General features: G+C 65.4%; 50 protein-coding genes and 1 tRNA gene (1 of these 51 running past the window's edge). 27 read left to right on the plus strand and 24 right to left on the minus strand.

What is annotated here, in order from left to right; genetic code table 11:
• The coding region (locus tag RBB31_RS18230) for a hypothetical protein (protein WP_306130688.1) at positions 1–2,266 on the plus strand (2,266 nt) is incomplete at its 5' end.
• Positions 2,267–2,494: 228 nt separating this feature from the next.
• Positions 2,495–4,423: a cation:proton antiporter gene (locus RBB31_RS18235; protein ID WP_306130689.1), complete on the plus strand. Its 1,929-nt coding sequence runs from the start codon at positions 2,495–2,497 to the stop codon at positions 4,421–4,423.
• Between the two features lie 114 nt (positions 4,424–4,537).
• Here the strand turns inward: RBB31_RS18235 and RBB31_RS18240 are convergent, their stop codons facing one another.
• The 5 genes from RBB31_RS18240 to RBB31_RS18260 form a co-directional block, all read right to left on the minus strand.
• Complete coding sequence (locus RBB31_RS18240) at positions 4,538–5,047, minus strand: CarD family transcriptional regulator (protein ID WP_057792822.1); 510 nt, start codon at positions 5,045–5,047, stop codon at positions 4,538–4,540.
• 309 nt (positions 5,048–5,356) lie between these two features.
• The gene (gene fdxA / locus RBB31_RS18245; protein WP_306130690.1) at positions 5,357–5,695 is read right to left on the minus strand and encodes a ferredoxin FdxA; all 339 of its coding nucleotides are present in this window, start codon (positions 5,693–5,695) and stop codon (positions 5,357–5,359) included.
• 84 nt (positions 5,696–5,779) lie between these two features.
• Entirely contained in the window at positions 5,780–6,157 is a 378-nt protein-coding gene (locus tag RBB31_RS18250) for an RNA-binding S4 domain-containing protein (RefSeq protein WP_306130691.1), read from the minus strand.
• A gap of 1 nt (position 6,158) precedes the next feature.
• Complete coding sequence (locus RBB31_RS18255) at positions 6,159–8,999, minus strand: helicase-related protein (RefSeq protein ID WP_306130692.1); 2,841 nt, start codon at positions 8,997–8,999, stop codon at positions 6,159–6,161.
• Positions 9,000–9,026: 27 nt separating this feature from the next.
• The gene (locus RBB31_RS18260) at positions 9,027–9,530 is read right to left on the minus strand and encodes a tetratricopeptide repeat protein (RefSeq protein ID WP_306130693.1); all 504 of its coding nucleotides are present in this window, start codon (positions 9,528–9,530) and stop codon (positions 9,027–9,029) included.
• 126 nt (positions 9,531–9,656) lie between these two features.
• Here RBB31_RS18260 and RBB31_RS18265 point away from each other — a divergent pair, with 126 nt between their 5' ends.
• Positions 9,657–9,944: an SCP2 sterol-binding domain-containing protein gene (locus RBB31_RS18265; RefSeq protein ID WP_306130694.1), complete on the plus strand. Its 288-nt coding sequence runs from the start codon at positions 9,657–9,659 to the stop codon at positions 9,942–9,944.
• 5 nt (positions 9,945–9,949) lie between these two features.
• Positions 9,950–10,969 carry an alpha/beta fold hydrolase gene (locus tag RBB31_RS18270; RefSeq protein WP_306130695.1) on the plus strand — a complete coding sequence of 340 codons (1,020 nt, stop codon included), beginning with the start codon at positions 9,950–9,952 and terminating at the stop codon, positions 10,967–10,969.
• Here the strand turns inward: RBB31_RS18270 and RBB31_RS18275 are convergent.
• Positions 10,893–11,723 (minus strand): fumarylacetoacetate hydrolase family protein, encoded by an 831-nt coding sequence (locus tag RBB31_RS18275; RefSeq protein WP_306130696.1) that lies wholly within the window; start codon positions 11,721–11,723, stop codon positions 10,893–10,895. The two genes, RBB31_RS18270 and RBB31_RS18275, sit on opposite strands and share 77 nt — an antisense overlap.
• A gap of 103 nt (positions 11,724–11,826) precedes the next feature.
• On the opposite strand from RBB31_RS18275, the gene RBB31_RS18280 reads away from it, so the two are divergent.
• Entirely contained in the window at positions 11,827–12,840 is a 1,014-nt protein-coding gene (locus tag RBB31_RS18280; RefSeq protein ID WP_306130697.1) for a ligase-associated DNA damage response exonuclease, read from the plus strand.
• Entirely contained in the window at positions 12,837–14,432 is a 1,596-nt protein-coding gene (locus tag RBB31_RS18285; protein WP_306130698.1) for an ATP-dependent DNA ligase, read from the plus strand. Before RBB31_RS18280 ends, RBB31_RS18285 begins: the two co-directional genes overlap by 4 nt.
• Positions 14,433–14,462: 30 nt before the next feature.
• Here the strand turns inward: RBB31_RS18285 and RBB31_RS18290 are convergent, their stop codons facing one another.
• Positions 14,463–15,719 carry a Xaa-Pro peptidase family protein gene (locus RBB31_RS18290; RefSeq protein ID WP_306130699.1) on the minus strand — a complete coding sequence of 419 codons (1,257 nt, stop codon included), beginning with the start codon at positions 15,717–15,719 and terminating at the stop codon, positions 14,463–14,465.
• 95 nt (positions 15,720–15,814) lie between these two features.
• On the opposite strand from RBB31_RS18290, the gene RBB31_RS18295 reads away from it, so the two are divergent.
• The 3 genes from RBB31_RS18295 to RBB31_RS18305 all read left to right on the plus strand — a co-directional run bounded on the left by RBB31_RS18295 (position 15,815) and on the right by RBB31_RS18305 (position 18,934).
• Positions 15,815–16,696 carry a LysR substrate-binding domain-containing protein gene (locus RBB31_RS18295; RefSeq protein WP_306130700.1) on the plus strand — a complete coding sequence of 294 codons (882 nt, stop codon included), beginning with the start codon at positions 15,815–15,817 and terminating at the stop codon, positions 16,694–16,696.
• 175 nt (positions 16,697–16,871) lie between these two features.
• Positions 16,872–18,692, plus strand: a complete 1,821-nt coding sequence (locus tag RBB31_RS18300) for a M3 family oligoendopeptidase (RefSeq protein ID WP_306130701.1) — start codon at positions 16,872–16,874, stop codon at positions 18,690–18,692.
• A gap of 95 nt (positions 18,693–18,787) precedes the next feature.
• Positions 18,788–18,934 (plus strand): hypothetical protein, encoded by a 147-nt coding sequence (locus tag RBB31_RS18305; protein WP_306130702.1) that lies wholly within the window; start codon positions 18,788–18,790, stop codon positions 18,932–18,934.
• A gap of 87 nt (positions 18,935–19,021) precedes the next feature.
• Here the strand turns inward: RBB31_RS18305 and RBB31_RS18310 are convergent, their stop codons facing one another.
• From RBB31_RS18310 to RBB31_RS18325, 4 genes are all read right to left on the minus strand, one after another.
• Positions 19,022–19,291 carry a DksA/TraR family C4-type zinc finger protein gene (locus RBB31_RS18310; protein ID WP_306130703.1) on the minus strand — a complete coding sequence of 90 codons (270 nt, stop codon included), beginning with the start codon at positions 19,289–19,291 and terminating at the stop codon, positions 19,022–19,024.
• A 47-nt stretch (positions 19,292–19,338) separates the two neighbouring features.
• Positions 19,339–20,382 carry an alpha/beta hydrolase gene (locus RBB31_RS18315; RefSeq protein WP_306130704.1) on the minus strand — a complete coding sequence of 348 codons (1,044 nt, stop codon included), beginning with the start codon at positions 20,380–20,382 and terminating at the stop codon, positions 19,339–19,341.
• 80 nt (positions 20,383–20,462) lie between these two features.
• Positions 20,463–21,359 carry an RNA polymerase sigma factor RpoH gene (gene rpoH, locus RBB31_RS18320; protein WP_306130705.1) on the minus strand — a complete coding sequence of 299 codons (897 nt, stop codon included), beginning with the start codon at positions 21,357–21,359 and terminating at the stop codon, positions 20,463–20,465.
• Between the two features lie 167 nt (positions 21,360–21,526).
• Positions 21,527–22,570 (minus strand): RluA family pseudouridine synthase, encoded by a 1,044-nt coding sequence (locus RBB31_RS18325; protein ID WP_306130706.1) that lies wholly within the window; start codon positions 22,568–22,570, stop codon positions 21,527–21,529.
• On the opposite strand from RBB31_RS18325, the gene RBB31_RS18330 reads away from it, so the two are divergent.
• Positions 22,569–22,886 carry a DUF6476 family protein gene (locus RBB31_RS18330; protein WP_306130707.1) on the plus strand — a complete coding sequence of 106 codons (318 nt, stop codon included), beginning with the start codon at positions 22,569–22,571 and terminating at the stop codon, positions 22,884–22,886. The two genes, RBB31_RS18325 and RBB31_RS18330, sit on opposite strands and share 2 nt — an antisense overlap.
• A gap of 24 nt (positions 22,887–22,910) precedes the next feature.
• Here the strand turns inward: RBB31_RS18330 and RBB31_RS18335 are convergent.
• A tRNA-His gene (locus RBB31_RS18335) sits at positions 22,911–22,987 on the minus strand.
• A gap of 127 nt (positions 22,988–23,114) precedes the next feature.
• Here RBB31_RS18335 and RBB31_RS18340 point away from each other — a divergent pair.
• The gene (locus tag RBB31_RS18340; protein ID WP_306130708.1) at positions 23,115–23,300 is read left to right on the plus strand and encodes a DUF6324 family protein; all 186 of its coding nucleotides are present in this window, start codon (positions 23,115–23,117) and stop codon (positions 23,298–23,300) included.
• Positions 23,301–23,381: 81 nt separating this feature from the next.
• Here RBB31_RS18340 and RBB31_RS18345 read toward each other — a convergent pair whose 3' ends face one another.
• Entirely contained in the window at positions 23,382–23,831 is a 450-nt protein-coding gene (locus tag RBB31_RS18345) for an MmcB family DNA repair protein (protein ID WP_306130709.1), read from the minus strand.
• A gap of 158 nt (positions 23,832–23,989) precedes the next feature.
• On the opposite strand from RBB31_RS18345, the gene RBB31_RS18350 reads away from it, so the two are divergent.
• Both RBB31_RS18350 and RBB31_RS18355 read left to right on the plus strand, forming a co-directional pair.
• Positions 23,990–25,285, plus strand: coding sequence for a hypothetical protein (locus RBB31_RS18350; protein WP_306130710.1), 1,296 nt, complete (start codon positions 23,990–23,992; stop codon positions 25,283–25,285).
• Positions 25,282–26,076, plus strand: coding sequence for a hypothetical protein (locus RBB31_RS18355; protein ID WP_306130711.1), 795 nt, complete (start codon positions 25,282–25,284; stop codon positions 26,074–26,076). Before RBB31_RS18350 ends, RBB31_RS18355 begins: the two co-directional genes overlap by 4 nt.
• Positions 26,077–26,474: 398 nt before the next feature.
• Here RBB31_RS18355 and RBB31_RS18360 read toward each other — a convergent pair whose 3' ends face one another.
• Complete coding sequence (locus RBB31_RS18360; protein ID WP_306130712.1) at positions 26,475–26,810, minus strand: hypothetical protein; 336 nt, start codon at positions 26,808–26,810, stop codon at positions 26,475–26,477.
• 219 nt (positions 26,811–27,029) lie between these two features.
• On the opposite strand from RBB31_RS18360, the gene ribB reads away from it, so the two are divergent.
• The 3 genes from ribB to nusB are packed head-to-tail and all read left to right on the plus strand — an operon-like array spanning position 27,030 to position 29,198.
• Positions 27,030–28,181, plus strand: a complete 1,152-nt coding sequence (gene ribB / locus RBB31_RS18365; protein WP_306130713.1) for a 3,4-dihydroxy-2-butanone-4-phosphate synthase — start codon at positions 27,030–27,032, stop codon at positions 28,179–28,181.
• Positions 28,182–28,185: 4 nt separating this feature from the next.
• A complete protein-coding gene (locus RBB31_RS18370) occupies positions 28,186–28,728 on the plus strand; it encodes a 6,7-dimethyl-8-ribityllumazine synthase (protein WP_306130714.1) in 543 nt (180 codons plus the stop codon).
• On the plus strand, positions 28,725–29,198 hold the full coding sequence (gene nusB, locus RBB31_RS18375; protein ID WP_306130715.1) for a transcription antitermination factor NusB: 474 nt from the start codon (positions 28,725–28,727) through the stop codon (positions 29,196–29,198). The genes RBB31_RS18370 and nusB overlap by 4 nt, the downstream gene beginning before the upstream one ends.
• Positions 29,199–29,415: 217 nt before the next feature.
• Here the strand turns inward: nusB and RBB31_RS18380 are convergent, their stop codons facing one another.
• From RBB31_RS18380 to RBB31_RS18395, 4 genes are all read right to left on the minus strand, one after another.
• Entirely contained in the window at positions 29,416–30,690 is a 1,275-nt protein-coding gene (locus RBB31_RS18380) for an MFS transporter (RefSeq protein ID WP_306130716.1), read from the minus strand.
• A 137-nt stretch (positions 30,691–30,827) separates the two neighbouring features.
• Complete coding sequence (locus RBB31_RS18385) at positions 30,828–32,108, minus strand: DUF3422 family protein (RefSeq protein WP_306130717.1); 1,281 nt, start codon at positions 32,106–32,108, stop codon at positions 30,828–30,830.
• Between the two features lie 329 nt (positions 32,109–32,437).
• Positions 32,438–33,922, minus strand: a complete 1,485-nt coding sequence (locus RBB31_RS18390; RefSeq protein WP_306130718.1) for an NAD(P)(+) transhydrogenase (Re/Si-specific) subunit beta — start codon at positions 33,920–33,922, stop codon at positions 32,438–32,440.
• A gap of 14 nt (positions 33,923–33,936) precedes the next feature.
• A complete protein-coding gene (locus RBB31_RS18395; RefSeq protein WP_306130719.1) occupies positions 33,937–35,511 on the minus strand; it encodes a Re/Si-specific NAD(P)(+) transhydrogenase subunit alpha in 1,575 nt (524 codons plus the stop codon).
• Between the two features lie 318 nt (positions 35,512–35,829).
• On the opposite strand from RBB31_RS18395, the gene RBB31_RS18400 reads away from it, so the two are divergent.
• The 4 genes from RBB31_RS18400 to RBB31_RS18415 all read left to right on the plus strand — a co-directional run bounded on the left by RBB31_RS18400 (position 35,830) and on the right by RBB31_RS18415 (position 43,821).
• On the plus strand, positions 35,830–36,585 hold the full coding sequence (locus RBB31_RS18400; RefSeq protein WP_306130720.1) for an SDR family NAD(P)-dependent oxidoreductase: 756 nt from the start codon (positions 35,830–35,832) through the stop codon (positions 36,583–36,585).
• Positions 36,586–36,587: 2 nt separating this feature from the next.
• Positions 36,588–36,944 carry an MmcQ/YjbR family DNA-binding protein gene (locus RBB31_RS18405; RefSeq protein ID WP_371931345.1) on the plus strand — a complete coding sequence of 119 codons (357 nt, stop codon included), beginning with the start codon at positions 36,588–36,590 and terminating at the stop codon, positions 36,942–36,944.
• 180 nt (positions 36,945–37,124) lie between these two features.
• Complete coding sequence (locus RBB31_RS18410; protein WP_306130721.1) at positions 37,125–39,950, plus strand: Hint domain-containing protein; 2,826 nt, start codon at positions 37,125–37,127, stop codon at positions 39,948–39,950.
• A gap of 214 nt (positions 39,951–40,164) precedes the next feature.
• A complete protein-coding gene (locus RBB31_RS18415) occupies positions 40,165–43,821 on the plus strand; it encodes a Hint domain-containing protein (protein ID WP_306130722.1) in 3,657 nt (1,218 codons plus the stop codon).
• Positions 43,822–43,860: 39 nt separating this feature from the next.
• Here RBB31_RS18415 and RBB31_RS18420 read toward each other — a convergent pair whose 3' ends face one another.
• The gene (locus RBB31_RS18420) at positions 43,861–44,637 is read right to left on the minus strand and encodes a gamma-glutamyl-gamma-aminobutyrate hydrolase family protein (RefSeq protein ID WP_306130723.1); all 777 of its coding nucleotides are present in this window, start codon (positions 44,635–44,637) and stop codon (positions 43,861–43,863) included.
• A 297-nt stretch (positions 44,638–44,934) separates the two neighbouring features.
• On the opposite strand from RBB31_RS18420, the gene pepN reads away from it, so the two are divergent.
• Positions 44,935–47,487 carry an aminopeptidase N gene (gene pepN / locus RBB31_RS18425; RefSeq protein WP_306130724.1) on the plus strand — a complete coding sequence of 851 codons (2,553 nt, stop codon included), beginning with the start codon at positions 44,935–44,937 and terminating at the stop codon, positions 47,485–47,487.
• A gap of 27 nt (positions 47,488–47,514) precedes the next feature.
• The gene (locus tag RBB31_RS18430; protein WP_306130725.1) at positions 47,515–47,736 is read left to right on the plus strand and encodes a hypothetical protein; all 222 of its coding nucleotides are present in this window, start codon (positions 47,515–47,517) and stop codon (positions 47,734–47,736) included.
• On the opposite strand, the gene RBB31_RS18435 is transcribed toward RBB31_RS18430, so the two are convergent.
• A complete protein-coding gene (locus RBB31_RS18435) occupies positions 47,726–48,556 on the minus strand; it encodes a transglycosylase SLT domain-containing protein (RefSeq protein WP_306130726.1) in 831 nt (276 codons plus the stop codon). The genes RBB31_RS18430 and RBB31_RS18435 overlap by 11 nt on opposite strands.
• Before the next feature lie 216 nt (positions 48,557–48,772).
• Between RBB31_RS18435 and RBB31_RS18440 the strand changes: the two genes are divergently transcribed.
• Both RBB31_RS18440 and RBB31_RS18445 read left to right on the plus strand, forming a co-directional pair.
• Positions 48,773–50,005: a hypothetical protein gene (locus RBB31_RS18440; RefSeq protein WP_306130727.1), complete on the plus strand. Its 1,233-nt coding sequence runs from the start codon at positions 48,773–48,775 to the stop codon at positions 50,003–50,005.
• A 319-nt stretch (positions 50,006–50,324) separates the two neighbouring features.
• Positions 50,325–51,548 (plus strand): PD-(D/E)XK nuclease family protein, encoded by a 1,224-nt coding sequence (locus tag RBB31_RS18445; RefSeq protein WP_306130728.1) that lies wholly within the window; start codon positions 50,325–50,327, stop codon positions 51,546–51,548.
• Between the two features lie 318 nt (positions 51,549–51,866).
• Here the strand turns inward: RBB31_RS18445 and RBB31_RS18450 are convergent, their stop codons facing one another.
• Together RBB31_RS18450 and RBB31_RS20615 are read right to left on the minus strand one after the other, a co-directional pair.
• Positions 51,867–53,102, minus strand: a complete 1,236-nt coding sequence (locus tag RBB31_RS18450; RefSeq protein ID WP_306130729.1) for a DUF2235 domain-containing protein — start codon at positions 53,100–53,102, stop codon at positions 51,867–51,869.
• A gap of 118 nt (positions 53,103–53,220) precedes the next feature.
• A complete protein-coding gene (locus RBB31_RS20615; protein WP_371931347.1) occupies positions 53,221–53,385 on the minus strand; it encodes a helix-turn-helix domain-containing protein in 165 nt (54 codons plus the stop codon).
• Between RBB31_RS20615 and RBB31_RS18455 the strand changes: the two genes are divergently transcribed.
• Entirely contained in the window at positions 53,308–53,769 is a 462-nt protein-coding gene (locus RBB31_RS18455) for a hypothetical protein (RefSeq protein WP_306130730.1), read from the plus strand. The genes RBB31_RS20615 and RBB31_RS18455 overlap by 78 nt on opposite strands.
• Positions 53,770–53,868: 99 nt before the next feature.
• Positions 53,869–55,380, plus strand: coding sequence for an Asp-tRNA(Asn)/Glu-tRNA(Gln) amidotransferase subunit GatB (gene gatB / locus RBB31_RS18460; RefSeq protein WP_306130731.1), 1,512 nt, complete (start codon positions 53,869–53,871; stop codon positions 55,378–55,380).
• A gap of 188 nt (positions 55,381–55,568) precedes the next feature.
• Here gatB and RBB31_RS18465 read toward each other — a convergent pair whose 3' ends face one another.
• Entirely contained in the window at positions 55,569–56,051 is a 483-nt protein-coding gene (locus tag RBB31_RS18465) for a thioesterase family protein (RefSeq protein WP_306130732.1), read from the minus strand.
• Positions 56,052–56,145: 94 nt separating this feature from the next.
• On the opposite strand from RBB31_RS18465, the gene RBB31_RS18470 reads away from it, so the two are divergent.
• Positions 56,146–56,874: a FadR/GntR family transcriptional regulator gene (locus RBB31_RS18470; protein ID WP_306130733.1), complete on the plus strand. Its 729-nt coding sequence runs from the start codon at positions 56,146–56,148 to the stop codon at positions 56,872–56,874.
• 180 nt (positions 56,875–57,054) lie between these two features.
• On the opposite strand, the gene RBB31_RS18475 is transcribed toward RBB31_RS18470, so the two are convergent.
• Positions 57,055–57,527, minus strand: the end of a protein-coding gene (locus tag RBB31_RS18475; RefSeq protein WP_306130734.1) for an ABC transporter substrate-binding protein. It continues 799 nt past the right edge of the window; the window shows 473 of its 1,272 coding nt (coding positions 800–1,272); its start codon lies beyond the right edge, outside the window; it ends in the stop codon at positions 57,055–57,057.

Genomic DNA, 57,527 nt, shown 5'->3' on the forward strand with positions numbered 1-57,527 from the left:
GCCCCCCGCGCCGGACCCCGAGATCGAGCCCGAGATTCAGCCCGACACCGAGCCTGTGCCGGAGGTGCCCCCGACGCCACAGCCCGACATCCCGCCCGAGCCTACGCCAACGCCGGACCCGGACATTCCGCCCAACCCCACGCCCGGCCCCGCGGCCAAGACCGCGCAGGCTGAGGACGTTCCTGTTGAGACAGGCCCCGCCTCCCACCCGGACGCGAAGGAGGACGACACCGGTGCCGCCGCCGAAACGCCCGCCGCTCCGGTCGCCTTCAACTCGATCCGCGCGCAGCGAGACACGTTGCCGACCGCCCCACGCCGCCTGACCGGCGCGACCCGCGACAGCGTCACGCCGGTCGCCGAGGCACCGGCGCGCGAAACGCCGCGCACCGAACCGACGCTGACAGCCGCGCCGCCCGTCCCTAACGCCGTCGCCAAGGTAACCGGCACGCCACAAGACGCGCTGCCCGCCGACGCCGCCGCACGGATCGGCGCCACGCTGCGCCCCTCCGAAGAGGTTCGCCTCACTCCACCGGACCCGGACCGTTCCGCCGATGACGGGGTTTTGGCGCGCTCGGACGGTGACGTCGATGACGACGGTGGCGATATTCCGCCGCCGCCCGCCTTCATGGCCGACAGCACCGATCCGGCGCCTTCCGATCTTCCCGAGGACACCCCCAACGCGCCCCTCGCAGCACCCGCCGTTGCGAAAGGTCTGTCGACCGCGCCCTCCGGCGCCATGGCGTTCATATCCCGCCGCCAATCGGGCAAGCCCGGCAAACATCACGACACGCGCGCCGCCGCACGCCTCTCTCCCGAGGCGCAGCGCGAGCAGGAGCGCCAGCGCATGACCGTCTTCGGTGCGCGCAAGCACGCCTCGGTCGGGGGCAAGCCGCGCTTTCTGGGGCTGATACTGACAGCCGTGCTACTGATTTTCCTCGTCGGCGTGGCCGCCTGGGCCTCGATCTTTCTCGAAGACGGCATCTCCCGCGTCCTGCGCGGCGACCCCGATCCCCAGGAACAGATCGCCGCAACGCCCGAGGCCGAAATCTCGCCCGACGACACCGTCGACATGCCCGAGGCTGACCTCGGCGAGGAGGGCGAAACGGTTCTCGCCGCCCTGCCCGGCGTCACCTCTGACGGCACCGAGACGCCGGGTGCCGACCCTCAGCCGGAACCGAACCCGGCCGAGCTGACCGATCAGCAGGCCCGCACCCGCTATGCCGTCACAGGCATCTGGCAACGCGCCCCCGACGCGCCCACCGATCCCGGCACGCAGACGCTGGACGATTTCTACCTCACCTCGATCGATCCAAAGGTGGTCGAACAGGACGCCGTCGCGCTGCCCGCCCCCGAAACCCTGCGCGGCGACACACGCCCCGATACCCCGGCCGATCCGGCCGCCGCCGATACCATGTTCACCATGGATACGCGCGGCCTCGTGCAGCCGACCCCCGATGGCGCGCTGAGCCCGGATGGCGTGCTGATCTACGCCGGTCAGCCCGCGCTGGTCCCCCCCGAGCGCCCGGCCGAAAGCCTGGCCCAGCCGGGCGAGGATCCGGCCGACGCCGCCGCCCGAATCGCTGCCGCCGAGCGCATGGCCGCGCTGCGTCCCAAAGTGCGTCCCGGCGACCTGGCCGAAACCAACCAGCGTGAAACCCTGGGCGGCCGCACCCGCGACGAGCTTGCCTCCCTGCGTCCGCGCCTGCGCCCCCAAAGCGCACAGGAACTGGCCGAACAGGCCGCCGCGGCCTCCACCGCGACCGCTGCCGCAACGTCCGAAGACGTCTCGCCCGACCCCGAGGCGGTCAACGCAGCACTTCAGGCCGCCGCCGCGGTCCCGGCCCCCGACCCCTTCGCAGGGGCCACCGCCGAGGCCGTCAAGGTCTCGGTCAAGCCCAACGCGCGGCCGCGGAACTTCAGCCGCGTCGTCCAACGCAGCCAGCGCCTTGCCGAACAACAGGAAGCTCGCACCGCTGCTGTCGCCGTGCCCCGCAACCAGCGCATCGCGCCCAGCGGCCCGACGCCCACCACCGTCGCCCGGGCGGCGACGGAAAAGAATGCCCTCCGCATGCGCCAGGTCAACCTGATCGGCGTCTACGGCAGCAATTCCAACCGCCGCGCCCTCGTGCGCCTCGCCAACGGCAGCTACAAGAAGGTCAAGGTCGGCGACCGGCTGGATGGTGGGCGCGTCGCCGCCATAGGCACCAGCGAGCTGCGCTATGTGAAATCGGGCCGCTCGGTAACCCTTACCATGCCGCGCGGCTGACCGCCGTCGCCACCGCACCTGTCGCCCAAAGACCGCTCTTGCGCCCTTCTTTCGGCAGAGTAAATCTCTGCCGGAGGCTTCCACAGCCGTAAAGAGGCGCGCACCCCAAAAAAATGAAGCACCACGCGCGCAATGCGGCACCAAGTCGTTTGCACACGCGTCCACCCCGCCGCATACTCCCTCACGTGGCGACGCCCACGCCTGTCCGAATTTCCGCAAGGGACCCCGATGGAAGGATTTTTCTTTCAGGCCACCGTTTTCCTGGCGGCCGCAGTGATCGCGGTGCCGCTGGTGGCACGGCTGGGGCTCGGCTCTGTGCTGGGCTATCTCGCGGCCGGAATCGCCATCGGCCACATCCCCGGCCTGCTGGGCGGCCACGATGCCGAGGAATTGCAGCATTTCGCCGAATTCGGTGTGGTCATGATGCTCTTCATCATCGGGCTGGAGCTTGAACCCAAGGCACTCTGGGACATGCGGCACAAGCTCATCGGCCTGGGCGGGTTGCAGATCACCCTGACCACCGCCGCGGTCATGGCAGGCTGCATGGCGCTCGGGGTCGCATGGTCCGTGGCGCTGGCCATCGGCATGGTCTTCGCGCTCTCGTCGACCGCCATCGTCCTGCAAACCCTGTCGGAAAAGGGCCTGATGCAAACCGGCGGCGGGCGCTCGACCTTTTCCGTGCTGCTGACGCAGGATATCGCCGTCATTCCGATGCTGGCCTTCCTGCCGCTCCTGGCCCTGCCCAAGACACCTGACATGATCCTGGGCGAAACCCTTCAACGGCTGGCCGACGAAGGCCACCTCGCCGAGGGCGACCATGGCGGTGCCCCCGTGCAGGTGGCCCAGTCCATGATCGACAGCCTTCCCGCCTGGGGCGTCACGCTCCTGACGCTGGGGGCCGTGGCCGGCATCATCGTTTTCGGCGTCTATGCCACGCGCCCCGTTTTCCGTTTCATCCACCACGCCCGCCTGCGCGAGATGTACACCGCGCTGGCGCTCCTGATCGTGGTGGGCATCGCCTTCGTGATGAACCTCGTCGGCCTCTCGCCCGCCCTCGGCGCCTTCCTCGCCGGCGTGGTCCTCGCCTCGTCCGAGTTCCGGCACGAGCTGGAAAGCGATATCGAACCCTTCAAGGGCCTCCTGCTGGGCCTTTTCTTCATCACCGTGGGCGCGGGCATCAACTTCTCGATCCTCTTCGCCTCGTTTTTCACGATCATGGGGCTGGCCTTTGCCATCATCCTGATCAAGGGCGGCATCCTCTACGGGCTGGGCCGCATCTTCGGGCTCAAGGGCCGCAATCTCTGGCTCTTCACGCTGGGTCTGGCGCAGGCGGGCGAATTCGGATTCGTGCTGATCAACTTCTCGGGTCAGAACAACGTCATCCCCGTGGAACTGCGCGAGACGCTGTTGCTCGTCATCGCCATCTCGATGCTGATCACGCCGCTCCTGTTCATCCTCTACGACTACCTGTCGACCCGTATGACCGACCCCTCCGACGCGCAGGAACCCGACGAGATCGACGCCAAGGGGCCGGTCATCATCGCCGGCATCGGACGCTTCGGGCAGGTGGTCAACCGCATGGTCCGCTCCTCGGGGTTCGAGACCGTCGTGCTGGACCACGACCTTGCCGCGATCCAGCGGATGCGCCGCTTCGGCATCAAGGGCTTTCTGGGCGATCCCGGCCGGCCCGATCTGCTGCATGCCGCGGGCCTCAATCAGGCCAAGGTACTGGTGGCCGCTCTCGACGACCCCGACGCCACCACGCGCCTCGTGGCCTTCGCCCGGCGGGAACGGCCCGATCTGCACATCGTCGCCCGCGCTCGCGACCGCACCCATGTCTTCCGACTCTACAAGGCCGGCGCAGACGACATCGTGCGGGAAGTTTTCGACAGTTCCCTGCGCGCCGGGCGCTACGTGCTGGAAAACATGGGACTGACCGAGTTCGAGGCGGCAGAGCTGCAAAAGACCTTCTACCACCACGACCGCGACTCCGTGCGCGACCTGGCGGCGCTGTGGGACCCTAACATTCCCACCATCCAGAACGGCGCCTATATCAAGCGCGCCAAGGAGCTGGAGGCGGAACTGCAGACCATGCTGCTGTCGCAACTGGAAGAAAAGGCCGCCGAGGACATCTCGGACGACCGCAGGGAGGCGTGAGCCCACCTCTCGCGCGGCCCGCCGGCCAGCCTCATCCCGGATCTCCCGGCAAGCGCACAAAAGCAAAAGGCCGCACCCACCGGCACGGCCCTTCCCTTCAAATTTTCGGATGGGTCACGCCGCGCGCGACACCAGCACCTCGTCGACTTCCTTCGCGGCCTGAACCTCGTCGCCGCCGCTCACGGCGGCCACTTCACGGGTCAGACGCTCCAGCGCCGCCTCGTACAGCTGACGCTCGGAATAGCTCTGCTCGCGCTGGTCGTCGGTGCGGTGCAGGTCACGCACCACTTCCGCAATCGCGATCAGATCGCCCGAATTGATCTTCTGTTCATATTCCTGGGCCCGGCGCGACCACATGGCGCGCTTCACCTTGGCCTTGCCCTTAAGCGTGGTCATCGCCTTCGACACCACGTCCGGGCTCGACAGGCTGCGCATGCCGATCTCGGTCGCCTTGTGGGTCGGAACCCGCAACGTCATCTTGTCCTTCTCAAAGGAGATCACGAACAGTTCCAGTTCAATCCCGGCGATATCCTGCTTCTCGATCGACATGATCTGGCCAACGCCGTGCGCGGGGTACACAACGTAATCGTCAGGGCGAAACTCGGACTTCTTCGATTTGCTCATTCAGGTTTTCCTCACAAGCTTCCCAGTTCAAACTTGGCGGAGCATCTCCCGGGCGGCGGGCCATCAGGGTCTGGCGTCAAGCACAAGAAATCCACCTCCCATGCGTCAGCGCGGGCAGATGGATAATATATGGGCGGTGTCTACATTTGTAACGGGAGTGTATCACAAAAAAGACGCCACGGGAAGCGGGCTCGAAGCGCCAGCCGGATTATACCTTCGCCACCAAGTCGTTATGCGGCGAAGTTACCGCGATTGACGAAGCGTCAATCGTTTGATCAAACGAATCGGGTCCCGCCCGCAGAGGCCGCCTCAGCCGCCTTCGCCTGCCGCCTCGGAAAAGTATTTCTCCAGCTTTCCATCCTCGCCGTCGCGCTCGTCCGCCTCGGGCAGCGGGTCTTTCTTGGTCACGATCACCGGCCACATCTCCGAATACTTGCGGTTGAACTCCACCCATTTCTCCATGTCCGGCTCGGTATCCGGGCGGATCGCGTCGGCGGGGCATTCGGGCTCGCAAACGCCACAGTCGATGCACTCGTCGGGGTGGATCACAAGCATGTTCTCCCCCTCGTAGAAACAATCCACGGGGCACACCTCCACGCAGTCGGTGTATTTGCACGCGATGCAATTGTCATTGACGATATAGGTCATCTCACGCCCCGGTCCTGATCTCTTCGGGCTGACGTAATCCAGTCCGGCGGATCATTCAAGCGCCAGACGTCCCTTCGCGCCTTCCTATCGCGTTTCCTGGTCCATCTTGCGGCGATCCTTCTTCGTCGGACGCCCCTTCCCCTCGTATCGCGGGTTTGACGGCTCGGCCACGTGGTCGCGCGGCTTCGGCGGGTCCAGATCGTCGTAAAGCCCCTTCGCCTCCGGCGCCGGGCCACGCCGCTCGCCGATGGCGACGATGCGGATCACACGGATATCGCGCTCTTTGGGAAAGGTCAGCACATCGCCAGGCCCCACCGGGGACGACGCTTTCGAGACGCGTTGCGAATTGACCCGCACATGCCCACCCGTCACCAGCTTCGTAGCAAGGCTGCGGGTCTTGAAGAACCGCGCATGCCACAGCCACTTGTCCAGCCGGATCTTCGGCTGGCCCGGCTCGCTCATCTCACGACTTGTCCTTCAGCCCCATAAGGGCTGCCGCGAACGGGTTGTCGGGATCGATCCGATCCTTCTTCTCGGGACGGGAAGAAAAGCTCTTGGCGCCCTCCTCGCGGCGCGGCTTGCCCTTGCCTTTCGGCTTGCCGCCCTTGGGTCTCGGCTTGCCGCCCTGCGGTTTGCCACGGCCCTCCCCGCGGGTCTTCGCCGCGCGCCCGGCCCAGGTGAAGGTGTAATAGACCTCCAGCTCGATCTCGTCCTTGGCGGCGTCGGGCACCTCGCCCAGCGGCACCTCGGTTTCCGACATCTCGGGAATATCCGGCTCGACCTCCGGGTCTTCCGGTGGCACCTCGGTCACCGGCGCCAGCCCGTCCTCGACAATTTGCTCCACCGCGTCTTCGGCGGTCGTTTGCTCCGGCACCGCTCCGGCCTCGGACGGCTCCGGAGCGTCCTCCAGCGCGGCATCCACCGGCTTGACCTTCTCACGCTCGCCCTGTTCGGCATTATAGCCCAGGCCCTGCATCAGGTCGGCAAACTGCTCCAGCGTCATGCCGGTGATCGACAGCATGTCGGCATTGGCCTCAAAGCCGCCGCGGCTGTCCTCTGAGCGCAGCATATCCGCCAGCCGCTCAAGCATGTCGATCCGGATCGCCCGCTCGCCCGCGGCCCGATAGCCCGACATGGAATGATATCCTCGCGGCGCAGCCGAACCCGACGGCACCGTTACCAGCCCAGGCGGCGGCGCCTCGGGGAACTCTTCCAAACCCATTTTCAACGACCACAGCACCAGACGCAGGCGCGTCGGCGCGGGTTTCAGCAACAGCGGCATGAAAACCGTGAACTGGCCAAAGCGGACGCCATGCTTGCGCAACTGCCCGCGCGCGTCCTGGTCCAGCGCTTTGACCTCATCGGCGACTTCGCCACGCGGAATGATCCCGAAATTCTCGACCAGCTGAAAACCGAAGCCCCGCGCCAGCCCGCTCAACGCCTCGTCTCGCTGGATGTTCAGAAGCGGCTCGAACAGCGTCGCCACCTTGCGGTCGATGAAATGCTGCAAGCGGCGCTGTACCTTCTGCATCACTTCGGGCCCGGCGGTCTCATCGACAAAGGCCTCGACCTGCGGTTTCAGCGGATCGGCCCCGGCCACCAGTTTGCCGACGGCACTTTCGCCCCACATCAGGCCGCCCTGCTCGGTAAAATCGATCTCGGTGTCGGGCGCATTGTAGAACTTGTCCGCCCGCAGATGGAAATGCGGCGCCAGCGCCTGCAGGCTCGCCTGTGCCACCGCCTTGGCCTCCTGTCCGCCGGCCGTCTTGTCCTGACGGAACCGGAACCCTTCCAACCGTCCGACGAATTCGCCCTCGACGGTCACTTCACCCTTGTCATTCACTTCGGCCACGATGGCGTCCTTCTGCTTGAGCCGGCGCATCAGCACGCTGGTGCGCCGGTCCACAAATCTTTGCGTCAGCGCGTCATGCAACGCGTCCGACAGGCGGTCTTCTACAGCGCGGGTGGTTTCGCGCCAATGATTTTCGTCCTCGACCCAGCCCTTTCGCTGGGCAACATAGGTCCATGTGCGGATATACGCCAAGCGTTTGGAGAGCGTGTCGATATCCCCGTCCGTCCGGTCGATCCGCGCCACGTGCCCGGCCAGCCAGTCCTCGCTGACACGGCCATGTTCGTGCAGGTCACTGAATATACGCTCAAGCAGGCCCGCATGTTCCGCGTGGCTGATCCCGCGGAAGTCCGGAACCCGGCACACATCCCACAACAGCCGCACCGACGCGCCGTCGCTGGCGCGCGCTGCAATTTCGGCATCCCCGGCCAGCGTGCGCAGCACCACAAGGTCATCCGCCTCCCGCGCCCGGGCCAGCCAGTCATCCTCGGGCTTCTGTTCCAGCGACGCGATCAGCGCGTCGACCGTCCCGAACTGCAGCGCCGCGTTGCGCCATTCCAGCTTGCGAATGGGGGTAAAGCGATGATCCATGATCGCCTGCGCCATATCTTCGGGCAGCTCCGGCGCCTCACCCGTAACCCCGAAGGTGCCGCTGGTCATGCCCCGCCCCGCGCGCCCGGCGATCTGGCCCAGTTCATTGGGGGCAAGGTTGCGCATCCGCCGCCCGTCAAACTTCGTCAGGGACGAGAACGCGACGTGGTTGATGTCCAGGTTCAGCCCCATCCCGATGGCGTCGGTGGCCACCAGGTAATCCACGTCGCCATTCTGATAAAGATCCACCTGCGCGTTGCGCGTCCGGGGGCTCAAGGCCCCCATCACGACCGCCGCACCGCCCTTCTGGCGGCGCAGCAGCTCGGCAAAGGCATATACATTCTCAACCGAAAACCCCACGATGGCCGAGCGTGCGGGCATCTTGCTTATCTTTTTCGAACCTGTGTAGGTCAGCTGGCTCATCCGCTCGCGCCCGACGAATTCCACCCCCGGCACCAACGCCGCAATCGCCCCGCGCATGGTGTGCGCGCCCAGAAACTGCGTCTCTTTCTGCCCCCGCATCCGCAAAAGGCGGTCGGTGAACACATGCCCCCGCTCAGGATCGGCACATAGCTGGATTTCGTCCACCGCGACGAAATCCGCGCCCATCCCCTCGGGCATCGCCTCGACCGTGCAGACCCAGTATTGCGTCCGCGGCGGCACGATCCGCTCCTCGCCGGTAACCAGTGCCACGACCGACGGACCGCGCACAGCGACGATCTTGTCATAGACCTCCCGCGCCAGCAGGCGCAGCGGCAGGCCGATCACCCCCGTGCGATACCCCAGCATCCGCTCGATCGCGAAATGGGTTTTTCCGGTATTCGTCGGGCCCAGGACCGCCAGGATCCTCGACTGCTCGCCCATGGGACTTGCCCCTTGTCGTTTAAGTGCTTACAGGTCCCTGCCGCCGATCTCGCGTTCCACCAGCGGCATCACCTGCGCCACGTCTTCATGATGTGGATGCAGGGCCAGCACAAGGTCGAATGCCTGCTTGGCCTTCTCGTAGTTCTCGACGTGATAGAGGATACCGCCGAGGCTCGCGATGGCATTGTAGTGCCGCGGGTTCAGCACCAGCGCCCGCTCGATGTCGGCCAGCGCAGGGCCGAACATCTCGGAGTCGGCATAGGCCATCGCCCGCATGTGAAATCCTTCGGCGAAATCCGGCGCATGATCGGTCAGCGCGGTAAAATGCTCGATCGCGGCGCCGGTGTCCCCGGCCTCCAGCGCGTCGCGCCCGCGTTTCAGCAGCAGATCCGCCGTGGCCGAACCCGATCGCGTCCAGGCCAGCTCGATCTCCTTGGCGATCCGGCCGGCATCCCGTGGCTCCGCTTCCTTCAACTGCTGAAAAAGCGGATCGAGCGCCGCATCCTGCGCCGCCACGGGTAAGGAAAACATGACTAACGGCAAAACTGCCGCGACGATATATTTGGAAAGTCGGTTCATAACGCCCATAACACTCCCAGTTTAGCGCGCATGACCGGGAATCAAAGCCCCCGGTCGATCAAATCTGGAGGAACTGACATGAGCGACGTAACGAAATCCGCGGTCGAGGCCCTGTCCGCCAAAATGAACGGCAGCTTCGACGGCAGCGCAAAGTTCGTGATCGAGAACGAGGGCTCCATCGTGATCGACGAATCCGGCGTGCGCGAAGGCAATGACGAAACCGACGTCACCATGACCGCCGACGCCGAAACCTTTCAGTCGATCCTCGAAGGCGATCTCGACCCGACCGCCGCCTTCATGTCGGGCAAGCTGTCGGTCGACGGCGACATGGGCACCGCGATGAAACTCGGCTCTGTCCTGTCCTGACGCCCATGCTGACGGACGCGCCTTTCTTCGACGACATAGCCGACGGCCCCGATGGCGGCCGCGCCTACTGGTGCGACACCGCCGACGGGGTGCGCATCCGGCTCGGGATCTGGCGTCCGCAGGACGATACGGGCGAAAGCGCCGGCACGCTCCTGCTCTTTCCCGGTCGTACCGAGTATATCGAGAAATACGGCCGCACGGCCAGGCAGTTCACCGCCGCGGGCCTGACCACGCTGGTCGTCGATTGGCGCGGACAGGGCCTTGCCGACCGGCTGATCGAGGACAAGATGTCGGGCCACGTGCTGCATTTCGACGACTACCAGCACGATGTCGCCGCCATGGTCGACGCCGCGCGGGACCTCGACCTGCCCAAGCCCTGGTTCGTGCTGGGTCATTCCATGGGCGGCGGCATCGCGCTCAAGTCGGTGATGGACGGCCTGCCGGTGGCGGCGGCGTCGTTCTCGGCGCCGATGTGGGGCATCCGCATCTCCGCCGCGCTGCGCCCCGTCGCCTGGTCCCTGGGCTGGAGCAGCCGCAGCGTCGGATTCGATCACGTCTACGCCCCCGGCACCTCGCCCAAAAGCTACGTGCTGGTCGAGCCGTTCGAGAAAAATCGCCTGACCACCGATTTCGAAAGCTACAAGCACATGATCGCCCAGGTCACCGCGCGTCCGGAACTGACCATCGGCGGCCCTTCCCTGCGCTGGCTCTACGAATCGCTTCTTGGCACCCGCCAGATGTGGCGCCGCCCTTCGCCCGATATGCCCTGTCTGTGCCTGCTGGGCTCGGAAGAGGACATCGTCGATGTCTCACGCGTCCATGACCGCATGGCCCGCTGGCCCGGCGGCGAACTGGAAATCGCCCAAGGTGCCCGTCACGAGGTGCTTCAGGAAGCCCCCCATATCCGCGACGCGCTGATCGGCAAACTGGTCGGCTTCTACGCGCGCGTCAGGAATCGGCACGCACCGTCTGACGCTGACGCCCAAGCCCCTGGATCTCCAACTCCATCACGTCGCCAGGCTTGAGGTACCGCTTGGGGTCCCGCCCCATGCCCACGCCCGGCGGGGTGCCGGTGGCAATCACATCTCCGGGCTCCAGCCGCATCACCTCGCTCAGATGCGCGACGATCTGCGCCACGGTAAAGATCATGGTCGAAGTGTTGCCGGTCTGCATCCGCTCCCCGCTAACATCCGCCCACATATCAAGGCTTTGCACGTTGCCCACTGCGTCCGGCGTGACCAGCCACGGCCCGATCGGCCCGAACGTGTCGCAACTCTTGCCCTTGGTCCATTGCCCGCTGCGCTCGATCTGGAAATGCCGCTCGGACACGTCGTTGACGATGGTATAGCCCGCCACGTAATCCAGTGCCTCGGCCTCGGTCACGTATTTCGCCTCGCGCCCGATCACCACGCCCAGTTCGACCTCCCAGTCGCTGTGGGTCGATCCGCGCGGCAGCACCACGTCGTCATCCGGCCCGGTAATGCTCGACGTGGCCTTCATGAATACAACCGGCTCGGCCGGCGGCTCGATCCCGATCTCGGCGGCATGGTCGCTGTAATTCAGCCCGATGCCAATCAGCTTGCCGATCCCCGCGACCGGCGGCCCCAGCCTCGGCGTGCCGTCCACAAGCGGCAGCTTTTCCGGGTCCAGCTTCGGCAGCGCCCCAAGCACAGCGCCGGAAATATCCGCCACCACGCCGCTCAGGTCACGCACCCGCCCCTCGGCGTCCAGCATCCCGGGCTGTTCCCGCCCCGGTGCCCCGTATCTCACGAACCGCATACGTTCTTGTCCCCTGTCTGTTTCGTCCGACGATAGCGGGCCTGCCCGCCACGGCAAGCATTCATCCTCTGGCCCCTGCCGGCCGCCACGCTAACTTCCCCGCATGGTTCTGGAATTCAAACCCCAAGGCATCTACTGCCCCGCCGGCGATTTCTTCATCGACCCGTGGCGCCCCGTCGACCGGGCGCTCATCACCCATGGCCACGCCGACCACGCCCGGCCCGGCCACGCCCGCTATCTCTCGACCGCCGCTGCCGCGCCTGTGATGCGCCACCGTCTTGGCGAGATCACCCTCGACACGGTCGACTACGGCGAAACGCGCCAAATCGGCGAGGCGCACGTGTCCTTCCACCCCGCCGGCCACGTCCCGGGCTCGGCCCAGATCCGCGTAGAAGTCGAAGGCGAGGTCTGGGTCGTCTCCGGCGACTACAAGACCGAAGCGGACCGCCTGTCCGAACCGTTCGAGCCGGTGCCATGTCACAGCTTCATTACCGAATGCACCTTCGGCCTGCCGGTCTTCATCTGGACACCCGAAGAGGACGCCGCCAAGCAAATCAACGACTGGTGGGCGACCAATGCCGCCGCCGGCACCTTCTCGCTCCTTGGGGCCTATTCTCTCGGCAAGGCCCAGCGAGTCCTGTCGCTGCTCGATCCCTCCATCGGCCCCATCCTCACCCATGGCGCGGTGGAAAACACCAACGCCGTCCTGCGCGACCAGGGCCTCGCACTGCCCGACACGCTGCACGTCACCTCCGACCTCAAGGCCAAGGATCACCCCGGCGCGCTCGTCCTCGCGCCGCCCTCGGCTTTGGGCAGCACATGGGCCCGCCGCTTCCGCCCGGCCTCGACCGGTTTCGCCTCTGGATGGATGCGCCTGCGCGGCGTCCGCCGCCGCCGCGCCGTGGATCGCGGCTTCGTCATGTCGGACCATGCCGACTGGCCCGGCCTGATCTCCGCCATCAAGGAGACGGGCGCGGAAAACATATATGCAACACATGGTTACACGGATATCTTCGCGCGCTACCTGAACGAACAGGGCTGGAATGCCCAAGTCGTCCCTACCGAATTTACCGGCGAAACGCTCGACGCCACCGACGACGCGGAGGGGGCGGCATGAAACGCTTCGCGTCCCTCTTCACCACGCTGGACCAGACCACCAAAACCAACACCAAGGTCGCCGCCCTGGCCGATTACTTCTCCACCGCCCCAGACGACGACAAGCTCTGGACCGTCGCGCTCTTCTCCGGCCGCCGCCCCCGCCGCGCCATCACCACCACCAAGCTGCGCGAATGGGCCGCCGACCGCGCCGGCATCCCGCTCTGGCTCTTCGAGGAAAGCTACCCGATCGTCGGCGACTTGTCGGAAACCATCGCTCTCGTTCTGCCGCCCCCGGCGCGCGACCATGACGACAGCCTCGCCACATGGATCGCCCGTCTCCGTGCGCTCGACCACGAGACCGAAGAGGCGCGCAAGGCGGCGATCCTCGACGCCTGGGACCAGATGCAGCCCCATGAACGGCTGGTCTTCAACAAGCTTCTGACGGGCGGCTTCCGCATCGGTATCTCGCGCAAGCTGATGATCCGCGCGCTGGCGCAGGCCACAGACCGGGACGAGGCCGAGCTAGCCCACCGCCTGATGGGCGACTGGACACCGGACAGCACGTCATGGTCCACGCTGATCGAAGCCCACGACGCCAGTGCCGACCTCTCGCGCCCCTATCCATTTTGCCTCGCCTATGGCCTCGACGACGAGGAACCCGAAACGCTGGGTGACCCCGCCAACTGGCTGGCCGAATGGAAATGGGACGGCATCCGCGGCCAGCTGATCTTGCGTGGGGGCGAACACTTCACATGGTCGCGCGGCGAGGAACTGATGACCGACCGCTTTCCCGAACTTGCCCGCGCCCGCGACTACCTGCCCCCCGGCACCGTGCTCGACGGCGAAATCCTGGCTTGGCAGGACGATGGCCCGATGTCCTTCAACGCCCTGCAGAAACGCATCGGGCGCAAGACCGTGCCGAAGAAACTGCTGAAGGACGCGCCGGTCATCCTCTACGCCTACGACCTGCTGGAGGATAACGGAACGGACCTGCGCGGCACACCCTTCGCCGAGCGCCGCACCCGCCTCGAAGCCCTTCTGCAAGACCTTCCGCTTGAGGCGCCCATCCGCCAATCCCCACTCATCTCCTTCCAATCGTGGGACGATCTGCGCGAGACCCGCGCGACCGCAAGAGACGCGCGCGCCGAGGGCCTCATGCTCAAGCGCAAGGACTCCCCCTACCATTCCGGCCGCAAGAAAGGCGACTGGTGGAAATGGAAGCTCGACCCCCTGACCATCGACGCCGTGATGATCTACGCACAGCAGGGCAGCGGCCGGCGTGCCAACCTCTTCACCGATTTCACCTTCGCCGTGCGCGACGGCAACGATCTGGTGCCCTTCACCAAGGCCTATTCCGGCCTCACCGACACCGAATTTCGCAAAATCACCGCCTGGGTGCGCAAGAACACCCTGCAACGCTTCGGCCCCGTGCGGCAGGTCAAACCCGAACATGTCTTCGAGATCGCCTTCGAGGGCATCATGGAATCCACCCGCCACAAGTCCGGCGTGTCCCTGCGCTTCCCGCGCATGAAACGCTGGCGCCACGACAAGCCCGTGCAGGAGGCCAACACGATCGAAGACCTCCGCGACATGCTGACCCACTACGGCTAAAGAAAATTCGTACGAATAATCTCCCCCGCCTCACCGCAACAGATCGTCCTCGAACGGAAAGCGCGACAGCAGCTCCACGCCCGTCTCGGTGATCAGCACCTGCTGCTCCAGCTTCACCCCCTCCGTCCCGCCTTCCGCGCCGATATAGCTCTCGACACACAAAGTCATGCCCGGCTCGATCACCCCGTCATAGCCTGCATCCGGGAAATCCCCGTGGTGATAGAGGTACGGATACTCCCCCGTCATCCCGCAGCCATGCGCCGACAGGTAGTAGCGGTTGGCATAGTATTGCTCCGGAATCTCCCACGCCGCATCGGCATAGTCACGGAACGTCATGCCGGGCCGCAGGATGCCCATGTTGTGATGCACCTGCTCATGGGCCACCTTGTAAAGCTCTCGCTGCGTCACGCTGGGCTTGTCCGGTCCGGAATGGAACGTACGCGAGAAATCCGAATAATAGCCGTGGCACCCCACAACGTCCGTATCCAGCGCAATCAGTTCATTCACTCCGATCACGTTCTCGCTCGTCTCCTGGAACCACGGGTTGGTCCGCTCCCCGGCATTCAGTAGGCGGGTCTCCACGTAATCCCCATTCTGCGCGATCACTGACTGGTGCAGCACCGACCACAGCTCCGCCTCGGTCATCCCCGGCCTTATCGCCGCGCGCAGCTTTGCCACGCCGATTTCCGTCGCCCGCAGCGAGGCATTGACGCATTTCATTTCCTCGGCCGACTTGATCGCCCGCGCCATCTCGACCGGCTCCTGCGCATCCACGATCCTGAGGCCCGCATCGCGCAGCGCAATGGCACTCCCGGCATTCAGCCGCTCGATCCCCAGCGTCGTACCCTTGCCCACCAGCGAGGTCACCAGGTCCGCCATCTCGGCAGCCCAGGCTTTCTCCCGCTTGGCGATATCCGGCCCCGCCGCCACAAAACTCGCGGTGCGTGCCACGCGCACCTCGTCGATCGTCTCCAGCCCCTCGGCAAGGTGCGCACAGCCGGTGAACTCGAACAGGATCGAGCGGTCCTGCGTCAGCAGCAGATACCGCGACGGCGCATTGCGCTGGCTGAACACCTGCATGTTCCGCGCCCCCGTGGCATAGCGGATGTTCACAGGATCGGACAAAAGAACCGCCGCGATGTCCCGCTTGCCCATCTCCGCCCGCACCCGGCCCAGCCGGTAGCCGCGCACCGCCGCAAGGTCGATGCCCTCATCCTCGGGCGCCCGGTCCAGCAGCGCCAGATCCGCAAGGTCCGCGCGCTCCGCGTGCCAGTCCAGTTCCGCCATGTCATCCTCCTCGGCGCAATTTCATGCATTCCATATCCGACCCAATGCACCTCGAAAACGCTGGAAATTCTCACGCTCTTGGATAACCTCAGGGAATGACTCAGGACCGCCGAGACCTTCCCCCGCTGGAAACTCTCATCTTCTTCAACACTGTGATGAAACGGGGCGGATTTTCCGCCGCCGCGCCCGAGCTCATGGTCTCCCAGGCCGCCGTCAGCAAGCGCATCCGCCAGCTCGAAGACTGGCTCGGGACGCCGCTTTTCGACCGCGGCGCGCGCCATGCGGTGCCCACCGACACCGCCCTTCGGCTGGAAGAGCCCGTGCGCCTCGCGCTCGACTACCTGGCGGCGTCACTCGACATGGCCCGTGCCGCCGACACCAGCACGCTCCGGATCGCGGCCAACGGCGCAATGTCGATGTTCTGGCTCTATCCCCGGCTTCAGGCCTTCGCCACCAGTTCGGATGCCTGCAATGTCAGCGTGCTCACCGCCGACGACCCCACGGCCCTCACAGCCGACACGCTCGACCTTGCCATCCACTACGGCGAAGCGCCGCCGCCCGGCTGGACAGGCACACCGCTCTTCGACGAAACGATCGTACCCGCCGCGACGCCGCCCATCGCCGCCCGCCTTGCAGACCACCCCGATCTCCCGCTGCTCGACTACCCCCGTCTCGCGCCCGACTGGATCAACTGGCGCATCTGGCGCGACCGCAAGCCGGCCTCCGGACTGACCGGCCGGTCCATCGAGATCTGCCGCAGCTACGGCCACAGCATCGGCCGCGCCCTGGCAGGCGAGGGCATCGCCCTGGCCAGCCTGCCGATGCTCGACACCCTCGTCAAAACCGGCCGACTCGTCCCCGTGAGCGACGACAGCCTGACGACCACACGCCGCTATTGGCTCAACCACCGCGCGTCCGCGCCGCTCTCACCCAATGCCCTCCTGCTTCAGCGTGCCTTGCTCGCCGGAACGGCCTGACATACCGCGCCATCCTCGGGCTCGACCGGAGGATCTTCAACAACAAGAGATCCCGGATCAGGCCTGGGATGACCGCGCGCCCGTCCCCCGTAACGCACGCAATCCCGATCCCGGCTTGAGCCTGCCCGTCCCGCCCCCTATGTCTTGACCAACGCACGCACATCAGGAGATCCGAATGTTCCATCTTCCCAAACCCGCCTTCGACGTCAACGCCTCTTCCGGCTCCGACAACCTGGGCGACCTGCCGGAATGGAACCTCGACGATCTCTACACCGGTCAGGACGCGCCCGAACTCAAGCGCGATCTCGACTGGCTGGAACAGGCCTGCGCCGACTTTGCCGCCGACTACGAAGGCAAGCTGGCCGATCTCGATGCCGCAGGCCTCCTCGAATGCATCCAGCGCAACGAGAAGATCTCTTCCGTCGCGGGCCGCATCATGTCCTTCGCCGGCCTGCGTTACTACCAGCAAACCACCGATGGCGAGCGGGCCAAGTTCCTCTCCGACTGCCAGGAAAAGATCACCAACTACACCACCCCGCTGGTCTTCTTCACCCTCGAGCTCAACCGGCTCGACACCGACACCCTTGTGGCGATGTATGCCGAGAACGCCGATCTCGCCCGCTACGCGCCTGTCATCCGCCGCATCCAGGCGATGAAGCCCTACCAGCTCTCTGACGAGCTGGAAAAATTCCTCCACGACCTCGGCGTCGTCGGCGACGCGTGGGAACGCCTCTTCGATGAGACCATCGCCGGCCTCACCTTTGACGTGGACGGCGAGGAACTGGGCATCGAATCCACCCTCAACCTGCTCACCGAACAGGACCGCGCCAAGCGCGAATCTGCTGCCCGCGAGCTGGCCCGCACCTTCCAGGCCAACATCCGCACCTTCGCCCGCGTCCACAACACCACCGCCAAGGAAAAAGAGGTCATCGACCGCTGGCGCGGCATGCCCACCGCCCAGACTTCGCGCCACCTTTCCAACGATGTCGAGGCCGAGGTGGTCGAGGCCCTGCGCAACGCCGTGGTCGACGCCTACCCCAAGCTCAGCCACCGCTACTACGAACTGAAGCGTAAATGGCTCGGCCTCGAGCGGATGCAGGTCTGGGACCGCAACGCGCCCCTGCCGATGGAGGCCCCGCGCAAGATCGACTGGCCGACCGCCCGCAGCATGGTCATGGACGCCTATTCCGATTTCGACCCGCGCATGGGCGATCTGGCGGAGCCGTTTTTTGACAAGGGCTGGATCGACGCCGCCGTCAAACCCGGCAAGGCCCCCGGCGCCTTCGCCCACCCCACCGTGACGGACGTGCACCCCTACGTCATGCTGAACTACCTCGGCAAACCGCGCGACGTGATGACCCTCGCGCACGAGCTGGGCCACGGCGTGCACCAGGTGCTTGCCGCCGAACAGGGCGAGCTCCTCTCCTCCACCCCCCTGACCCTCGCGGAAACCGCGTCCGTCTTCGGCGAGATGCTGACCTTCCGCAAACTGCTGGATGCCGCCAAGGACAACGCCGAACGCAAGGTCCTGCTCGCCGGCAAGGTCGAGGACATGATCAACACCGTCGTCCGCCAGATCGCCTTCTACGATTTCGAGTGCAAGCTGCACGACGCCCGCCGCGGCGGCGAGCTGACCTCGGAAGACATCGGCGCCCTCTGGATGTCCGTGCAGGGCGAATCCCTCGGCCCCGCCTTCGACTTCATGGAGGGGTACGAGACCTTCTGGGCCTACATCCCCCACTTCGTCCACTCGCCCTTCTACGTCTACGCCTACGCCTTTGGCGACGGTCTGGTGAACGCGCTCTATGCCGTCTACGAGGAAAACCCGGACGGCTTCCAGGACAAGTATTTCGACATGCTCAAGGCGGGCGGCTCGATGCACCACAAGGAGCTTCTGGCCCCCTTCGGCCTCGACGCCTCCGACCCGGCCTTCTGGGACAAGGGCCTTTCGATGATCTCCGGCTTCATCGACGAACTGGAGGCGATGGAGGACTGATCCTGCCCCGCACCCACAGCCCCCACAGCCTGCGCACCCGGCTCAGACGCGCCCTCGTGCGCATCCGCGCGCGCGTCCCCCCGGGGCTGCGGCTGGTGCTGGGTGTTTTGCTGATACTCGGCGGGCTCTTCGGCTTCCTGCCGGTGCTGGGCTTCTGGATGATCCCCCTTGGCGTTGCCGTGGCCTCGCTCGACATCGTCCCGCTCTGGCGTCGCCTCACCCGCCGCGCGCCAAGGCGCTGAGCCCATCTCTTCCTCTGGCCCGAAATATCCCGGGGGAGCGGCGAAACCATGTTTCGCCGTGGGGGGCAGAGCCCCCGCGACACCTGGCTATTTCAGCTGGCTGTCTTTCGAGCCGCGCCGGTTGATCCCGCCCCGCGCCTGCTGCGCGCCGTCGCGTTCCTGGCTGCAATCGATACACAGCTTCACGCCCGGCAGCGCCTCGCGCCGCGCTTGGGGGATTTCCTCCTCGCACTCGGCACAATGCGTCAGGCTCTCGCCCATGGGCCGCTTGGCGGCCTTCATCCGCGCCAACTCGTCCTCGATCGAAGCTTCGATCTGTTCAGACACCGCGCCGTCGCGCGCCCATCCACCGGCCATGGCAATATCCTCCTGAACGATAGATATAGGATGCCGCAGGCCCCGAGTCACGGCTGCGCCGTCAGCACCATGTAATCCTCGAACGCATCCCGCCCGAGGGAGGCCTGCTCCAGCATCCCGTTCAGCACCGAAATGGCCGAGGGCGAGGTGATCGCCACCGCATGGTCCAGCCCCTCGCCATCCGCGAGCCCGGTAAAGTCGATCACCTTCACCGGCAGCCCCGCCACCGCCTCGGGCCCGTCGATCACGCCCAGCCGTTTCTTGCGCCCGGTGATCAGGCTGGCCAGGCTCAGCGCCCGGTCCTGCTGCGTCACGAATATCAGGAACGGCTGCGGCAGTTCCCCGATCGCCTCGGCCTGACGGCGAAACAGATCCGGGTCGATATCCGGCGACATCAGCACTACGCCGCTGATCCGGTCCAAGAGCTGCCGGTCGCCCTTCAGCGCTGCCTGCCGCATCACCTCCATCACCAGTTGTGCGCCCATCGAATGCGCCAGCAGGGTTACATGGTCGTCCGCCCCGCTGGTCAGTCGGCCCAGAAGGTCTTCAAGGTCGTCCCGGGCATAAAGCACGCTGTCGCGGTCATAGACGTAGCCCCGCGGGTCCCCGGCCGAGGCCCAGGAGAACAGAACCGACGGCTCGGCAACCCCGAAATCCTCGCGCATCTGTGCCAGGCGGTAGAGGCCCTCCGACATCGTCACGTTGTAGCCATGCACGAAAACCTGCGTCTCCCGCCCCGGACGCGCCTCCTTCACATCGGCAAGGAATTGTGCCGAGGACGGGTAGACATCCGTCGCCGCCACCACGAAGTCCGTCGCGGCATCCGGCGGGCCCTCGGGCCATTCCACGTGGCCGGCCCGGTGTGTCGGCGGAATCGAGATATCCGCCCGGAAGTAGCGCATCTGCCCCGTGCGTTTCGCGCCAAAGGTCCAACCGGTATGGTCCAGCGCCTTCTGCGTCGCGACATAGAGCGTCTGAAGGTGCGCCGCAGGCGATGTCGGCGCGTATTCCGCGGCGGGGCGGGGCGCGCAGGCGGCCAGCACGGTCACGCAAAGTATCGACAGGCTGCGCAACGGGCACGTCCCTTCCATTCCGACTCAGGTTCCAACAATAAGGCCCCTTCCGCGAGGCGAAAGGGGCCAATTGTCTTGTCCTGAAAATGCGCACGGGATCAGGCCGTGGCCATCATGCCCTTTTCCGAGGCCAGGCTGCGCATCCGCTTCTGCAACTTCTCGAAGGCGCGCACCTCGATCTGGCGGATACGCTCGCGGCTGACATCGTATTGCCCGCTCAGATCCTCCAGCGTGACCGTGCTCTCGCTCAGCCGGCGCTGGGTCAGGATATCCTTTTCGCGGTCGTTCAGCACGTCCATCGCCTCGGCCAACAGCTCTCGCCGCGCCTCCAGCTCGTCGCGCTTTTCATAGTCGCCGGCCTGGTCGGCATCCTCGTCCTCCAGCCAGTCCTGCCATTGCATCGTGCCTTCGCCCTCGGTGCCCACCGTGGCATTCAGCGACGCATCGCCCCCGGACATCCGGCGGTTCATGCTGATCACCTCGTCCTCGGTCACGCCCAGGTCATGCGCGATCTGCTTCACCTTGTCGGGATGCAGGTCGCCCTCTTCCAGCGCGCCGATGCGGGCCTTGGCCTTGCGCAGGTTGAAAAACAGCTTCTTCTGCGCGCTCGTCGTACCAAGCTTGACCATCGACCAGCTGCGCAGGATATACTCCTGGATACTGGCCCGGATCCACCACATCGCATAGGTCGCCAGGCGGAACCCCTTCTCGGGATCGAACCGCTTGACCGCCTGCATCAGGCCCACATTCGCCTCGGAAATGACCTCGGCCTGCGGCAGGCCATAGCCGCGATAGCCCATGGCGATCTTCGCCGCCAGCCGCAGGTGGCTGGTGACCATCTGGTGCGCGGCCTCGGTGTCCTGTTCCTCGACCCAGCGCTTGGCCAGCATGTATTCCTCTTCCGGCTCCAACAGCGGGAATTTCCGGATTTCCTGCAGATACCGGTTCAGCCCGGCTTCGGGCGACGGCGCAGGAAGATTTGCGTAATTGCTCAACCCTGTGACCCTCCAATGTTTATAGTCTTAACATCCATATGGGCAGCCATCAGCCCGGATTCAAGACAGGTGAACCAGATGGTTTAATTCTATATGAATCAAACCGGCGCCGTTTTCCAGCGATGTGACGTTCGCTCACGCACACGTGCTGTGCTGTCATATTAACGTCAGGCCGGGGCGCCCAGTTCCTGCAACAGGCAGGCCATGTCTTCGGGCAGCGCCGCCTCAAAGCGCATCATCTCACCCGTGACCGGATGCTCGAACCCAAGCACGGCGGCATGCAGCGCTTGGCGCGGAAACCTTTGCGCAGCCGCAAGAGCCCGCGATGACAATCCCTTTTCATTCAGCTTGCGCCGCCCGCCATAAACCGGATCGCCCACCAGGCCATGCCCCGCATGGGACATGTGCACCCGGATCTGGTGCGTGCGCCCGGTCTCCAGCCAGCACTCGATCAGCGCGACCTGCGGCGGTGCCCCGAACGGGGTAACAACACGCGCCCGCGTCACCGCGTGCCGCCCGCCCTCGAACAAAACGGCCTGTCGCTGCCGGTCGGTCTTGTGCCGCGCCAGCTGCGTCGTCAGCTTCAGGATGTTGCCCGCCTCGAAACTGGCCCCGCGCACGCCCCTCAGCCGCGGATCGGCCGCATCCGGCACCCCGTGCACCACCGCCAGGTACTTGCGCTCCACGCTATGCGCCTCGAATTGCGCGGCCAGACCGTGATGCGCCCGGTCCGACTTCGCCACCACCAAAAGGCCGCTGGTATCCTTGTCGATCCGGTGCACGATCCCGGGCCGCTTCTCGCCCCCCACGCCCGACAGCGCGCCGCCGAAATGATGCAGAAGCGCATTGACCAGCGTCCCGTCCGGGCTGCCCGGCGCCGGATGCACCACCATGCCCGCAGGCTTGTTCACGACGATCAGGTCGTCATCCTCGAACACCACGTCCAGCGCGATCTCCTGCGCCACCACGTCCACCTCGGCGGCCACCGGCACGGTGATCTCGACGATATCGCCCTCGGCCACCTTCGCCTTGGGGTCCGCCACCACCGCGCCGCCCACCCGCACCGCGCCCTCGGCGATCAGCCGCGCCAGCCGCGTCCGCGACAGCGACGCTGCCTCTGGCACATCGCGCGCGAGCGCCTTATCAAGGCGCGGCGGCGGATCGGCCCCGATCCGCACGGTGACACTGGACTCAAAGGGGGCAGCGCCCATGAACGACTCTCCGCAGCAGCCGCTGGATCCCAAGATGGTGCGCTACCTGCGCACCCTCGTGACCGTCCTGACGGGCGTGATGATTCTCGGGTTTCTAGTGATCGTCGCGCTCTTTGTCACCAAGTTCTCCGGGGCGTCCCGCCCGGCGCTGCCCGACGAGATCATCCTGCCCGACGGCACCACGCCCACCGCCTTTACCCGCGCCGATGGCTGGTATGCGGTGGTGACAGATGAGGACACGATCCTGATCTTCGACACAGTGACGGGCGAGCTGCGCCAGACAATCGAAATCACCACGGACACGCCGCGTGAATGATACCGATCTGCAAAGAAGGGGGGATGGTACCACCTCCCCGGCTCGAACGGGGGACCTCCTGATCCACAATCAGGCGCTCTAACCAACTGAGCTAAGGCGGCACGCGGCACGGATTTAACTTTCCCGGCCCGCGATTGCAAGCCTCTTCGACACTTCCCGGCCCATTCCAACCCGCTTGCCTTCATACGCCCAAGGCGCTACGCCATCCCGGATATTCAGGAGGCCGCCATGGGCATCAACGACGAACGCGACATCGAGGCGAATCTGCAGATCGGCCCAACCGACCAGGGCATGGTCCGCCTTTTCATCATGGCAGGCCCCACCGAGATCCCCATGGATTTCGACCCCGACGAGGCCCGCGAGATCGCCGAGGAAATCCTCGCTGCCGCCAAGGCCGCCGAGGTGAAACGCTAGCCCCCCCACCCAAAATTTACGTAAATTTTGGAATAGAAGATACGCATTTTCTATTCCGTTTTCTGCACAGAAAACGCCCCCCTAAAGCCCCGGATCGCGCGCGCCCTGCAACCGCAGCGCCGCCTGCCGCGCAAACCGCCGCGTCAGAGCCGTGCGCCGCGCGCCCGCCAGCTTGTGCTCCGGGGCCATGCGAATGATCTGCGCGTCATAGGCATCCGCGATGATCAACCCCGTGCCCTCTGGCAGCAGATCGGTCGGAAACGCCTCGTCCACGGCCCAGAAATACCGGTCACACCATTCCAGGTACCCGTCCCATTTCAAATCCGAGGCGAAATCCGCACGGCTCGATTTGCATTCCACCACCCATATCTCGCCCTTCGGGCCCAGCGCCATCACATCCACGCGCTTGCCCCGCTCGGGCGAAAATTCCTCGACCGTGGCGAAATCATAGCCCAGCAAATGCCGGCACACGCCCCGCGCCAAAAGCTGGCCGGGCTGCAACCTGGGAATATCCGTGGCGACGTCCTGCATGGACTCAATTTATGAACAATACGTGAACATTGGCAACCCCCTGCACGGGAAATGCACATCACGCAGCCTTGTCTTGTGCTATTTATTAACCATTTCATACTGATGTCCCGGGGTCTGGCACGGTCGCGCCCCTTCTTTTCGCCCTAGAAAGGTCCGCCATGCCCGATCCCGTCACAGACTCTGCCCGCACCCGCGGCGCCCGCTATGCGCGCGACCTCGAAGGCCATATCGAGTGGCTGGAAACCTTTTCGGGCACCGCCCTCGGCGTGCTGGCCGTGGCGTCGGGCATCTACACCTATCTTGGCGTCTCGTCCCTGCTGGACGACACAGGCGCCATGTCCACCTTCGCGGCACTGGCCTATTCTGTTGCCGTCTCGGTGGGCATCTTCGTCTTCTGGTCCTACCTTCTGCGCCTCTTTCCCGCCGTCACCACCGCCCGCGCCCGCGTCGGCCTCTTGGGCGCGATGGGCCTCGGCTCGGTCGCCATCATCGCCATGTCCAGCTGGCTCAACGCCGCCGCGCTGGCCGGCTCGGCGGCGGTCGAACAGCACCTGGCAGAGACCGTGCAGGACTACCAGCAAAGCCTCGAACGGGCCCATGAGATCGCCCTCACCGGCCAGGCCCTGGGCCGCGACGTGGCCCGCGTCCGCCAATCGTTCGAAGATCTCAGCGAACAGGAAGCCACCGGCAATCTCTCGGGCCTTGCGGGCCGCGGCGCCGTCTTCCGCGTCCTGCGCCAGAAATCCGCCGAACTCGCCGCGCTCGAGGCGCAGATCGCCGAACAGACCCCGCTCGTCGACACCGCCTTCGCCGAAGGCAACACCATCCTCAGCCGGATGCGGTCCCTCACGGTCGAACCGGGGCCCGTCGAGGCCCGCTCGGTCGAGTTCTCCGAGGCCGCCGTGCGCCTGCAGGGCCTCATCACCCAGATGCGCCAGCTGACCGTCGCGCCACTGGTGGAGCGCGCCGCGCAGGACCTCTCGGCCTCCGTCGTCCTGCCCGAGCTCGACAGCCGCACCGAGGCCGGGCGCGGCGACCAGGCCGCCACCATCACCTCGGTGCTCGAGGTTCTGGGCCAGCGCGCCGCGACCTTGGAAAACGCCGCACAGGAAGTGGCCGCGCTCGAACCCGCGGCAGAGGTCACCTACACGCCCATATCGTCGGCCGACGCCGTCATCCTCTATGCCCGCAACTTCGTGCCCTCCTGGGCCGGGGCCATCGCGATCGATCTGTTGCCGGCCGTGCTGGTGCTGATCCTGTCGATCACCCACGGCATGATCCGCTCGATGCGCGACGGCACCGATATCGAGGACACGATGACCGTGGCCGAACTGCGCGCCGCCATCGCCGTGGCGCACGAGATCGAGGACACGCCCGCCCCGCGCAAACCCGGGCACGATGACACGCGCGAGGATGCCAACAAGGTCAAGCGCATCACCGGAACTACTCCATGAGCGACGATGGCACCGGCAAAAGCGCGCCCGAAAAGCCGACGCCCAAACACGGCCCGCCCGTCGCGCGCATCCTGACCGGCGCGCTGATCTTCCAGATCGGCATCGGCGCCATGCTCGTGCTGGGCGATGTCAATGCCTCCGGCCTGCGCCTGCCCGGCACGTCCCCCGACGCACCCCGCCTGACCGAACCTGTGCGCCCCGGCGACCAGCGCCGCCTCTTCCGCCCCGACCGCGACCGCCCGGCTACGCGCCCCGCCCGCGACCCGGGCGAGTTGCCCGAGCGCCTGGTGCTGACGCAGGAGGACGGCACCACCTACCGGCTCGAGGGCGGCATTGCCGAGGGCGACGCCGCCCGCATCATAAAGCGGCTGGAGGACAGCACGCCCGCCCCCGAAACGCTCATATTGCAATCTCCCGGCGGCACCGTGACCGAGGCGCTGGCCCTGGGCCGCCATTTCCGCGAAACCGGCCTCACGACGCGGATGCTTTCCGGCGAATACTGCTTCTCCGCCTGCCCCTACATGCTGGCCGGCGGCGCAAGCCGCGACATCGACGATGCCGCCCAGGTCGGCGTCCACCAGCACTATTTCGGCGAAAGCACGATCCTGCCCGCTTCCTTCGCGGTCGAGGATATCCAGGCGGGCCAGGGCGAGGTCATGACCTATCTCGACGAGATGGGCATCGATCCGATGGTCATGACCCACGCGCTCGCCACGCCCCCCGACGAGATCTACGTGCTGCTGCCCGACCAACTGCGGGACTACGGATTTATTTCGGATGCTTCACAATAGCCCCTTGCCGCACCGCCCCTGACGACTTACCTCAGTCTGGTGACGGGTGCTGCCCTTCTCGTGAACGGTTGCATTCCGGTGGCCTTAAGCAATTCCGAGGGAGCTGGCTCTGTCCGGGCCCTGGTCCGGTTACCCGGCGCCCACCTGTAAAAACAGGTCCTCGGGAATGAGAGAACCAAACGGTTGCGTGCGGGCCCGTCACACCATCCGCACAAAAGCCCGTCAGTGGCGTGAAAGCGTTGCTTTTACGCGAAGCTTATCCTGATTTGTGCCGCGAATGATCCTCGGGTCAGGCCCGCGCAGGACGTCAGACCGGCGCGTAGGGTGGGTGAAAACCCACGCGTCACCCGCGCAGGACACCACTCCGCCACCTTGTGAACTACGCAATCGGAAACGACCTAGCGCTTGCTCCAGAACGGGCGCGCGCCCTGATCCGCCCGGACCGGGATCGTGGCATGATCCTGCCGCATCACATGCTGGCGCAATCCGCCGCCCGGGCCGTCATCGTCGTCATCGTCCTTCATCCGCATCACCGCAATGCCGAACTGCACGCCCGCAAAGACGATCCCGTTCGACACCCACAGTAGCAGAACCGCAAGCCAGCCCTTGTCGGAATGGCTGACGAGATGCCACAGGTTCGCGATATCGAACCACAGCAACATCCCCACGAACACCGCCGCAAGACCGAAACCGATGGCAACGTTCACGATATACATGGCGATAAGCTTGGGCATTGGACGACTCCCTTGCGCTGTGCACCTGACTGTAACACATCGGCCCCGGTCCTCAAGGAAAAGACCCAGCCCAATTGGCCGTTCATTGCCATACCGCCGTGAAATGCCGTCCGACACCGGCCGCCGAACCCGTCAGCGGCCCGGCATAACCCGACATCCCCTCTGGCCTTCCGCAAACCCCTGCGCTATCTGGCGGGCCTGTAACCCCAGAGGCGCCAGATGTCCGAAACCCAAGCCTTCGAAAAACCCGGTCCCGTCGAGGCCGAACTGCGCTCCGCGATCTCTCCCACCGAAGAGATCATCGCCGAGGCGCGCGCGGGCCGCATCTTCATCCTCGTAGACCACGAGGACCGCGAGAACGAGGGCGACCTGGTGATCCCCGCCGAATTCGCCACGCCCGAGGTGATCAACTTCATGGCCACCCATGGCCGCGGTCTCATCTGCCTGCCCATGACGGCGCAAAGGATCGACCGCCTCGGCCTGCCCATGATGGCCGTCAACAATTCGTCCCGCCACGAAACCGCCTTCACCGTCAGCATCGAGGCCCGCGAGGGCGTCAGCACCGGCATCTCCGCCGCCGACCGGGCGCTGACCATCGCCACCGCGATCAACGAACAGAACACCCAAGCGCATATCGCCACGCCGGGGCACGTCTTTCCGCTGCGCGCGCGCAACGGCGGCGTACTCGTCCGCGCCGGCCATACCGAAGCCGCCGTCGACATCTCGCGCCTCGCCGGCCTCAACCCGTCCGGCGTGATCTGCGAGATCATGAAGGACGACGGCACCATGGCCCGCCTGCCCGACCTCGTGGAATTCGCGCGGGCGCACGTCATGAAGATCGGCACCATCTCCGACCTCATCGCCTATCGCCACAAGCACGACAACCTCATCCGCGAGGTTCGGCGCGAGACGGTCACGTCGTCTCATGGCGGCGAATGGGACATGCGGATCTTCGCCGACCAGATCACCGATACCGAGCATGTCGTGCTGTCCAAGGGCGATATCACCGACGGCAAGCCCGTGCTCGCCCGCACCCACGCGCTCAACGCGCTCGAGGACGTGCTGGGCATCGGCCTTGACGCCAAATCCGAAGGCCCCACCGGCAAGCTGCCCCGCGCCATGAACATCATCGCCCGCGAAGGCCGCGGTGCCGTGTTCCTCTTCCGTCAGCCCCGGCCCTCGCTCGCCTCGGAAATGGAAGAGGACGACACGCCGCGCACCATCAAGCAGACGGGCCTGGGCGCCCAGATCATGTCAACGATGGGCCTGCACGAACTCATCCTCGTGACCGACAGCCCCAAGACCCGCTATCTCGGGCTTGACGCCTATGGCATCAGCATCGTCGGCACGCACCCCCTCAGCGAAGGATAACGCCATGGCCGGATCCGAATACACCCTGCCCCGCGCCACGTTCGACAAGCCGGTGAAACTGCTGATCGTGGTCGCCCCCTTCTACCGCGACATCGCCGACATGATGATCGAAGGCGCCCGCGCCGAGATCGAAGCCTCCGGCGCCACTTACGACCTCATCGAGGTCCCCGGCGCACTGGAAATCCCCACCTCCATCGGCATCGCCGAGCGCCTGTCGAACTTCGACGGCTACGTGGCGCTTGGCTGCGTCATCCGCGGCGCCACCACGCATTACGAGACCGTGTGCAACGATTCCAGCCGCGGCATCACCCTGCTGGGGCTCCAGGGCCTCTGCATCGGCAACGGCATCCTCACGGTCGAAAACCGCGACCAGGCCGTCGAGCGCGCCGCCCCCGACCAAATGAACAAGGGCGCAGGCGCCGCCGCCGCCGCCCTGCACCTCGTTGCGCTCACCCGCAAATGGGGCACCCGCAAGGGCGTCGGCTTCATGCCCGACGCCGAGGAACTGAGGCTCGCAGGCGAGATCAAGGACAACCCCACCGCATGACCGAACTTTCCGGAAACCAGAAACGCAAGATGCGCTCCGCCGCGCGGCTCTACGCCGTGCAGGCCCTGTTCCAGATGGAACATTCCAGCCAGTCCTACGAGAAGATCATCCGCGAGTTCCTCGATTTCCGCTTCGGGCAGGAATTCGAGGATGGCATCGAGATGGCCGACGGCGATATCGACCTCTTTCGCAAGCTGGTCGAACAGGCCGTCAACTGGCAGTCGAAGATCGACCAGATGACCGACCGCGCCCTGGTGGCCAAATGGCCCATCGCCCGCATCGACCCCACCCTGCGCGCTCTCTTCCGCGCCGCCGGGGCCGAGTTCCTCGAAGGCGAAGCGCCCGTGAAGGTCGTCATCAACGAATTCGTCGACATCGCCCGCAGCTTCTATCCCGAAGGCAAGGAAGGCAGCTTCGTCAACGCGGTGCTCGACCACATGGCGCGCGAGGCAAAGCCCGAGGCGTTCTGAGCCATCCCAAGCCGCGCCCTCCGCCGTCCCGGACGCGATCCGGGACCTCGAACCAAGGCGTAGGGCGGGGTTTCACCCCACCTCACCCAGCGCCTCACGCGTGACCCTCTTCAGCCCACCACATGGCGCGCCAGACGAGAGCCCAAGCGTTCCAATCCACGCTCTCCGCCGTCCCGAACATGATCTCGGACCTCGATGGCTAACGTAGGGTGGGGTTTCACCCCACCTGTGCGCGCGCCCGCTCCTCGTCCCCGTCTTCCCCCTGCTCCGCCGACCACGCGCCCGCCGCCTCGACCACGAAGGCCGAAGAGGCCGGCAGCACGCCCAGGTAACTCTCGGTCTCGTCCACCGGCGTCGCGGCCCGTTTCGTCATCCGGTAGGCGGCATAGGCCGCAATCGCCGCGAACGCCGCCGCCAGCACCAGCCAGAACGCCGCCGGCCCCACCACGTCCATCACCCAGCCCGCCGCCAGCGGGCCCAGGATGGCCCCGATCCCGAAGGTCAGCACCAGCCCGCCCGACGCCGCCGCCATGTCCTCGACCGGCAGATAGTCGTTGGTATAGGCCAGCAGCAGCGAATACAGCGGCGTCGTCACACCGCCCGTCAGGAACGCCGCGGCCATCAGCGGCCAGAATGTCCCGCCCATGGCCCAACCCAGCAGGCAGAACGCGGCCCCCAGCGCCGCCGCACCGAAGATCACCCTGCGCCGGTCGATCCGGTCCGACAGCCACCCGATGGGATATTGCAGCACCAGCGCGCCCCCGAACAGCATCGCGATGAAGAGCGCAATTTCGCCCTTGCCCATCCCGATCTGCGCGCCATATACCGCGCCCATCCCCGATTGCGTGGCGTAAAGACTGCCCAGCAGGAATATCCCCACCGTGCCCAGCGGCGAGCCGGTGAACAGCTCCCGCAACGGCATCGCGCGGATCACCTCCGCCGCCGGCACCGGCGTCACCGACAGAAGGATTGGCGCGAACGACACCGACACCAGGATCGACGCCCCGATGAACAGCGACGCCCCCGCCGTCTCGCCCAGGTTCAAAAGCCCCTGCGCCCCGATGATGCCCAGCGTCTGCGCGATCATGTAGGCCGACAGAACCTTGCCCCGCGTCTCGTTCGTCGCCGCGTTGTTCAGCCAGCTTTCCGCGGTCACGTAAATGCCCGACATGGCAAACCCGATCAGAACGCGCAGCAATGTCCAAGCCCAGGGTTCGGTCAGCAGCGGAAAGGCAATGAGGCCCGCCGACATGAAGCTGCCCAGGGCGGCAAAGACCCGCACGTGCCCGACCCGCCGGATCAGCCGCGGCGCATAGCGCGCGCCCAGCAAGAACCCCACGAAATAGCCCGAGGTCACCACCGCCAGCTCGGCCGAGGAAAACCCCTCGATATCCCCGCGCAGACCGATCAGCGTGAAATGCATCCCGTTGCCCAGCATGATCAGCACGATTCCGATCAGCAGCGCCCAGATCCCCGCAAAAGCCTGAAACATCGCGTGCCCCTTTTCGATTCGCCGGCCTCTCGACCCTGCCGGCACTCCTGCCAGGGTCACCCACCGCCGCCATCCCACCGACGCCGCTTTGGTGTCCCCCCGCGGCACCGTAGGGTGGGTGAAAACCCACGCGGACCCTAATCCAGCTTCTCGCGCACCCGCTTGATCATCCACCACACCGCCACCACCACCGGCAGCGCCACGATCGCCGTCAGCATCTCCTTCGACAGCCCCGTCGGCTCGGTCAGCGGGTAGAGAAGATACCCCGCCAGCGACACCGCGTAATAACTGATCGCCACCACCGACAGCCCCTCGACCGTGCGTTGCAGCCGCAGTTGCATGTCCGCCCGCCGGTTCATGCTCTCCAGCACGTCCTGGTTCTGCGCGCTGCGCTCCACGTCCACCCGCGTCCGCAAGAGCTCGCCTGCCCGCATCGCCCGGTCCGACATCGCGTCCAGCCGTTCCTTGGTCGACAGAACCGTGCGCATCGCCGGATCATAGCGCCGCATCATGAACTCGCCGAAGGTCTGCCGCCCGTTGAACCGCTCCTCGCGCAGCACGTCGATCCGCTGCTTCACGATCTGCTCGTACGCCGAGGTCGCCCCGAACCGATAGGACGACCGCGCCACCATCCCCTCCAGCTTGGCCGAGATCTCCAGCAGATCATCCAGCGTGTCCTCCGCGGCCACCGATCCGCCCGGCATGTTGCTGATCAGGTGCGTCAACCGCTCTTCCAGCGCGCCCATATCGGGGCGCATCTCGCCCACCCGGGCAAAGCCCAGCATCGACATGGTCTTGTAGGTCTCGATCTCGAACAGACGCTGCACCACGCGCCCCATCCGCCGCGTGCCGATCTCTTCCGAGGCATTGACCATGAACCGCAGGTGCCCCGCCGGATCGATTCTGAAATCACCCGCGACGATGGCGCTGTCATCCAGCACCCGCGCCACCGCCACGCTGTCGGCGACGAACCAGTCGTGGATGTTCTGCCGCACCGTGTCCTCGTCCTTGCGCGTCTCGATCCGCACGATGGCCGAGGTCATCCGGTGCCCCGGTGCCGCCTCCAGCCAGTCGGCAGGAAACACCTCGAACTCCGCCGGATCGAACGGCCGGTCGCTGACCCCGTCCCGGAACGCGGTATAGGTCACGAACTCGGTATGCTGCTCCCATTTCAGGTGGTGCTTGCCGATGTCGCCGGAATAATGCGAGGCGCCCGGCTTGGGATGCGCCGCGCCATAGCGATCCAGCAGCGCCGTCAGGTGGGTCAGGTCATCGTCCCGATCCCGGCCCGCCGCCCCCTCGACCCGCTTGATCGCCAGGAATATCCCCGTCGCCGGCGCGCTCAGGTTGGGAAAGGGTCGCGCGTGCAGCTCGTTCGACAACTCGAAGCGCAGGGGGTGGTCTTCAATGGGCGGCATGGCTCTCGCGTCCTGGCAGGTCCCGGCACTCTAACGATACGGCCCGGCGATGAAAATAGATTGAAACGCACTTTCAATGACTTAGCGGAATGCAGCCGTATACTGGCGCAAATTTAGCCATCTTCAATGGCACCTGCATCATCATCCATCCCGTCGCGTGAAATCAAGCGACCCTCGTAGGGTGGGTGAAACCCACGCGGGCCGGCGTCCCAAGTCACGCAACACCTCCCAAACCATCCGACCCGGACCTGATCCGGGACCTCCGCCTCGGCCCCGACGAAAAAGGCCCGCCAGCCGGCGGGCCCTCTCCAATTCCATCCAACCGGGCCTTACCCGATCTTCGACAACAGCGCCGTCACGCTGTCCTTGGCGTCGCCATAGAACATCCGCGTGTTGTCCTTGAAGAACAGCGGGTTCTCGATGCCGGAATAGCCCGTCCCCTGCCCGCGCTTGGACACGAACACATTCTTGGCCTTCCAGACCTCCAGCACCGGCATGCCGGCGATGGGGCTGTTGGGGTCGTCCTGTGCCGCCGGGTTCACGATGTCGTTCGAGCCGATTACGATCACCACGTCGGTATCGGGGAAATCCTCGTTGATCTCGTCCATCTCCAGCACGATGTCATAGGGCACCTTGGCCTCGGCCAGCAGCACGTTCATGTGCCCCGGCAGACGCCCCGCCACGGGGTGGATGGCGAACCGCACGGACTTGCCCTGCGCCCGCAGCTTGTTGGTCAACTCGCTGACCGCCTGCTGCGCCTGCGCCACCGCCATGCCATAGCCCGGCACGATGATCACGCTGTCGGCTTCGTTCAGCGCATTGGCCACGCCGTCGGCGTCGATCGGCACCTGTTCGCCCTCGACTTCCGCCGCCGGACCGCTGGAACCGCCGAAGCCCCCCAGGATCACGCTGACGAAGGACCGGTTCATCGCCTTGCACATGATGTAGCTCAGGATCGCACCCGACGAGCCCACCAGCGCGCCCACCACGATCAAGAGGTCGTTGCCCAGGCTGAAGCCGATGGCCGCCGCCGCCCAGCCGGAATAGCTGTTCAGCATCGAGACCACCACGGGCATGTCCGCGCCGCCGATCCCCATGATCAGGTGATAGCCGATGAAGAGAGCCAGCAGCGTCAGCACGACCAGCGTCCAGCTGCCCGACCCGCTCAGGTACATGATCGCCAGCACCAGCGACAGGGCCGCCGCGGCGGCGTTCAGGATATGCCCGCCCGGCAGCTTCTTGGCCGCGCTATCGACCTTGCCCGCCAGCTTGCCATAGGCAATCACCGATCCGGTGAAGGTCACCGCGCCGATCCAGATGCCCAGCACCAGCTCGACCTTGAGGATGGTCACTTCCACCGCCGTCTTCTTGGCGACGATCGCGGCGAACCCGCTGAACTGCTTGGCAAAGGCCACGCCTTCCGCCGTCACCTCCTCGGGCCGCGGGAAGCGAAGCCCCGCCTCGGCGAACTCGGCGGCGACGCGCCCCAGTTCGATATCCGCGTTGAATCCCACGAACACCGCCGCGAGACCCACGAGGCTGTGCATGATCGCCACCAGTTCCGGCATCTGTGTCATCTGCACCTTGGTGGCCAGCTGATAGCCCACCACCGCGCCGCCGGCGATCATGATCAGCGACACCAGCCACAGCCCGGCACCGGGACCGATCAGCGTCGCCAGCACGGCAATCGCCATGCCGGCAATGCCATACCACACCGCGCGTTTCGCGCTTTCCTGCCCCGACAGACCGCCCAGGCTGAGGATGAAGAGAACTGCCGCGACCGCATAGGCCGCAATGGTAAATCCGAAATCCATCGTCCCTTACCCCCTTACGATTTCTGGAACATGGCGAGCATGCGCCGTGTCACCAGGAAGCCGCCGAAAATGTTGATCGCCGCCATGAAGATACCAAGACCGGCCAGCAGCGTGATGAGGTAGGAGGTCGAGCCGATCTGCGTCAGCGCCCCCAGGATGATGATCGACGAAATCGCATTCGTCACCGCCATCAGCGGCGTGTGCAGGCTGTGCGCCACGCCCCAGATCACCTGGAACCCGATGAACACCGACAGCACGAAGACGATGAAGTGCTGCATGAAGCTCGCCGGCGCCACGGTGCCGACCAACAGCACCAGGAACGCGCCGATACCCAGCAGGGTCACCTGGTTCATCGTCTGCTTCTTGAAGGCCGCCACTTCCTGCGCCTTCTTCTCTTCCGGCGTCAGTTCCTTGGGCTTTTCCTTCTTCGGGGCGGCCGCGATGGCGGACACTTTCGGCGGTGGCGGCGGATAGGTGATCTCGCCCCCGTGCGTCACCGTCGCGCCCCGGATCACGTCATCTTCCATGTTGTGATCGACCTTGCCGTCCTTCTCGGGCGTCAGGTCGGTCATCATGTGACGGATGTTGGTCGCATAAAGCGTCGAGGACTGCGTCGCCATCCGGCTGGGGAAGTCGGTGTAGCCCACGATCGTCACGCCGTTGTCGGTGACGATCTTCTCGTCCTTCTGCGTCAACTCGCAGTTGCCGCCCCGCTCGGCGGCCAGGTCCACGATGACCGAGCCGTTCTTCATCATCTCGACCATGTCCTTGGTCCACAGGACCGGCGCGGGCCGGTTCGGGATCAGGGCCGTGGTAATGACGATGTCCATGTCGGGCGCCATCTCGCGGAATTTTTCCAGCTGCTTTTCCTGGAACTCGGGGCTGGACGGCGCGGCGTACCCGCCGGTGGACGAGCCATCCTGCTGCTCCTCCTCGAAATCCAGGAAGACGAACTCGGCGCCCATCGATTCGATCTGCTCGGCCACTTCGGGGCGCACGTCGAACGCATAGGTGATCGCGCCCAGGCTGGTCGAGGTGCCGATCGCGGCAAGACCCGCGACGCCCGCGCCGACCACCAGAACCTTGGCCGGCGGCACCTTGCCCGCGGCCGTCACCTGGCCGGTGAAGAACCGGCCGAAATTGTTGCCCGCCTCGATCACGGCACGGTAGCCCGCGATGTTGGCCATGGACGACAGCGCATCCATCTTCTGTGCACGGGAAATCCGCGGCACCGCTTCCATCGCGATGACGGTCGCGCCTTTTTCGGCGGCGATCTTCATCTGCTCTTCGTTCCCGCCAGGGTTGAAGAAGGAAATAAGGGTCTGGCCCTTGGTCAGGCGCTTGACCTCGGTATCCGTGGGGACGCGGACCTTGGCAATGATGTCACAGGCTTTCCAAAGGGCCGCCGGCGACTTGATGATCTCGACACCGGCCTCCTTGTAATCCGCATCCGTGAAACCCGCACGCTCTCCCGCGCCGGTCTCGATGGCGCACTCATGGCCCAGTTTCTGAAGTTGCAAGGCCGAGTCCGGCGTCATCGCAACGCGCGCCTCACCTTCCATCACCTCTTTTGGTGTTCCGATCTTCAACTTTCACTCCCCCCGTTTTCTGACGGTCACATGTGGCGGCCTCTCGGCCTGTCGTTTTCTGTACCCTAAGGGTCGGGCACGGCTTATCACACAAATTTTACCCGCTTGGAATGTAGCGATTGTCGCATCCTGTCAAATCACCATCGTGTCTTTCCATAGTATTGCGCAAAATTCATTCGAAACTTTCGTCGCAGCCGGTCTCTCCGGGCCGTATGTTCGGAATCGCCCGAAAACTGGTATAGGGTATACCAGACGGCCTTGCCAGCCCTTCCAAACCGGCTCTTGGCAACCCGCGCGCCCTGCGGCACAGTTGCGCTCATGACGCTCACAAAAAAACACGCCCTCGTCACCGGCGGAGGCACCGGCATCGGTCTCGCCATCGCCCGCGCCCTGCAGGACAGCGGCGCCACCGTCACCATTACCGGTCGCCGCGCCGAAGTTCTGAACGAGGCCGCCGGCGCCCACGGCCTGCATCCACAAGTCATGGACGTACGCGACGAGGCCAGCGTGGTCGAAGGCATCGCCGCCTCGGTCGCCGAACGCGGGCCCATCCAGGTCTGCGTGCCCAATGCCGGCATCGCCGAAGGCCGCAGCCTGTCGAAGACCGACACCGATTTCTGGCACCGCACCATGGCCACCAATCTCGACGGCGCGTTCTGGACCATCCGCAGCGCGATGGCCTCGATGAAAACCACCGACTGGGGCCGCGTGGTGGCGATCTCCTCCATCGCGGGCCTGCGCGGTCTCAAGGGCGCCGCCGCCTATTCCGCCTCCAAGCACGGGCTTATCGGCCTCGTTCGCGCGCTTTCCGAGGATTACATGGGCAGCGCCTTCACCTTCAACGCGGTCTGCCCTGGCTATGTCGATACCGACATCATCACCCGCAACGTCGACGCCATCAGCGCCCGCGCCGGGGTCGATGCCGACACCGCCCGTTCGATGATGGTGGACGCCAACCGCCACAAGCGCCTGATCGCCCCCGAAGAGGTCGCCGCCGCCGTCACCTGGCTTTGCGGTCCGGGGTCCGAAAGCGTCAACGGCCAGACCATCGAAATCGCCGGCGGCCAGGTCTGACAATGCTGCCCCGCGACGCGTTCATGGACTTCTGCGCGTCGCTTCCCGCCAGCACCCATGTCGTGCAATGGGGCAACGCCGACGTCTGGAAAGTCGGCGGCAAGGTCTTTGCCATCGCCGGCTGGAACGACGGGCACGACGCCTACACCTTCAAGGCCTCCGACATCGCCTTTGAGGTTCTGCAGGATCAGCCAGGCATCCGCCCGGCGCCCTACCTCGCCTCACGCGGGATGAAATGGTTGCAGGTCCACGCGGATCCGGGCCTGTCCGACGACAGCCTTCGCGAGCATATCAAGGCCTCCTACGACATGGTCCTGGCCGGTCTCACCCGCAAGAAACGGGCGGACCTGGGCCTCTGAGCCCCCGACCACGTCAGCAAATTGCCTCAATTCATCTAAAATTCGCCTGAAACTTCCCGTCTTCCGGCCACGGACGCTCTGTATCCATTCCGGAAACAAAGGGCGCGCGAGCAGTCGAAACGCGCCCATGGGTCACGCGGCCAGAGACCTCGGATCCACCGGACAAAGAGGCAGGAAAACATGGCCACGTACACGGTCAATTTCTACAATTACAACCCGGCGGGCAACATCCCTACCGGCACGGGCAGCACCTTCACCTGGGGCGGACCCGGCGCCGCCGCGGGGCGCGCCACCATCACCGACAACGAACCCGGCATCCAGGAATTCACCCTCGACGACGACAGCGCCGGCGGTGAAACCGCAACCGCGACCGTCACCCTGGGCAACAACACATCGGTCAACACCACAGTCGATGCCGAGCTTGTCTGGACCCTGCGCGATACCGTCACCGGCCAGACCTTCCAGGTCATCCAGTTCGATGTCGAGAACGGCGCCGCCGCCGGGCTCTATACCCTGTCCGAGGTGCCGCTGGTGGCCGGGCGCAGCTACCAGGTGCAGGCCTACGACAGCAACCCCAACGCCGCGGCGGGCGACATCGCCTTCAGCGCGCAGGACTACACCGACCAGATCGTCGACGGCACCGAAGGCGACGACACCATCGACGGCACCTATACCGGCGACCCCCAGGGCGACGTGGCCGATGGCGGCGACGGCACCGGCGCGGGCCTCAACGCCGACCTCATCCATGCCGGCGCCGGCAATGACAGCGTCGTGGCAGGGCTGGCCAACGACACCGTCTATGGCGGCTCGGGCAACGACACCATCCTCGGCGGCTCCGGCAACGATCTCATCTACGGCGACAGCGACCCGCGCGAGAGCAGTTCCTCCGGCGGTACCAACACCGTGGGCAGCAACTTCACCGTCATCAGCCTCGGCTCGGCCCCCGATGTGGATCCGACCGAAACCAACACCGCCAGCGAGAACGCCGCCAACCTGCTGGGCAGCTACGGCGACGCGGGCAACCCGCTCTTCCAGCAGTTCCTCGACGCCCAGACCTTCGACAGCAACAGCGACGGCACGCTGCAGGACAACGACAACAGCCAGACGCCCGAGAACATCGTCATCGGCGGCACGACCTACCAGATCGATTCCGGCATGGTCTACAACGCCACCGTCACCTTCACCGACGGGCTGTCCGAGAATTTCACCGCCGTGGTCGTCCAGACTACCAGCGGCGACGTCTTCATGCTGCCCGAACTCACCAACAACGCCGACAACGCGATACTCACCAGCAAGCCGATCCAGTCGATCACGCTCAACGGCGTCGACAACGCCAGCGCGACCATCGGCGCCAACCGGCTCGATGCCGACTACCGGCTCGGCGACGGCGCCCCCGGCGACGACAGCATCGACGGTGGCACCGGGAACGACACGATCTATGCCGAGGGCGGCTCCGACACCGTCACGGGCGGCGACGGCAACGATGTCATCTACGGCGACGAGGCGCCGGTCGCGGGGCAGTGGGACTATCAGGTCTACAACTACGATTTCACGGCCGCCAACGGTCAGGCCTTCAACATTGAATCGGGAACGCTTGTCGGCTCGGGTCAATCGAATGGCTTCAATTCGGCCACGCTCGTGCACGACGCCCGTGGCACGACCGGCGACGCCAATGATTTCGGTGTGATCTACACCTCGCAGTTCCTGGCGTCCCAAAACGGAACCTACACGTTCTCGACAACCTCGGACGACGGTTCGACCATCCGGCTGCTGGATGAAAACGGCGACCCCCTGACCTTCACCAACCAGGGCGGCAGCACGGCCGATTTCATGAACAACGACTTCCACCAGGGCGCGACAACCCGGTCGGGCACCGTCGAACTGGAAGCGGGACGCATATACACCATCGAGGTCCGGCACTGGGAAAACGCCGGGGCCGAAGTCATCTCCGGGCAGGTCACCAGCCCGAGCGGCACAACCGAGGCCCTTGCCAGCAGCAGCCAGGTCATTGGGCCGCGCGTCGCGTCTGGCGGCGACGACAGCCTGAGTGGCGGTGCCGGCAACGATGTCATCTTCGGCGGCGCCGGAAATGACACGCTGATCGGCGGCACCGGCGCCGACAGCCTCTACGGCGGGCTCGGCGATGACGAGATGTACCTGGCCGAGGGCGATATCGCCTTTGGCGGTGATGGCGACGACCTCTTCGTGCTGGGCGACCTGGGCGAGGCCGGTTCCGGCACCATCACCATCGTCGGCGGCGAGGGCGGCGAGACCAATGGCGACACGCTGCGCCTGACGCCCGATGTCAGCCGTAACGACATCACCTTCTCCAACACCGATGACGACACCGGCGGCCTCTCTGGCACCTTCGTGCTGCCCGACGGCACCGTCGTGAACTTCTCGGAAATCGAGAACATCATCTGTTTCACCCCCGGCACCCGCATCCTGACACCCCAGGGCGAGCGCCCCATCGAAACCCTGCGCCCGGGCGACCTCGTGATCACCCGCGACAGCGGTCCCCAGCCCATCCGCTGGCTCGGCCACCGCACCGTCATCGGCCGCGGCAAGTTCGCGCCCATCGCCATCAATTCCACCATAATGGACGGCGCCCGCCGCCCGCTCCTGGTCTCGCCACAGCACCGGCTCCTGTTCTCGGGCTACCGTGCCCAGCTTCTCTTTGGCGAAAGCGAGGTTCTCGTGGCCGCCAAGCACCTGGTCGACGGGATCGACGTGCGCATCGCCGAACGCCGGCTGGTGACCTATTTCCACATGATGCTCGACCGGCACGAGGTGGTCTATGCCGAAGGGGCCGCCACCGAAAGCTTCCACGCCGCAGATGTCGGCATCGGCGCGCTCTCGGATGCCTCGCGCGAGGATATGTTCCGTGTCTTCCCGCACCTGCGCGGCGACCTTTCGGCCTATGGCGACACCGCCCGCATGTGCCTGCGCGCCCACGAGGCACGCCTGTTGGTCGAACCCCGCACGGCGCTGGCCATGGTCGCGTGATAACGCCTTAAATTTTAACGGAATATCCAAGTCTCGCCACATTCCGCCCGAATTCCCGTCAAGCCCGGATCCTAGTGTCGTGTCCAGCGTCGGCCAGTGAACGAACCGGCACAGACAAACCGAATCGAGCAGTGACAATGGTGACAAGGGTCAACAAACGCCCCCGTCAAAGGGCCTCGTGCGACGCATCGCGCGCGCAGGTGCGGCTTGCGCCATGACCACGTATACCGTCACCGCGGCCAACTGGAACGACCCGCTCTTCTGGGCATCGATCAGCGAGGCGTCGGGCGGCCACACGCTCGATTTCTCCGGCCTTGCCTCGAATTTCGACGTGATCGTCGACAAGGCCACCGGCACGGTCACGCTGACCGACGGCGCCACGACCTTCACCGTGGCCGAGGCCGGCTACGGCGGCAGTTCCGACGCCACTTTGGGCGGCGGCACGCTGTGGGACTATTTCGCGACGCTCGGCTTCGGCGGCGGCGATCAGGCGATCACCGGCGATGCCGCGGCCGAAAGCATCACCACAGGCGCGGGCGACGACACGATCGACGCTGGCGGCGGCAACGACACCATATTCTACGGCGACGGTGCCGACACGGTACATGGCGGCGACGGCGACGACCGGATCGACGACGCCGCGGGCATCAACTCCACCTCTACCGGCAGCCGCGTCGACGCCGGCGCGGGCAACGATACCGTCTTCGGCACCGCCGGTGACGACACGCTGCTTGGCGGCACCGGGAATGACCGGCTGGATGGCGAGGCCGGAACCGACCACATCCAGGGCGGCGCCGGGGCCGACACGATCTCGGGGGGCGCCGGGAACGACCGTATCGCGTCGGACGACTTCACCGCCACCGGCCCCAACCTGATCGTCAACGGCTCGTTCGAGGACACCACCGGCATGACGGCGGCCTCCTTCGGCCATCAGGGCACCGGCGGCAGCATTCCCGGCTGGACCGACAGCGGCGGCAACAGCGTCGATTATCACAACGACGGGCGCGGCGGCCTTTCCGCCACGGACGGCGCGAACTGGCTCGACATGGAAGGAGGCGGGGGCCAGCAGCTGGCGATCTCGCAGACCGTTGCCGGACTCCAGCCCAACGACGTCTACCAGCTCAGCTTCGATATCGGCGACAAATCCGACGGCAACGATGGCACCGCGCTCGACAACACTGTCGACGTCTACTGGAACGGCGAACTGCTCGACAGCATCGATCCTCCCGACGGCAACTGGCAGACCTACACCTACCACGTGACCGGCGCCTCCGGCGACGGCACCGGCACGCTCGAGTTCCGTGGCGCGGGCGCCACCGATTCCGAGGGTGCCTCCATCGATTCCGTCTCGCTTCACGCCACGACAGAGGCCGCGGGCGCAGCCGACTCCGTCACCGGCGGCAGCGGCGACGACGTGATCTTCACCGGTGCGGGCGACGATACCGCCACCGGCGGCAGCGGCGCCGACACCATCCATGCCGGCACCGGCGCAGACACCGTCTCGGGCGGCTCGGACGCGGATAGGTTTCTGATCGCCGATGGCTTCGGCAACGATTTGATCACCGGCGGCGAGGGCGTCACCACCGGCAGCGACAGCGACACGATCGACGGCAGCGGCCTCTCCGGCCCGGTCACCCTGACCCTGTCCGGCAGCGAGGCCGGCACCCTCACCGATGGCACCGACACGCTCTCCTTCACCGAGGTCGAGAACGTCTTCACCGGCACGGGCGACGACAGCCTCGATGCCTCCGCCGACAGCGCCGGTCTCGGCCTCTTCGGCGCGGACGGCGATGACACGATCACCGGCGGCAGCGGCGCAGATCACATTGAGGCGGGCACCGGCGCCGACCGGGTCGCGGGTGGTGGCGGCGGCGACACCATCGACCTCGGGGCGCATGACGGCGCGCCCGACACGCTGGCCTTTTCCGATGGCGACGGCGCCGACATCATCGCCGGCTTCGAAGGCCCCGTCGACAATGGCGACGGCACATTCACCGGCCGCGATCAGCTCGACCTCTCCGGCGCCACCGACGCGGCAGGCAACCAGATCAACACCCGCGACATCACCGTCGGCGACGACGGCTTCGGCAACGCGCTCCTGTCCCTGCCCAACGGCGACAGCATCACCCTTGTCGGCATTGCCCCCGCCGATGTCACCGACGCGGACGCTCTCGCCGCCATGGGCGTCCCCGCCCCCGACGAAATCGTCGAGGGCACGTCCGGCGCCGACAGCATCGACGCCACCTATACCGGCGACCCCGAGGGCGACGCTATCGACGCCGGCGACAATGCTGCGGGAACCGACGCTGACCGGGTCGAGGCGGGCGCGGGCGACGACACCGTTGTGGCTGGTGCGGGCAACGATACGATCTACGGGCGCGACGGCAGCGACAGCCTGCTGGGCGGAGACGGCAACGACCTGCTGGATGCCCGCGGCGGCAACGGCTACGGACTGCCCGACACAGGTTACAACGACCCGGCCAATCCCGGCCTGAATTACGCCGCCGACAGCGACCCCTTCGACGACCGCGACATCGTTGATGGCGGCGACGGCAATGACAGGATCCTGACCGGCGACGACAACGACGTCATCACCGGCGGCGCGGGCAACGACACCATCGACGCGGGCTTTGACGCCGACAACATCACCGGCGACGCCGGCGCCGACGAAATCGAGGGCAACGCCGGGCGCGACACCATCGACGGCGGCACCGGGAACGACCTCATCTACGGCGACATCTCGGCCTCCAACCCGCTCTACCCGTACTACCCGCTCTACAACCTGCCCAACGACGGCACCGACCAGAACCCCGACGACCACGCCGACAGCATCCTCGGCGGCGACGGCGACGACACCATCTTCGGCCAGGACGACGACGACACCATCTCGGGCGGCCAGGGCCACGACGTGCTCGACGGCGGTCTGGACGACGACGTCATCTCCGGCGGCGACGGCGACGACAGCATCGACGGCGGCGACGGTGCCGACAGCGTCGACGGGGGTGCCGGCAATGACAGCCTCACCGTCGATCAGGGCGATACCGTTGCCGGGGGCGACGGCGACGACACCTTCACGCTTCGAGACCTCGACACCACCGGCACCGGCAACGCCGCCATCTCCATCACGGGTGGCGAAGGCGAAGAGGCCAATGGTGACACGCTGATCCTCACCCCGGACGTGGGCCGCAACGACATCACATTCTCCGACAGCGATCCCGGCACCGGCATGTCGGGCAGCTTCACCATGGCCGACGGCACGCCCGTCACCTTCTCCGAGATCGAGAACATCATCTGCTTCACCCCCGGCACGATGATCCTCACCAGTCACGGCGACCGCCCCGTCGAGACGCTTCAGGTGGGCGACATGGTCGTCACCCGCGACCAGGGCCTGCGCCCGATCCGCTGGGTGGGCGCGCGCACCGTCCGGGGCCACGGCCGCTTCGCCCCCATCCGCGTCGGCGCCAATGCGCTCGATCCCACGCGCAAGGGGCTGCTGGTCTCACCCCAGCACCGCATCCTCTACACCGGCTACCGCGCCGAGCTTCTCTTCGGCGAGTCCGAGGTGCTGGTGCCCGCCAAGCTCCTTGTCGACGGGCGCGACGTCCTGCGCCAGCCCTGCGACGAGGTCACCTATATCCACCTGATGTTCGACCACCACGAGGTCATCTACGCCGAAGGCTTCGCCACCGAAAGCTTTCACGCCGGCGATGTCGGCCTCGATGCCATCGAAGAGGCCGCGCGAGAAGAGCTGTTCGCCCTCTTCCCAGAACTGCGCACGGCCCCCGGCCATCACCTGGAAACCGCCCGCACCTGCCTCAAGAAACACGAGGCCGCCCTGCTGATCGAAGATACCGACGGCCCGCATTACTGAGCCAAGCTGCCGTCTTGCGCCGTCAGCAGGCTTCCCGCCTCAGGCCGAGCGCAGCGCTGGCCCCCGCTCACCTGCCTGCCACGCGCGCGCCGCATCGCCCAGTGCCTCGAACAGGCACCGGCTCACCGGATCGTTCGCTGCGTTCCACTCCGGGTGCCACTGCACCGCTAGCGCAAAGCCGGCCGCGCCTTCGATGTAGACGGCCTCAGGGGTGCCATCGGGGGCACAACCGTCGATCACGACGCCCTTGCCTTCCCGGATGATTCCCTGCCCGTGCAGCGTGTTGGTCATCACCTTCTGCGATCCCATCAGCCGGTGAAACACCCCGCCTTCGACAAAGCTCACCTCGTGGCGCAGCGCGAACCGTTCCTCCAGCGTGCCGTCGGGCGGCATCCGGTGGTTGTCCCGCCCCGGCAGCTCGCGGATCTCCGGGTGCAGCGTGCCGCCCAGCGCCACGTTCACCTCCTGGAACCCCCGGCAGATCCCCAGGATCGGCTGCCCCTTGGCCACGCAGGCCCGCACCAGAGGCAGGGTCAGCGCATCGCGCTCGCGGTCGAAGGCGCCATGCGCCTCGGTGGGCGCCTCGCCATACTCCTCGGGGTGGATGTTGGGCCGCCCCCCGGTCAGCACGAAACCGTCGCAGATCTCCATCAACTCCTCGACGCTTACCAGCGCGGGGTCGCTTGCCACCAGCATGGGAATACAGTCGGACACTTCCGACACCGCCTCGGAATTCATCCGCCCCACCGCGTGCACGGGATAGCGGTCGTCGATGGAATAACTGTTGCCGATAATGCCGATAACGGGACGCGTCATGTCTATCCTTCACCTGCTGTCGTTGCGACTTAAGGATAATATCCCGAACCAATAAGAAAACCTCAACAGGCGCACAAGCGAGACTGCAAATTTGCCGCCCTGTTAACCATTTCCCAAGTCCCATCGCCTAGTTTCAGGGCGCAGGCGGAGGCACCAGACCCTCGCGGGCGCCACTTCGCATCCCGGCGCCGGGGGGCTGGGGGCGTCCGTCTGTACCTGCACCCCCGTTTCCACGTTGCCTCCCCTTTCGCATCGCCCTACCCTCCGCACGAACCTTCTCAGACGGAGAGACACGCGATGAAAGACGCCGCCCCACAGCCGATCTACCTGGCTGATTACACGCCCCCCGCGCATCTGGTGGACCATGTCTCGCTCACCTTCCGTCTCGACCCGGAAAAGACCCGCGTTCTCAGCCGGATATCCTTTCGCCCCAACCCCGACGGCTCCGGCGGCCCCCTGCGCCTCGACGGCGAACAGTTGACGCTCGTTTCCGCCCGCATCGACGGCGACGAGGTCACGCCCGAGGTCACGTCGCGCGGCCTCACCGTCCCCGCCCCCGACGCCCCCTTCACCTTCGAGGCCGAGGTCGAGATCGCGCCCGCGGGCAACACCGCGCTCGAAGGTCTCTACATGTCGAACGGCATGTACTGCACCCAGTGCGAGGCCGAGGGTTTTCGCAAGATCACCTATTACCCCGACCGCCCCGACGTGATGGCCACCTTCGACGTCCGCATCGAGGGCGAAGAGAAAATCAAGCTCTCCAACGGCAACCCCGGCAATACGGGTGACGGCTTCGCCGAATGGCACGATCCCTGGCCCAAACCGGCCTATCTCTTCGCGCTGGTGGCCGGCGATCTGGTCAACCACCCCGACACGTTCACCACGAAATCCGGCAAGGAGGTGGAGCTCAACATCTGGGTCCGCCCCGGCGACGAACACAAATGCGCCTTCGGCATGGAGGCCCTCAAGAAATCCATGAAATGGGACGAAGACGTCTATGGCCGCGAATACGACCTCGATATCTTCAACATCGTCGCGGTCGACGATTTCAACATGGGCGCGATGGAAAACAAGGGGCTGAACATCTTCAACTCCTCCGCCGTGCTGGCCAGCCCGGAAACCTCGACCGACATGAATTTCCAGCGGATCGAGGCGATCATCGCGCATGAATATTTCCACAACTGGACCGGCAACCGCATCACCTGTCGCGACTGGTTCCAGCTTTGCCTCAAGGAGGGCCTGACCGTCTTCCGCGACGCCCAGTTCACCGCCGACATGCGCTCGGAACCCGTCAAGCGCATCGACGACGTCATCACCCTGCGCGCGCGGCAATTTCGCGAGGACAACGGCCCTCTCGCACACCCCGTCCGCCCCGCCAGCTTTGTCGAGATCAACAATTTCTACACCGCCACCGTCTACGAAAAAGGCGCCGAGCTGATCGGGATGCTCAAAACGCTGGTCGGCGACGAGTCCTACTACAAGGCCCTAGACCTCTACTTCGAGCGTCATGACGGCGACGCCGCCACGATCGAGGATTGGCTGAAGGTGTTCGAGGACACCACCGGGCGCGACCTATCCCAGTTCAAACGCTGGTACGAGGACGCCGGCACCCCCCGCCTCTCGGTCACGGACGATTTCTCGGACGGCAGCTATACCCTCACTTTTGAGCAGCACACGCCCCCCACCCCGGGACAGGACGACAAGCCGCCCCGCGTCATCCCCATCGCGGTCGGCCTGCTGTCGCCCAACGGCGACGAGGTGCAGCCCACCAAGGTACTCGAAATGACGGAAGCAAAACAAAGCTTTACCTTCGACGGCCTGTCGTCGAAACCCATCCCCTCCATCCTCCGCGGCTTCTCTGCGCCGGTGATCGTCGAGCGCGAAACCACCAACGCCGAACGCGCCTTCCTGCTCGCGCACGACACCGACCCCTTCAACAAGTGGGAAGCGGGCCGCGACCTTGCCCGCGACGCCCTCATCGCCATGATCCGCGACGGCGCCGCCCCCGACGAGGCCTATATCGACGCCGTGCACACCATGGCCCGCGACGACAGCCTCGACCCGGCCTTCCGCGCCTTGGCCCTCGGCCTGCCCAGCCAGGACGACCTCGCCCAGACGCTTTTCGACACCGGCACCACCCCCGACCCGCAGGCCATCTGGGACGCCATCGAGACCCTGCGCCACGCCCGCGCCGAGCGGATGCAGGACACCGCCACGCGCCTTTACGCCCAGTTCCAGGTGTCCGAACCCTACCGGCCCGATGCCGAACAATCGGGCGCCCGGTCGCTGGCCAACGGCGCGCTCAGCCTTATCAACCGGCTCGACGGCGGCGCACAGGCGCAAAAGCAGTTCGATACCGCCGATAACATGACCCAGCAGCTTGCCGCCTTTTCCTGCCTGCTCCAGGCCGGCAAGGGCGCGGCGGCCACGCAAACCTTCTATGACCAGTGGCAGCACGACCGCCTCGTGATTGACAAGTGGTTCATGATGCAGGTCGTCCACGCCGCGCCCGAGGATGCCGTGGCGACCGCGGAACGCCTCACCGAACATCCCGATTTCACGATGAAAAACCCCAACCGCTTCCGCGCCACCCTGGGCGCGCTCACGATGAACGCGGCGGGCTTCCATCATGTCTCCGGTGCGGGCTACGACCTTCTGGCCGACTGGCTGATCAAACTCGATCCCCTCAATCCGCAAACCACCGCGCGGATGTGCTCGGCCTTCGAGACGTGGCGGCGCTATGACGACACCCGCCAGGGTCTCATCAAGGCCCAGCTCGACCGCATCCTTTCCACGCCCGAGCTCAGCCCCGACACGACCGAAATGGTGACCCGCATTCGGGGAAGCTGACCCGGCGACAGAATCTTTCCGGCCACGTTGCGACTGACAGATCAAGCACCCCTGCAAATCGCCTCCGTGCAGGGCCGCTCGACTACTGTTCGCACTTCGTCGCAAGGGATCCACAACATCCTCGGCCTCATCGGCGTCGTCACCGTCACGGCGCAGACCGGACAGGGCGATCTCGACGCCGGGCAGCCCACCGCGCTCGAAGTGATCCGCCGCGCCTTCCGCATCAGGTTATCCGGACCTACTCGCTGACCGGGATCGGCTCTGGCTCCGGCGCGGCATCTGCCGACGCCGGCACTTCCTTTGCCGGCGCCGCTGCGCTTCCGACAACATCCGGCAGGTCCTGCACCACGGGCTCGGTCCCGACCGCCTCCGGCTCGGGCTCGGGCTCGGGCAGCGTCCGCACCACCACCAGGTCCGCGGGCCGCAGCCTCGGGCGCACGCTGCTCATCGGCCGGCAATAGGTCTGCCGACGGATCCACGCCATCATGTCCTGCCGCTTGCTGCTGCTGTGCAATGGTCCCCAGTCGGCGGCCACGCCACGCATCCCGCGCGACACCACGCCGTCCCGCTTTACGGTCTTGGCCATGATGCGGATCGCGCAGCTCAGGTTCGTCGGCCCATGCTTCAGCTCGCCCCCGCTGCGCGCCCGGCAGCCGTACAGCCGTGCCGTCGACGGCAGGATCTGCGTCAGCCCGTACCACCGCCCGCCCCCGCCCACGGCGTAGGACCGATAGGTGCTCTCGTGCTTGACCAGCGCCGACAGGAACCCCACCCAGAACGCGCGCCTCTGCGCCGGGCTGGCGTCGGGATAGGCCGGGCACCACTCATCGATGTCGTGCGGCACGATGTCGGTCAGCGGCTTTCCGTGATCCTTCAGCGCCGCCAACGCCGCCCGCGTCCACAGCCTGGACTCGCCCACATGCTCCCACCGCGTGCGCGGAACATTGCCGTCGCGCGCGGGCGGCGACACCCGTGTCACCACTCCGTCCCTCAGCACCACGCCGTCCTCCTCGGCCGCGGCAAGTGACTGAAAGCACAGGCATATCACAATGGCAGCGATCCTGAGCATCGGCGCAGTCTGCCCCGAACCCCGGGGCAAATCAAGACTGTTGCGGCGATGGGCAGATTCCCACTTGTCTCCGCGTCCCTGCCCTTTTTTGGCCGGATTGGCCGGTCACCGTGACCTCAGACATAACGAGCAGGCCGAGGTATGGCACGACAGTCCAGACACGACAGCGCGCGCACGGACGCGCCCCGCCCCCCATCCGCCAAGCCGCCGCGCGGCTTGCTCCGGTGGTTCGCACCGCGCGCCGGATCCGCGCGGGCCGATGCGCCGCCGCGCCGCTCGACCGAGGACATCGATTCCCTGGCCAAGCGCATCATCCTGCCTTCCCTGCCCGTCTCGGACGAGGAAATGGCCCGCGCCACCCACCAGGACCGCGGCATGCAGCTCGCCCGGCAGGAGGCGTGGGGCACCCTGTCGGAAAAGATCCGGTACGCCGACCATACCCGCCTCGCCACCCCGGGAGGCGAAAGCGCTTCGCTGCTGCTGGCCGCCGGGGCGCGCAGCGATATCGTCGCCGCCGCCGAGGATGCCCTGCATGACGGCCAGCCCCCCGCGCCCGAGGCGATCGAGGCGCTGGAGGAGGCGCTCGACGAGATGCCCGGCGACTACCCCACCGCCCTCGTCGTGGCGCTGGCGCATATCGACATTGCCTGGGCCTGGCGCAACATCGCCGCCCGCGACGACCCGGCCACCGCCGCCCGCGCCATCGCCGGTCACATCGCCAGTGCCGAAGTCATACTGGAACCTTACGACGGCGCTGCCATCGACGCGCCCTCGGTCGCCGCCGCCCGCTGCGCGCTCATCGCCGCCTGCGACAAGCGCGGCCGCCGCGTGGCCGAGGAGTACGAGGCGCTGATCGCGCTCGACGCTGACGGCCACCGCCACATCCGTGCGCTCGGCCGCCACATACTGCCGCCCTATGCCGGCGGGGTGAACGCGCTCGAGGTCGTCGCCCGCCGCCTCGCCGCCCGAAGCCAGGACACCTGGGGCGCCGGGGCCTACACCTGGGCCTATCTCGACGCCCTGGCGCTCGAGCCGCGCGCGCTCGACCTGCTGGAGCCCGGTTTCTTCGTCGAAGGGCTGCGCGACATCCTCGCCCGCAAGGACGACCAGCACATCATCAACCTGCTTGCCGCCTTCTGCGCCATCGCCATGGCCCCCGGCGCGGGCAACCGGGTGCTCTCGCCCCATGCCGACCGCACGAGGGCCGAGATCCACGATTGCGTCGACTGGATCCTCGAACGTCACCTTCAGGAATTGCATCCGCTCATATGGTCCCAGACCCTGCTCATGCCGGGCCATGCGCCGCTTCTGCCGTCGCGCCGCGCGCTGATCGCCAAGGGCCGCCAGACCGCCCTGCGCATCATCGCCGCGCGCTTCGCGGGCCACATCGCCGACGGCTCCTCGCTCGCCTTCTCGCGTCAGGGCATGTACCGCCTGCCCGCGCTTTGAGCCACAAAGCGCCCGTGCGGAACAAGGCCGAAGCCCGCCGTCGGAAAATGACGTCCGCTTCGTCCGGTCGGTCATTCATCTCTACCGCAGCGAATGTCCGGTGCGAGCCCAGTCGACCGATATTCTGCGATGCAACGAATGGCGGCAATTAGATGGGACCAAGAACGTTCATCAATCACCTTCCGCAAGACGTGCCACGTCATTGCCAAGGGTAACAACGTGGGCTTCAATTTGAATTGTTGTAGAAAAATTGTGAAGCGGGGCAAGTTCACCTTGCTTGCAAAAGGGCATTTGAGACCGATATGCGAGCGGAATTCCCATGGCAAACTTAATTGACGATTTTCTGAACGCGCTTGCGAGTGAAATGCCACGGTGCGATGCAGAGCGTCTTGGCGCGGAGCGCTATGGCTCGCCTCGTCTTTCGGCATTCGAGTTGCTTGGCACCAAAGAAACCACTCTTAGCTATGTAATTTCTGATCTTCTCGATCCTCGAGGCACGCACGGTCAGGGCACACTTTTCCTGAACGCAATGCTGCGCGCAATTAAGCAACCGGAGGTTCATGTGCGAGATGCAATCCGTGTTCAGCGCGAATTCCTGACGAAGCACAAGCGGCGGATAGACATTTTGATTGAGACTCCCAACTCTTTGATTGGGATCGAGAACAAGCCTTTTGCAGGACAGGGGGAAAGTCAGCTAATCGACTATCACACCGATCTGGTTGAGCGGGCTGGTGATCGTCGTACACCTTGCCTCGTGTTCCTTTCCGATAGTGATCCAGAGACGGCAAAAAATCACACAAACATTTTACGCTTTTACGACTGGGGTGAAGATCTTCCTTCGCTGTCCGGCATGTTGAGAGAAGTTGACGGCGAGATCCGTTCGACCCGCAGCCGGGCGTTCGTAAAAGATTTTCACGATTGGATTGCGCGACATTTAGGAGGAGAAGAAATGACGGACGAACTCGAACCCTATGCTGAGGAAGTGCTCGCGCGCCTCAAGCGACGTAGAGATCGGAAGGCCATCGGAGCAGTAATGCTGGCAAGTGATAGTATTAGGTGCGAAGTTATTGACGAGATCGGACAACATTTCTGGACTATTTTGAGGAAGACATACCCTGATCTTGAAAGGGAAGAAGGCGAGCTGTCCGTATCGATTGATGTGGATAAGGATTCGTGGGCTATGCGAGACCCTTCATGGCCGAAAAACTGTGTCCTCGCGATAGAAGCACAGAAAAAAGGGGCTTGCGACGTCATATACGGGATACAAGCGCTCAAGCCCGGAACCCCAGAGGCAGAACGAGAGCCGAATTATGTTTGCCATGATCGCGAGGGCTTTGAGGAAGGGCTGCAAGATTTAGCCAATGGTTCAAGTAGCAATTGGTGGCCATGGTATCAGAGCGCTCCAACGTCAGCCTGGTCGCAGGAGTTCATCGCGCGTCTCCTGATCGAGACCAATGGCGAAATTGTGGAACATGACGATGTGAAGAAAATGACAGCCGACATGATACGTCTTGCTGAGATCATCCATACGTCGGACTGTTGACCTGTCCAAAACAGCAATTTGTTAAACGATCCACTGAATCGGACATTGTTGCTTATTGAAGAGATTTCCGCTCCGTCCGCATTTCGGCCATTCATCTTTACTGCAGCGAATGACTAGTTCGAGCCCTTGTGCGACATCTGTATCGAGCCCCCAGCCGGTTAACAGCCGCGCAGCGGCCCGGCCATCGTCAGCCCCTCCCTCGGGCTGGCAATTTGGCGAGGCTGGGCACAACGACCCTTCTGAGGATGTGTTTTGCAGGCATAAAGTGCTTCCGAATTGCCGTCGGATCGCCACCGCAGGGGCTGACGCTCGCCTCCGTCAGGCGTCCCCCTCCGCCTCCCCCACGACCACATGATCCACCGGGATATTCGGCTGCGGATAATCCGCCTTCGTCCCACGCCGGACGAAAACCGAGGCATGCACCCGCGCGCCCTCGGGAATGTGCCGGTACTCGCAGAGCGGCAGGTAAAACCCCAGGAACGTCTTGCGCCGGCTCAGGCTGTAGCGCGTCTTGTAGAAGGGCAGGAACTCCACCACCCTCCAGATCCCCTTCATCGACACGTTATGCGGCGCCAGCGGGTCCGGTCCCACGTACCGCCCCTCATCATCTTCGCCCAGAACCAGCCGCCGCACAGTGCCCTCCTTGAACCGCACCCCCAGCGGGCGCAGCTCGTCGATCATCCAGGCCAGCGGAAATTTCGCCAATTGACTGCGCTTCTCCGGATAGCCTCCCCCCACGTCGCCATGCACGCCGGAAAACCATACCTCGTCCACGTCCTGCGGCGCGATCTTGCTCTCGTCGCGGGGCCGGACCGCGCCGCCCCAGTATTCACCGCCCTCCGGCCAGGGCGTCGGCAGGTACATCGTGCGCCGCTCGTCGATCGCCAGCGCGTGGCGCACCGACCGCACCGACGGGTTCTCGGACACATGCGCGTGATTGCGAATGCGCGGCAACCGCGCGCTCCACTCGATCACCGATCCCACAGTATCGAACAGGCCCAGCGCCCGGATCGCGGGCCGCCGCGGCCGCAACATCCGCTCGAACAGGCGCACCTCGGCAAAAGGGTTGCGCTCGGGCTCGCGCGCGTCGGTCACGTCCCGCCCCGTCGCCTGACCGATATTCTTGTAGGCCCGGTAAGCGTAATTCAGAAGGTTCAGGTTGCGCGCCTCGATCAGCCCCAGCGCATGGATGAACCCCGCCAGCACCCGCGCCGTATAGGCCCCCCGGCTGAACCCGATGATGTAGATACGGTCCGGCGCCTCGTCGGCCACGTTCTCGCGTGTGCCGTCATCGTAATTCTCGACGAGAAAGCGATACGCCTCCTTCACGTTGGCATCCAGCCCCCAGCCGGTGATCAGCCCCCAGACCTCCACCGCCCTGCGCCAGAAGGACAACCAGGCGTTCTCGGCCCCGAAAGTTCCCACCCCGGGGTCGTAGAACACCAGCTGCTCCTCGTCCTTCTTCAGACAGCCATAAAGCCGCAGGATATTGGTCCGGTTTCGCGCGATCTCGTTCGACGTTCCGTCACACAGCAGGATGATGTTCTTCGGCATGGCAAAGGCCTTTCTCGAAATGACGTATCGCCGGAAAAGCCGGCACAACCTGAAAGCAATGCCACCACCTTAACTCTCAACCAATCCGGTGCCAAGCGCGCCGCCCGCGACAGTCCCGTCAGTGCGGCCCACTCAGCAGCCCGGCGGCCCGGGCGCGGACATCCGATGGCGTCGTCCCGGTCCAGCGGCGGAACGCGCGGCTGAAATGCGCCGCGTCGCTGTAACCCAGCCGCTGCGCGATATCGGTCACACGCTCGAAGGGATCGAGCACGTCTGGTACCATATCCTCAAGGTCGACCCCGACGCCCGTATCGTCGACCTGCTGCTCAAGTTCTCGGCCAACCAGCGCATCCTTCTGCGCCGGCACCACGCCGATTACAGCATCCTCATCCTGCAGGGAGAGCTGCATCTCTATGACGCGGACGGCACCCTGACCGAGATCCGCCCCACCCTCAGCTTCGTCGAGAAACCGGCCGGCGGCCCCCCGCACAGCGAAGGCGGCGGCGACATCGACTGCATCGCCTGGTTCAGCAATCGCGGCAGCGACGGCGTGATCTACGAAATCCTCGGACCCGACCTCGAAACCGTCGCCACCCTCGGCCTGCCCGATTTCCACGCCCTCTGGCAGGCCCAGGTGCCACCCGTGCAGCCGTCGCATCCCGAATAACGCGCCGTTCCCCGCCGCGGGCATCGGTGCAGACGCCCTTGCCCGCGCGCCCGCTCTGGCCTAGAACCGCGCTGATACCTTGAACGGAGCGCGCAACCCATGCTGGACCTGACCTATGAGACCCCGAAACCCAAGGTGATCGCCGGGGCGAAACAGGACTGGGAACTCGTCATCGGGATGGAGGTCCACGCGCAGGTGGCCTCGAACGCCAAGCTCTTCTCCGGCGCCTCCACCAAGTTCGGCGCCGAGCCCAATTCCAACGTCGCCTTCGTCGACGCCGCCATGCCCGGCATGCTGCCCGTGATCAACGAATTCTGCGTCGAACAGGCGGTGCGCACGGGCCTCGGCCTCAAGGCGCAGATCAACCTCAAATCCGCCTTCGACCGCAAGAACTACTTCTACCCCGACCTGCCGCAGGGCTACCAGATTTCCCAGCTTTACGAGCCGCTGGTGGGCGAGGGCGAAATCCTCGTGGACATGGAGCCCGGCATCGCCCGCCTCGTGCGGATCGAACGCATCCACATGGAACAGGACGCGGGCAAGTCGATTCACGACATGGACCCCGCCATGTCCTTCGTCGACCTCAACCGCACCGGCGTGTGCCTCATGGAGATCGTCAGCCGCCCCGATATCCGCGGCCCCGAGGAGGCCGCCGCCTATGTGGGCAAGCTGCGCCAGATCCTGCGCTACCTGGGGACCTGCGACGGCAACATGCAGAACGGCAACTTGAGGGCGGACGTCAACGTCTCCATCTGCCAGCCCGGCGCCTACGAGAAATACCGTGAAACGGGGGATTTCTCGCACCTGGGCACCCGCTGCGAGATCAAGAACATGAACTCCATGCGCTTCATCCAGATGGCCATCGAGTACGAGGCGCGCCGCCAGATCGCCATCGTCGAGGGTGGCGGCAACGTCGATCAGGAAACCCGCCTCTACGACCCGGACAAGAACGAAACCCGCTCGATGCGCTCCAAGGAAGAGGCGCATGATTACCGCTACTTCCCCGACCCGGACCTCCTGCCGCTGGAGATCGAACAGGGCTGGATCGACGACATCGCCGCGTCCCTGCCCGAACTGCCGGACGAGAAAAAGTCCCGCTTCGTCAAGGATTTCGGTCTTTCCGAATATGACGCCAACGTCCTGACCGCCGAGCACGAAAACGCCGCCTTCTTCGAGGAAGCCGCCGCGGGCCGCGACGGCAAGCTGACCGCCAACTGGGTCATCAACGAACTTTTCGGCCGCCTGAAGAAGGACGGCCACGACATCACCGACAGCCCCGTTTCCCCCGCGCAACTGGGCGGCATCGTCGATCTCATCGCCTCCGACGCCATCTCCGGCAAGATCGCCAAGGACTTGTTCGAGATCGTCTATACCGAGGGCGGCGACCCCGCCCAGATCGTCGAAGAGCGCGGCATGAAACAGGTCACCGACACCGGCGCCATCGAAACGGCGGTGGACCAGATAATTGCCGACAACCCCGCGCAGGTCGAAAAGGCCAAGCAAAATCCCAAGCTCGCCGGCTGGTTCGTCGGCCAGGTGATGAAGGCCACGGGCGGCAAGGCCAACCCCAAGGCCGTCAACGATATCGTCGCCCAAAAACTCGGCCTCTGACGCCCGAGAATTTTCGTACGAAAATTCTCAAGCCCAGAAAATTCGCACGAATTTTCTGGGCCCGCCACCACATCACCGCAAGCTCGCGCCCGAGACATTCCGATAAAGCCGTCGGTCACCATGTGCTTTTCTGTGAACGAATGCCACGAAGCTTTCCTCGCCAAGGGCCTCGCCTCCGATAGCTGACCCTAGCCGCGGCGCCGCAACCCCATCCCGCGTCCCGCCGCCTCGGGGCGCGGCAGATTTGCATGGGCCTCGGCCACCTTGCGCAACCGCGACAAAAGCTCATCCGGCATCGGCACCACCTTGGGTCCCGACTGATCGACATGCAGCGCGATCCCCTCGCCCGTGGCCACCAGCGCGCCATCCTCGCGCATCAGTTCCTGAAAGCTGTGAAACCGCTTCTCGTCATGGTCGAGAATGCGAAACGAAGCCTGCACCCGGTCGCCCAGCTTCAACTCGCGCAGATAGCGGACATGGAACTCCGCCGTATAGGTGGTGCAACCGCTGGCGGCCCGATAGTCCGGCCCGAAACCGATCTCGGCATAGGCCTCATCCGCGGCGCGGTCGAACAGAACGGTGTAATAGCCCATGTTCATATGCCCGTTATAATCGATCCAATCCGCCTCGACGGTCTGGAAACTGGACAGGAAAGGTGCAGGTTCGCTCATGCACCCCGCATATCACGCGGGCGGCGGGCATGACCACGCTTTACGCGCCCACCAGACCAATTTATACCAGTTACACCGAAATTGGTCTGGTCCGATGAGCACACACGCCGAAGACACCGCCCCCGAACTGCGCCTCGCCCACCCGGTCGGCGCCACCGTGCAGATCGTCGTCGACACGCTCTTCGCGCGCATCAAGTCCGAGGAATATCCCCGCGACACCCGCCTGCCCTCGGAACGCACGCTGGCCGCCGAACTGGGTGTGGCGCGCAACACCGTGCGCGAGGCGCTCGACGTGCTCGAAGGCCAGGACGTCATCCGCCGCCGCCCCGGCGCCGGCAGCTTCGTCACCTACCGCTCCATGCCCCAGTCCGCCCCCTCGCCCGATTCCGTCGCCAGCGAGACCAGCCCCCTCGACCATCTCGTGGTGCGCGGCATCCTCGAGCCGGAGATCGTCCGCCTGGCGGTCGTGAACATGACCCCGCGGATGCTCACCGCGCTGTCGGAAACCCTGTCGCGGATCGAGACGGTGACCACCGATGTCGACGCCTTCATCGCGCTCGAAGAACAGCTCTACATGCAGATCGCCGAAGGCACGGGCAACGCCCTTCTGGCATCGTGCTACCGGCTCGCGCGCGACACCTACCACGAAAGCTATCGCACCCGCCTGCGCCGCCGCGCCCTCACGCCGCGTCGGATGCAGGAGTACCAGAAACGCTACAACACCCTCTACAACGCCATCGCCTCGCGCGACGTGGGCCAGGCGGTGGAGTTCATCAAGCTGCACCTCGTCGAGGAACAGAAACTGCTTCTGCAAGACGATTGACGCGTCTTCCCCCCGGTTAATGCAGGGCCAAGACTTTTCAAAAAAGTCTTGGCAAAAGTCTTCAAAAGACTTTTGCGCCGCACGCCCTGTTCACACCCTGGGGACGCAACAACGCACCGACGCAATACAGTCGGACATACCGACGCGATACCGATGCGGATATCGGCTTATCCCAAACATTTACCTTTGAGTCGCGTCTTCGTCCTGCACCACTCGCGCCCCCAGCGCCAGCACCCGGTCATAAGACAACCGCTGCTGCCACATCTGCCCCAGGTCCCGCATCTCGGCCCGCAGCAGATCCTCGTGCCGCCGCAGCCATCCCGGCACGGACCCGAACCCCACGACCCGGGCCCGCCCCTCCTCGATCCGCACCACCGGCCAGTCCCCCACCAACGCGTTGTCGATCCCGAACACCTCCGCACCCCACCACTCGGCGGGGCCAAAGGCGTGGGTCACCTCGCCCAGCTGTTTCATCGCCGCCAGCACGCTGGCCGGCGCCACACTGTCGGCCTTCTCGACGGCGGCATGCCAGATATCCAGGATCGCCGCGTACTCCCAGCTCACGGCCGTCCAGCTGTCGGGATAAAGCGCGTTGTATTCTTCGTAAAACGCATTCGGCTGATTGAAGAAGAACGCCTTTTCGCTCAGCGCCG

Origin of the sequence: Roseovarius sp. MMSF_3350 (assembly GCF_030733425.1) — a bacterium.
Taxonomy (GTDB): Bacteria; Pseudomonadota; Alphaproteobacteria; order Rhodobacterales; family Rhodobacteraceae; genus Roseovarius.

What these genes read in the sequence shown, in the direction of transcription:
- nusB (WP_306130715.1), top strand. Translation starts at nt 28,725, where the DNA reads ATGACCGAACTTTCCGGAAACCAGAAACGCAAGATGCGCTCCGCCGCG.
- RBB31_RS18290 (WP_306130699.1), bottom strand. Translation starts at nt 15,719, where the DNA reads ATGGCGGAACTGGACTGGCACGCGGAGCGCGCGGACCTTGCGGATCTG.
- RBB31_RS18435 (WP_306130726.1), bottom strand. Translation starts at nt 48,556, where the DNA reads ATGCTCAGGATCGCTGCCATTGTGATATGCCTGTGCTTTCAGTCACTT.
- gatB (WP_306130731.1), top strand. Translation starts at nt 53,869, where the DNA reads ATGCTGGACCTGACCTATGAGACCCCGAAACCCAAGGTGATCGCCGGG.
- RBB31_RS18405 (WP_371931345.1), top strand. Translation starts at nt 36,588, where the DNA reads ATGCTGCCCCGCGACGCGTTCATGGACTTCTGCGCGTCGCTTCCCGCC.
- RBB31_RS18330 (WP_306130707.1), top strand. Translation starts at nt 22,569, where the DNA reads ATGAACGACTCTCCGCAGCAGCCGCTGGATCCCAAGATGGTGCGCTAC.
- RBB31_RS18310 (WP_306130703.1), bottom strand. Translation starts at nt 19,291, where the DNA reads ATGGCCGGTGGATGGGCGCGCGACGGCGCGGTGTCTGAACAGATCGAA.
- RBB31_RS18455 (WP_306130730.1), top strand. Translation starts at nt 53,308, where the DNA reads ATGCGCCGCGTCGCTGTAACCCAGCCGCTGCGCGATATCGGTCACACG.
- RBB31_RS18270 (WP_306130695.1), top strand. Translation starts at nt 9,950, where the DNA reads ATGCTGACGGACGCGCCTTTCTTCGACGACATAGCCGACGGCCCCGAT.
- RBB31_RS18415 (WP_306130722.1), top strand. Translation starts at nt 40,165, where the DNA reads ATGACCACGTATACCGTCACCGCGGCCAACTGGAACGACCCGCTCTTC.
- RBB31_RS18470 (WP_306130733.1), top strand. Translation starts at nt 56,146, where the DNA reads ATGAGCACACACGCCGAAGACACCGCCCCCGAACTGCGCCTCGCCCAC.
- RBB31_RS18385 (WP_306130717.1), bottom strand. Translation starts at nt 32,108, where the DNA reads ATGCCGCCCATTGAAGACCACCCCCTGCGCTTCGAGTTGTCGAACGAG.
- RBB31_RS18370 (WP_306130714.1), top strand. Translation starts at nt 28,186, where the DNA reads ATGGCCGGATCCGAATACACCCTGCCCCGCGCCACGTTCGACAAGCCG.
- RBB31_RS18280 (WP_306130697.1), top strand. Translation starts at nt 11,827, where the DNA reads ATGGTTCTGGAATTCAAACCCCAAGGCATCTACTGCCCCGCCGGCGAT.
- fdxA (WP_306130690.1), bottom strand. Translation starts at nt 5,695, where the DNA reads ATGACCTATATCGTCAATGACAATTGCATCGCGTGCAAATACACCGAC.
- RBB31_RS20615 (WP_371931347.1), bottom strand. Translation starts at nt 53,385, where the DNA reads ATGGTACCAGACGTGCTCGATCCCTTCGAGCGTGTGACCGATATCGCG.
- RBB31_RS18410 (WP_306130721.1), top strand. Translation starts at nt 37,125, where the DNA reads ATGGCCACGTACACGGTCAATTTCTACAATTACAACCCGGCGGGCAAC.
- RBB31_RS18250 (WP_306130691.1), bottom strand. Translation starts at nt 6,157, where the DNA reads ATGAGCGAGCCGGGCCAGCCGAAGATCCGGCTGGACAAGTGGCTGTGG.
- RBB31_RS18285 (WP_306130698.1), top strand. Translation starts at nt 12,837, where the DNA reads ATGAAACGCTTCGCGTCCCTCTTCACCACGCTGGACCAGACCACCAAA.
- RBB31_RS18450 (WP_306130729.1), bottom strand. Translation starts at nt 53,102, where the DNA reads ATGCCGAAGAACATCATCCTGCTGTGTGACGGAACGTCGAACGAGATC.
- RBB31_RS18325 (WP_306130706.1), bottom strand. Translation starts at nt 22,570, where the DNA reads ATGGGCGCTGCCCCCTTTGAGTCCAGTGTCACCGTGCGGATCGGGGCC.
- RBB31_RS18355 (WP_306130711.1), top strand. Translation starts at nt 25,282, where the DNA reads ATGAGCGACGATGGCACCGGCAAAAGCGCGCCCGAAAAGCCGACGCCC.
- RBB31_RS18340 (WP_306130708.1), top strand. Translation starts at nt 23,115, where the DNA reads ATGGGCATCAACGACGAACGCGACATCGAGGCGAATCTGCAGATCGGC.
- RBB31_RS18260 (WP_306130693.1), bottom strand. Translation starts at nt 9,530, where the DNA reads ATGTTTTCCTTACCCGTGGCGGCGCAGGATGCGGCGCTCGATCCGCTT.
- RBB31_RS18240 (WP_057792822.1), bottom strand. Translation starts at nt 5,047, where the DNA reads ATGAGCAAATCGAAGAAGTCCGAGTTTCGCCCTGACGATTACGTTGTG.
- RBB31_RS18465 (WP_306130732.1), bottom strand. Translation starts at nt 56,051, where the DNA reads ATGAGCGAACCTGCACCTTTCCTGTCCAGTTTCCAGACCGTCGAGGCG.
- pepN (WP_306130724.1), top strand. Translation starts at nt 44,935, where the DNA reads ATGAAAGACGCCGCCCCACAGCCGATCTACCTGGCTGATTACACGCCC.
- RBB31_RS18400 (WP_306130720.1), top strand. Translation starts at nt 35,830, where the DNA reads ATGACGCTCACAAAAAAACACGCCCTCGTCACCGGCGGAGGCACCGGC.
- RBB31_RS18360 (WP_306130712.1), bottom strand. Translation starts at nt 26,810, where the DNA reads ATGCCCAAGCTTATCGCCATGTATATCGTGAACGTTGCCATCGGTTTC.
- RBB31_RS18315 (WP_306130704.1), bottom strand. Translation starts at nt 20,382, where the DNA reads ATGGAAGGGACGTGCCCGTTGCGCAGCCTGTCGATACTTTGCGTGACC.
- RBB31_RS18445 (WP_306130728.1), top strand. Translation starts at nt 50,325, where the DNA reads ATGGCAAACTTAATTGACGATTTTCTGAACGCGCTTGCGAGTGAAATG.
- RBB31_RS18350 (WP_306130710.1), top strand. Translation starts at nt 23,990, where the DNA reads ATGCCCGATCCCGTCACAGACTCTGCCCGCACCCGCGGCGCCCGCTAT.
- RBB31_RS18300 (WP_306130701.1), top strand. Translation starts at nt 16,872, where the DNA reads ATGTTCCATCTTCCCAAACCCGCCTTCGACGTCAACGCCTCTTCCGGC.
- RBB31_RS18420 (WP_306130723.1), bottom strand. Translation starts at nt 44,637, where the DNA reads ATGACGCGTCCCGTTATCGGCATTATCGGCAACAGTTATTCCATCGAC.
- RBB31_RS18380 (WP_306130716.1), bottom strand. Translation starts at nt 30,690, where the DNA reads ATGTTTCAGGCTTTTGCGGGGATCTGGGCGCTGCTGATCGGAATCGTG.
- RBB31_RS18265 (WP_306130694.1), top strand. Translation starts at nt 9,657, where the DNA reads ATGAGCGACGTAACGAAATCCGCGGTCGAGGCCCTGTCCGCCAAAATG.
- RBB31_RS18275 (WP_306130696.1), bottom strand. Translation starts at nt 11,723, where the DNA reads ATGCGGTTCGTGAGATACGGGGCACCGGGGCGGGAACAGCCCGGGATG.
- RBB31_RS18255 (WP_306130692.1), bottom strand. Translation starts at nt 8,999, where the DNA reads ATGGGCGAGCAGTCGAGGATCCTGGCGGTCCTGGGCCCGACGAATACC.
- ribB (WP_306130713.1), top strand. Translation starts at nt 27,030, where the DNA reads ATGTCCGAAACCCAAGCCTTCGAAAAACCCGGTCCCGTCGAGGCCGAA.
- RBB31_RS18390 (WP_306130718.1), bottom strand. Translation starts at nt 33,922, where the DNA reads ATGGATTTCGGATTTACCATTGCGGCCTATGCGGTCGCGGCAGTTCTC.
- RBB31_RS18295 (WP_306130700.1), top strand. Translation starts at nt 15,815, where the DNA reads ATGACTCAGGACCGCCGAGACCTTCCCCCGCTGGAAACTCTCATCTTC.
- RBB31_RS18235 (WP_306130689.1), top strand. Translation starts at nt 2,495, where the DNA reads ATGGAAGGATTTTTCTTTCAGGCCACCGTTTTCCTGGCGGCCGCAGTG.
- RBB31_RS18345 (WP_306130709.1), bottom strand. Translation starts at nt 23,831, where the DNA reads ATGCAGGACGTCGCCACGGATATTCCCAGGTTGCAGCCCGGCCAGCTT.